Source organism: Kribbella koreensis (genome assembly GCF_039525325.1).
In the GTDB taxonomy this organism is placed as follows: Bacteria; Actinomycetota; Actinomycetes; order Propionibacteriales; family Kribbellaceae; genus Kribbella; species Kribbella koreensis.
Window position 1 is genome coordinate 179,825 of sequence record NZ_BAAAHK010000003.1, and the last position, 57,671, is coordinate 237,495.

Annotated in this window: 44 protein-coding genes (2 of these 44 running past the window's edge); 21 read left to right on the forward strand and 23 right to left on the reverse strand. The window is 68.4% G+C overall.

What is annotated here, in order from left to right:
* The 6 genes from ABD116_RS04775 to ABD116_RS04800 all read left to right on the forward strand — a co-directional run.
* Positions 1-353 carry the final stretch of an ABC transporter substrate-binding protein gene (locus tag ABD116_RS04775; protein WP_343965181.1) on the forward strand. 1,231 nt of this gene lie to the left of the window's left edge, so only the last 353 of its 1,584 coding nucleotides appear in the window; the start codon falls outside the window, past its left edge; the stop codon is at positions 351-353.
* Entirely contained in the window at positions 353-1,339 is a 987-nt protein-coding gene (locus ABD116_RS04780; protein WP_343965183.1) for an ABC transporter permease, read from the forward strand. Before ABD116_RS04775 ends, ABD116_RS04780 begins: the two co-directional genes overlap by 1 nt.
* A 3-nt stretch (positions 1,340-1,342) precedes the next feature.
* Positions 1,343-3,211 carry a dipeptide/oligopeptide/nickel ABC transporter permease/ATP-binding protein gene (locus ABD116_RS04785; RefSeq protein WP_343965185.1) on the forward strand — a complete coding sequence of 623 codons (1,869 nt, stop codon included), beginning with the start codon at positions 1,343-1,345 and terminating at the stop codon, positions 3,209-3,211.
* Positions 3,211-3,960: an ABC transporter ATP-binding protein gene (locus ABD116_RS04790; RefSeq protein ID WP_343965187.1), complete on the forward strand. Its 750-nt coding sequence runs from the start codon at positions 3,211-3,213 to the stop codon at positions 3,958-3,960. Before ABD116_RS04785 ends, ABD116_RS04790 begins: the two co-directional genes overlap by 1 nt.
* A 69-nt stretch (positions 3,961-4,029) precedes the next feature.
* Entirely contained in the window at positions 4,030-6,894 is a 2,865-nt protein-coding gene (locus ABD116_RS04795) for a family 20 glycosylhydrolase (RefSeq protein WP_343965189.1), read from the forward strand.
* 38 nt (positions 6,895-6,932) lie between these two features.
* Complete coding sequence (locus tag ABD116_RS04800; protein WP_343965191.1) at positions 6,933-7,328, forward strand: PPOX class F420-dependent oxidoreductase; 396 nt, start codon at positions 6,933-6,935, stop codon at positions 7,326-7,328.
* Positions 7,329-7,332: 4 nt separating this feature from the next.
* Here the strand turns inward: ABD116_RS04800 and araA are convergent, their stop codons facing one another.
* The 11 genes from araA to ABD116_RS04855 form a co-directional block, all read right to left on the reverse strand.
* Positions 7,333-8,868: an L-arabinose isomerase gene (gene araA, locus ABD116_RS04805; RefSeq protein ID WP_343965193.1), complete on the reverse strand. Its 1,536-nt coding sequence runs from the start codon at positions 8,866-8,868 to the stop codon at positions 7,333-7,335.
* The gene (locus tag ABD116_RS04810; protein WP_343965195.1) at positions 8,865-9,542 is read right to left on the reverse strand and encodes an L-ribulose-5-phosphate 4-epimerase; all 678 of its coding nucleotides are present in this window, start codon (positions 9,540-9,542) and stop codon (positions 8,865-8,867) included. Before ABD116_RS04810 ends, araA begins: the two co-directional genes overlap by 4 nt.
* The gene (araB, locus tag ABD116_RS04815) at positions 9,539-11,224 is read right to left on the reverse strand and encodes a ribulokinase (RefSeq protein WP_343965197.1); all 1,686 of its coding nucleotides are present in this window, start codon (positions 11,222-11,224) and stop codon (positions 9,539-9,541) included. The genes ABD116_RS04810 and araB overlap by 4 nt, the downstream gene beginning before the upstream one ends.
* Before the next feature lie 67 nt (positions 11,225-11,291).
* Positions 11,292-12,329: a LacI family DNA-binding transcriptional regulator gene (locus ABD116_RS04820; protein ID WP_343965199.1), complete on the reverse strand. Its 1,038-nt coding sequence runs from the start codon at positions 12,327-12,329 to the stop codon at positions 11,292-11,294.
* 36 nt (positions 12,330-12,365) lie between these two features.
* Entirely contained in the window at positions 12,366-13,616 is a 1,251-nt protein-coding gene (mmsB, locus tag ABD116_RS04825; RefSeq protein WP_343965200.1) for a multiple monosaccharide ABC transporter permease, read from the reverse strand.
* The gene (mmsA, locus tag ABD116_RS04830; protein ID WP_343965201.1) at positions 13,613-15,151 is read right to left on the reverse strand and encodes a multiple monosaccharide ABC transporter ATP-binding protein; all 1,539 of its coding nucleotides are present in this window, start codon (positions 15,149-15,151) and stop codon (positions 13,613-13,615) included. Before mmsA ends, mmsB begins: the two co-directional genes overlap by 4 nt.
* A 27-nt stretch (positions 15,152-15,178) precedes the next feature.
* Positions 15,179-16,318, reverse strand: coding sequence for a multiple monosaccharide ABC transporter substrate-binding protein (chvE, locus tag ABD116_RS04835; RefSeq protein WP_343965203.1), 1,140 nt, complete (start codon positions 16,316-16,318; stop codon positions 15,179-15,181).
* A gap of 240 nt (positions 16,319-16,558) precedes the next feature.
* Entirely contained in the window at positions 16,559-17,032 is a 474-nt protein-coding gene (locus ABD116_RS04840) for a ribonuclease H family protein (RefSeq protein ID WP_343965204.1), read from the reverse strand.
* 43 nt (positions 17,033-17,075) lie between these two features.
* The gene (locus ABD116_RS04845) at positions 17,076-18,131 is read right to left on the reverse strand and encodes a Gfo/Idh/MocA family protein (RefSeq protein ID WP_343965206.1); all 1,056 of its coding nucleotides are present in this window, start codon (positions 18,129-18,131) and stop codon (positions 17,076-17,078) included.
* A gap of 1 nt (position 18,132) precedes the next feature.
* Positions 18,133-18,975, reverse strand: a complete 843-nt coding sequence (locus ABD116_RS04850) for a sugar phosphate isomerase/epimerase family protein (RefSeq protein ID WP_343965208.1) — start codon at positions 18,973-18,975, stop codon at positions 18,133-18,135.
* Positions 18,959-20,134: an ROK family transcriptional regulator gene (locus ABD116_RS04855; protein ID WP_343965210.1), complete on the reverse strand. Its 1,176-nt coding sequence runs from the start codon at positions 20,132-20,134 to the stop codon at positions 18,959-18,961. Before ABD116_RS04855 ends, ABD116_RS04850 begins: the two co-directional genes overlap by 17 nt.
* 209 nt (positions 20,135-20,343) lie before the next feature.
* Between ABD116_RS04855 and ABD116_RS04860 the strand changes: the two genes are divergently transcribed.
* A complete protein-coding gene (locus ABD116_RS04860; RefSeq protein WP_343965212.1) occupies positions 20,344-22,194 on the forward strand; it encodes a S41 family peptidase in 1,851 nt (616 codons plus the stop codon).
* A 71-nt stretch (positions 22,195-22,265) separates the two neighbouring features.
* On the opposite strand, the gene ABD116_RS04865 is transcribed toward ABD116_RS04860, so the two are convergent.
* Positions 22,266-23,492, reverse strand: a complete 1,227-nt coding sequence (locus ABD116_RS04865) for a glycoside hydrolase family 6 protein (RefSeq protein ID WP_343965214.1) — start codon at positions 23,490-23,492, stop codon at positions 22,266-22,268.
* Between the two features lie 131 nt (positions 23,493-23,623).
* Here ABD116_RS04865 and ABD116_RS04870 point away from each other — a divergent pair, with 131 nt between their 5' ends.
* Positions 23,624-23,920, forward strand: coding sequence for a chorismate mutase (locus tag ABD116_RS04870; protein ID WP_343965216.1), 297 nt, complete (start codon positions 23,624-23,626; stop codon positions 23,918-23,920).
* Between the two features lie 47 nt (positions 23,921-23,967).
* Here the strand turns inward: ABD116_RS04870 and ABD116_RS04875 are convergent, their stop codons facing one another.
* Complete coding sequence (locus ABD116_RS04875; protein WP_343965218.1) at positions 23,968-24,396, reverse strand: hypothetical protein; 429 nt, start codon at positions 24,394-24,396, stop codon at positions 23,968-23,970.
* 144 nt (positions 24,397-24,540) lie between these two features.
* Here ABD116_RS04875 and ABD116_RS04880 point away from each other — a divergent pair, with 144 nt between their 5' ends.
* Both ABD116_RS04880 and ABD116_RS04885 read left to right on the forward strand, forming a co-directional pair.
* Positions 24,541-25,413 (forward strand): carbohydrate kinase family protein, encoded by an 873-nt coding sequence (locus ABD116_RS04880; protein ID WP_343965220.1) that lies wholly within the window; start codon positions 24,541-24,543, stop codon positions 25,411-25,413.
* Complete coding sequence (locus tag ABD116_RS04885) at positions 25,406-26,347, forward strand: pseudouridine-5'-phosphate glycosidase (protein WP_343965222.1); 942 nt, start codon at positions 25,406-25,408, stop codon at positions 26,345-26,347. The genes ABD116_RS04880 and ABD116_RS04885 overlap by 8 nt, the downstream gene beginning before the upstream one ends.
* Here the strand turns inward: ABD116_RS04885 and ABD116_RS04890 are convergent.
* Positions 26,300-26,932 (reverse strand): DUF2461 family protein, encoded by a 633-nt coding sequence (locus tag ABD116_RS04890; RefSeq protein WP_343965224.1) that lies wholly within the window; start codon positions 26,930-26,932, stop codon positions 26,300-26,302. The two genes, ABD116_RS04885 and ABD116_RS04890, sit on opposite strands and share 48 nt — an antisense overlap.
* Positions 26,933-27,038: 106 nt before the next feature.
* On the opposite strand from ABD116_RS04890, the gene ABD116_RS04895 reads away from it, so the two are divergent.
* A complete protein-coding gene (locus tag ABD116_RS04895) occupies positions 27,039-28,235 on the forward strand; it encodes a hypothetical protein (RefSeq protein WP_343965227.1) in 1,197 nt (398 codons plus the stop codon).
* Between the two features lie 3 nt (positions 28,236-28,238).
* Here ABD116_RS04895 and ABD116_RS04900 read toward each other — a convergent pair whose 3' ends face one another.
* Positions 28,239-29,606: a serine/threonine-protein kinase gene (locus ABD116_RS04900; protein WP_343965229.1), complete on the reverse strand. Its 1,368-nt coding sequence runs from the start codon at positions 29,604-29,606 to the stop codon at positions 28,239-28,241.
* 22 nt (positions 29,607-29,628) lie between these two features.
* Here ABD116_RS04900 and ABD116_RS04905 point away from each other — a divergent pair, with 22 nt between their 5' ends.
* Positions 29,629-30,201 carry an RNA polymerase sigma factor gene (locus ABD116_RS04905; RefSeq protein ID WP_343965231.1) on the forward strand — a complete coding sequence of 191 codons (573 nt, stop codon included), beginning with the start codon at positions 29,629-29,631 and terminating at the stop codon, positions 30,199-30,201.
* Here the strand turns inward: ABD116_RS04905 and qcrB are convergent.
* Positions 30,192-31,721: a cytochrome bc1 complex cytochrome b subunit gene (gene qcrB / locus ABD116_RS04910; RefSeq protein WP_343965233.1), complete on the reverse strand. Its 1,530-nt coding sequence runs from the start codon at positions 31,719-31,721 to the stop codon at positions 30,192-30,194. The two genes, ABD116_RS04905 and qcrB, sit on opposite strands and share 10 nt — an antisense overlap.
* 123 nt (positions 31,722-31,844) lie before the next feature.
* Here qcrB and ABD116_RS04915 point away from each other — a divergent pair, with 123 nt between their 5' ends.
* A complete protein-coding gene (locus ABD116_RS04915; RefSeq protein ID WP_343965235.1) occupies positions 31,845-32,633 on the forward strand; it encodes an isocitrate lyase/PEP mutase family protein in 789 nt (262 codons plus the stop codon).
* Here ABD116_RS04915 and ABD116_RS04920 read toward each other — a convergent pair.
* Positions 32,630-35,389 carry an ATP-binding protein gene (locus ABD116_RS04920; protein WP_343965237.1) on the reverse strand — a complete coding sequence of 920 codons (2,760 nt, stop codon included), beginning with the start codon at positions 35,387-35,389 and terminating at the stop codon, positions 32,630-32,632. The genes ABD116_RS04915 and ABD116_RS04920 overlap by 4 nt on opposite strands.
* A gap of 108 nt (positions 35,390-35,497) precedes the next feature.
* Here ABD116_RS04920 and ABD116_RS04925 point away from each other — a divergent pair, with 108 nt between their 5' ends.
* Complete coding sequence (locus tag ABD116_RS04925; protein WP_343965239.1) at positions 35,498-36,064, forward strand: hypothetical protein; 567 nt, start codon at positions 35,498-35,500, stop codon at positions 36,062-36,064.
* Between the two features lie 11 nt (positions 36,065-36,075).
* Here ABD116_RS04925 and ABD116_RS04930 read toward each other — a convergent pair whose 3' ends face one another.
* Positions 36,076-38,232 carry an MMPL family transporter gene (locus tag ABD116_RS04930; RefSeq protein ID WP_343965241.1) on the reverse strand — a complete coding sequence of 719 codons (2,157 nt, stop codon included), beginning with the start codon at positions 38,230-38,232 and terminating at the stop codon, positions 36,076-36,078.
* A gap of 345 nt (positions 38,233-38,577) precedes the next feature.
* On the opposite strand from ABD116_RS04930, the gene ABD116_RS04935 reads away from it, so the two are divergent.
* From ABD116_RS04935 to ABD116_RS04945, 3 genes are all read left to right on the forward strand, one after another.
* The gene (locus ABD116_RS04935) at positions 38,578-41,925 is read left to right on the forward strand and encodes a S8 family serine peptidase (RefSeq protein ID WP_343965243.1); all 3,348 of its coding nucleotides are present in this window, start codon (positions 38,578-38,580) and stop codon (positions 41,923-41,925) included.
* 153 nt (positions 41,926-42,078) lie between these two features.
* Complete coding sequence (locus ABD116_RS04940; protein ID WP_343965245.1) at positions 42,079-44,646, forward strand: S8 family serine peptidase; 2,568 nt, start codon at positions 42,079-42,081, stop codon at positions 44,644-44,646.
* Between the two features lie 10 nt (positions 44,647-44,656).
* Positions 44,657-45,520: an alpha/beta fold hydrolase gene (locus tag ABD116_RS04945; RefSeq protein WP_343965247.1), complete on the forward strand. Its 864-nt coding sequence runs from the start codon at positions 44,657-44,659 to the stop codon at positions 45,518-45,520.
* Here ABD116_RS04945 and ABD116_RS04950 read toward each other — a convergent pair.
* The 4 genes from ABD116_RS04950 to ABD116_RS04965 all read right to left on the reverse strand — a co-directional run bounded on the left by ABD116_RS04950 (position 45,512) and on the right by ABD116_RS04965 (position 52,459).
* Positions 45,512-45,766, reverse strand: coding sequence for a WhiB family transcriptional regulator (locus tag ABD116_RS04950; protein ID WP_343965248.1), 255 nt, complete (start codon positions 45,764-45,766; stop codon positions 45,512-45,514). The genes ABD116_RS04945 and ABD116_RS04950 overlap by 9 nt on opposite strands.
* A gap of 83 nt (positions 45,767-45,849) precedes the next feature.
* Positions 45,850-49,410, reverse strand: a complete 3,561-nt coding sequence (locus tag ABD116_RS04955; protein WP_343965249.1) for a choice-of-anchor D domain-containing protein — start codon at positions 49,408-49,410, stop codon at positions 45,850-45,852.
* Between the two features lie 128 nt (positions 49,411-49,538).
* A complete protein-coding gene (locus ABD116_RS04960) occupies positions 49,539-50,840 on the reverse strand; it encodes an aldehyde dehydrogenase family protein (RefSeq protein ID WP_343965250.1) in 1,302 nt (433 codons plus the stop codon).
* Positions 50,841-50,842: 2 nt separating this feature from the next.
* On the reverse strand, positions 50,843-52,459 hold the full coding sequence (locus ABD116_RS04965; RefSeq protein ID WP_343965252.1) for a CoA transferase: 1,617 nt from the start codon (positions 52,457-52,459) through the stop codon (positions 50,843-50,845).
* A gap of 83 nt (positions 52,460-52,542) precedes the next feature.
* Here ABD116_RS04965 and ABD116_RS04970 point away from each other — a divergent pair, with 83 nt between their 5' ends.
* Together ABD116_RS04970 and ABD116_RS04975 are read left to right on the forward strand one after the other, a co-directional pair.
* Entirely contained in the window at positions 52,543-53,142 is a 600-nt protein-coding gene (locus ABD116_RS04970) for a hypothetical protein (protein ID WP_343965254.1), read from the forward strand.
* A 112-nt stretch (positions 53,143-53,254) separates the two neighbouring features.
* Complete coding sequence (locus ABD116_RS04975; RefSeq protein WP_343965256.1) at positions 53,255-54,007, forward strand: orotate phosphoribosyltransferase; 753 nt, start codon at positions 53,255-53,257, stop codon at positions 54,005-54,007.
* A 10-nt stretch (positions 54,008-54,017) separates the two neighbouring features.
* Here the strand turns inward: ABD116_RS04975 and ABD116_RS04980 are convergent, their stop codons facing one another.
* Positions 54,018-55,808 (reverse strand): sigma-54-dependent Fis family transcriptional regulator, encoded by a 1,791-nt coding sequence (locus ABD116_RS04980; RefSeq protein ID WP_343965258.1) that lies wholly within the window; start codon positions 55,806-55,808, stop codon positions 54,018-54,020.
* A gap of 128 nt (positions 55,809-55,936) precedes the next feature.
* Between ABD116_RS04980 and ABD116_RS04985 the strand changes: the two genes are divergently transcribed.
* Positions 55,937-56,182 (forward strand): hypothetical protein, encoded by a 246-nt coding sequence (locus ABD116_RS04985; protein WP_343965260.1) that lies wholly within the window; start codon positions 55,937-55,939, stop codon positions 56,180-56,182.
* A gap of 146 nt (positions 56,183-56,328) precedes the next feature.
* A protein-coding gene (locus ABD116_RS04990; RefSeq protein WP_343965262.1) for a ferritin family protein crosses the window boundary here: on the forward strand, positions 56,329-57,671 show its 5' portion. Its footprint extends 307 nt past the window's final position; the window shows 1,343 of its 1,650 coding nt (coding positions 1-1,343); the start codon lies at positions 56,329-56,331; its stop codon lies off the right edge, out of view.

Consider the following 57,671-nt stretch of genomic DNA (forward strand, 5'->3'; position numbering starts at 1 on the left):
CGTCCGCGATCAACGGCGCCCTGTTCGGGACCGGCGACTGGGACATCGCGTGGGTCGGCGTCGGCGCGAGCTCACCCGACCAGCTCGTGCCCTTCGTCTCCGGCCCGGTCCCGCCCAACGGCACGAACTTCGGCCACATCGAGAATGCGGCGTACTCCACCGCGGCCGCTGCGGCGGCGAAGCTGCAGGGCACGGACAGCTGTGACAGCTGGCTGAAGGCCGAGGCGAAGCTCGTCGGTGACGTCGATGTCGTCCCGTTCGCCAACGACGTGATCCAGACCTTCGGCAAGGGCGCGCAGTTCGAGAACCTCGGCGGCCTGGTCCCGACCAGCATCCGAATGCTGGCCAGCTGATGACAAGCCTCGAGACCGTGCCCGCAGGCGCGTTGGCCGACAACCCGTGGGTGCGCTTCGCGGTGCGGCGGCTGGGGCGGATCGTGGTGTCGGTCTGGGTCTTGCTGACCGCGGCGTTCCTGATGATCCACCTCGTGCCTGGCGATCCCGTGCGTACCGTGCTCGGCCCCACTGCCACGGCCGAGGTGGTCGCCGCCAAGCGGCAGGCTCTCGGGCTGAACGACCCACTGTGGGAGCAATACGTGCACTACGTTCGTGGCGTGCTGACCGGCGACCTCGGCACCGCTCTGACGACCAACCTGCCGGTCTCCCAGGTGATCGGGCAGCGGCTGCCGACCACGGCCACGCTCGCAGTGTTGGCGTTTCTGCTGGCGGCGGCGGTCTCGATCCCGCTCGGAGTGTTCATGGGTGTGCTGACCCGTGGCGGCCGGGCACGCAGGGCCGAGCTCTCGTTCACCAGCATCAGCGTCGTGCTCGCCGCGCTGCCGGAGTTCCTGGTAGCGGTCGGGCTGGTCTACGTCTTCGGCGTGAGCCTCGGCTGGCTTCCTGTCGCGGGTCGGTCCGGGGCTGCGTCCTATGTGCTGCCGGTGGTCGCCCTGGCGATCGGCCCGGCCGCGGTGCTCAGCCGGATCGTGCGGGTCGAGATGCTCGGCGTACTGCAGGCCGACTACGTCCGTACCGCCCGGGCCAAGCGTCTCCCCGCAGCCGCCGTCTACCTCAAGCACGCCTTGCCGAACACCCTTACGGCGACGCTGACCCTCGGCGGCCTCCTGCTGAGCGTAATGGTCGCCGGCACGGTCCTGGTGGAGAACGTGTTCGCCTGGCCGGGCCTCGGGACCACGATGGTCAGCTCGATCCTGGCCAGGGACTACCCCGTCGTCCAGGCCATCGTGCTCGTGTACGGCCTCGGAGTACTGATCGTGAACCTCCTCGTCGACGTCGCCCTCGCGGTTCTAGATCCCCGATCCACCATCAGGGAGAGCTGAGCCATGCTGCGTCGATGGATGTCGGTACTACGTACGCCGCTAGGCGCAACAGCAACCCTCCTACTGGCCGCCGTCCTGACCGTCGCCGCGCTCGCCCCGATCCTGTGGGGCGCGCAAGCCGATCACGTCGACACCAACGCAATGCTGGAAGGCGTGTCGGCCCGCCACTGGGTCGGCACCGACGACCTGGGCCGCGACCTCTTCCTCCGCGTGCTTGTCGCCACCCGCCTCTCCATCCAACTGGCGTTGCTGGCCACGCTGATCGCCGTGGTGGCCGGGCTGACCCTAGGCACATTGCCCGCGCTCGTCGGCCCGCGCCTCGGCCGGCTGGCCGTTGCCTTCGTCAACCTCGCGGTCGCCTTCCCGGGGCTGTTGCTGGCGCTGTTCTTCGCGGTCATCTTCGGTGTCGGCACCCGGGGCGCGGTGCTGGCCATCGGCCTGGCCGGCGCGCCGTCGTTCGCCCGCCTGACGCAGACCCTCCTCGCCGGGGTGGTCGAACGCGACTTCGTGGCCGCCGCCCGCGCTGCCGGGGTCGGTCGCTTCAAGGTCCTGCAAAGGCATCTCCTGCCCAACATCGCGGAGCCCCTGGTGGTCAACGCCACCATCGGCGCCGGTGGCGCGCTGCTCGCCTTCGCCGGCCTGTCATTCCTGGGTCTGGGTGTGCAGGCACCGCAGTACGACTGGGGCCGGCTGCTCGGTGACGGCCTCGACGGCATCTATGTCACCCCTGCCGCCGCGTTGGCGCCAGGAGTCGCCGTGGTGATCGCGGGGCTGGCGTTCAACCTGTTCGGCGAGGCCGTGGCCAAGGGCTTCGGCCTGACGACTCCGACTCATCGGTTGCTGCGGGCCCCTGAAGCGCCTGCGCCGGTCGGCCCACCGGCTGTTGATGGCGATGAGGTGCTGGACGTCCGCGAGCTGTCGGTGACGCTGCCCGGTGGTCTGCGGCCCGTCCGCGGCGTCAGTCTGCGAATCGCGCGAGGCGAGGCAGTCGGCGTCGTCGGCGAGTCGGGATCGGGCAAGTCGCTGACTGCGCTGGCGATCGCACAACTGGTCGAGCAACCCATCCAGGTGGGCGCAACCCGGCTGCGCTTCCTTGGTACGGATCTCTTGAAAGGCACGCACCGGCGACTGCTCGGGACCTCGTTGGCCATGGTGTTCCAGGACCCGATGACCGCCTTGAACCCGGTACGCCGAATCGGCGCCCAACTCGCCGAGGGCCCGCGCGAGCACGACGGTCTGTCCCGCAAAGCCGCCTACGCGCGGGCGATCGACCGCCTGCGATCCGTACGGCTCAGTCACCCTGAGCGGCGAGCCGGTCAGTATCCGCACGAGTTCTCCGGCGGGATGCGGCAGCGCGCGCTGATCGGGATGGGCATGATGGGCACACCCGCGCTCATCATCGCCGACGAGCCGACCACCGCCCTCGACGTCACCGTGCAGCAACAGATTCTGCAACTGCTCGAGGACATCCGGACCGCCGACGACGTCGCGCTGCTCCTGATCAGCCACGACATCAGCATCGTCGGCACGGTCTGCGACCGGGTGCTCGTCATGTACGCCGGCCGCATCGTCGAGGATCTGCCGGCCGCGGACCTCGGGGATCGATCCCGGCACCCCTACACCCGTGCCCTGGTGGAGGCTGTTCCGACCATGCAGAGCTCGCTCGACCGGCCGCTCACTGTCATCCCAGGACGGATGCCCGACCTGGCCGACCTGCCCACCGGTTGCGCCTTCGCGTCGCGCTGCCCACGGGCCGACGGGCAGTGCCGTCGAGCCGAACCAGAGTTGGTTGCTGATGGCAACGGTGGCCGTGTCGCCTGCTGGCACGCCTACGACGTGACCCCACAGCCCGTCGCGGCAGGGAGGGCCTGATGCTGCGCTTCGAGAACGTCACCGTCCGCTACGGCAACGGCCGCCGGGCACTGACCGCGGTCGACGACGTGAGCCTGATCGTGCCCGATCGCGAGATCGTCGGGCTGGTCGGTGAATCCGGTTCGGGCAAATCCACCCTCGCGCGCGCCGCCGTCGGGCTGGCTCCGCTCACGGCAGGACGGATCACGCTCGACGGCCGGCCTCTCGATGTACGGGCTGCTGCCCGGCGCCCGCTGCAACTGGTCTTCCAGGATCCGTACTCCTCCCTGAACCCCCGGATGACGATCGGCCAGTCGATCGCCGAAACGATGCCGCGCCGCCCCCGCGCCGAACGCCAGACCGAGGTCAGTCGCCTCCTCGAACTCGTCGACCTCGACCCCGCCCGGGCCACCCAGTTCCCGTCCCAGCTATCAGGTGGTCAGCGCCAGCGGGTCGCCCTGGCCCGGGCCCTCGCCGGACGCCCTGACGTCGTCATCGCCGACGAGATCACCTCCGCCCTCGACGTCTCCGTCCAGGGCACCGTCCTCAACCGGATCCGCGACCTGCAACTCCAGCTCGGCCTGTCGATGCTCTTCATCTCGCACAACCTCGCCGTCGTCCGGTACGTCGCCACCACCGTCGCCGTCATGTACCGCGGCCGGATCGTCGAACACGGCCCCACCGACGACGTCCTCACCAACCCTCGGCACGCCTACACACAGCAACTCCTGGCCGCGATCCCGCACGCACTGTCACGCCGCTCCCGGTGATCTTGCGAGTCCGCTGACACGGGCGAAAGATGTTACCCGCGACACCGCCCTGCACCGGTGAGGAGTGACATGAGATTTCCTGTCCTGATGGTCGGCGCCCTGGTAGCGGCGGGGCTGGTGGTTCCGGTGACAGTAGGACAGGCCGCCGCCGATCCCGCGAGCACCGAAAGCGTCAACCTCGCGCTGGTGCCGGGGGCGGTCGCCTCGGCCAAGTCCCAACGGATGACAGCGCCCGCGGCGACCTACGCGCCGGCCAATGCGGTCGACGTGTTCGTGCACAACGGGTGGACGTCGAACTACGGGTCGGTCGGTGGTGGGTACGACCCGGCTCAGGACTGGTTCCAGGTCAAGCTGGCTACGCCTGCGCCGGTCTACGAGGTCTTCAGCCGGTGGACCTCGCCAGCCAAGCCGTCGCAGTACGAGCTGCAGGTCTCGACGGACGGCGACTGCCAGACCTGGACGACGGTCAAGCAGGTGGCGAATCCAGCGGACAAGGACTCGCAGGTGATCGACCAGCAGGATCCGGTCTCGTGTGTCCGGATGCAGGCGCTGGCCACGACGTCCACCGTCGGGTACACGCTGAACGAGTTCGAGCTCTGGTCCGGGCCCAAGCCGGCGCCGGTGGTCGGGCAGATCATTCCCGTACCGGTGAAGCAGTCGGCCGGTTCAGGTCCGGCCTGGGAGCTCACCGGCAAGTCCCGGATCGTCATTTCCAGCGCCGGTCTCGCCGCGACGGCTGAGGTGCTCGCCGGGTACCTGCGGCCGGCGACCGGGTTCGTGCTTCCCGTGGTGACCGGTTCGGCTACGGCGGCCGACATCGCGTTGAGCACTGGGGCGGTACCGGATCTCCCAGCGGACAAGGCGGCCGAGGGGTACTCTCTCACTGCATCCAGCGCTGGCGTGAAGATCGTCGCCCCGCAGCCACACGGACTGTTCAACGGCTTCGTGAGTCTTCGCCAGCTGTTGCCAGCGGCAATCAATTCGCCGGCTACCGGCGCCGGACCGTGGACGGTCCAGCCCATCACAGTGCTGGACTACCCGCGGTACGAGCATCGAGGACTGCAGCTCGACCCCGCCCGCAATTTCCTGTCCGTGGCGGAGATCCGGTCCATGATCGACCAGCTCGCGGCGTTGAAGGGCAACCGGCTGCATCTGCACCTGAGCGACTCCCAGTCCTGGCGCCTGGAGATCAAGGGCTACCCGGCCCTCGACGGCACCGGCTGCAACGGAACGGGGTGTATCGCCGGTTTCTACACGCAAGAGGACTTCAAGGGCCTGGTCGAGTACGCCGCCGACCGCTTCATCGAGATCGTCCCTGAGCTCGAAGGCCCGGCCCACGCCAACGCGGCGGTCAGGTCACTGGGCGGCGTCGCGGTCATGGGCTGCCAGGGCCAGACCCAGCTCGACCGCTTCTGCACCAACCCGAACGACCCGGCCAGCCAGCGGGCGCTCGCATTCTGGCGGGACGCGATCGCGCAGCTCGCCGCCATCTCCCCCGCCCCGATCATCCACATCGGCGGCGACGAGGCCATCGGGATGCCCCACGAGGACTACAAGTGGTGGATCGGCCAGATGGAGACCATCGTCGACAACGCCGGCAAACGGCTGATGGGCTGGAACCCCGCGATCGAGGGCTACGCACCCGGCTCCAACTCCATCAACCACTACTGGTCGGACTACACCGGCGGCGGTCCCCCGCTGATCAAGCCGGAGTGGTTCAACCAGGGCCGCCAGGTCATCACGACACCGGAATGGAACGCCTACCTCGACTTCGGGTACGACGGATCGCCCGGCCGCACGCCGCGGACGGAACTCGACAAGTCCTACTCGTGGGACCCCGAGTGGGTGTGGGAGAAGTACCGCAACGTCTGGGCGCAACCGGCGTACGGCGGACCGAAGGCGGCCGACATCATCGGCATCGAGGCGCCCATCTGGGGCGAGCAGATGCGCGGCCTGGCCAACAACGAGTACATGGTCTTCCCGCGGCTGGCCGGCATTCTCGAGAAGGCCTGGTCGCCCAAGGTGCTCACCCAGGACTACGACGCGTACCGCCAGCGGTTGAGCGTCGCCGGTCCGCGATGGGCGTTCGCCAACGTGAACTACGGAACCATCGCGCAGGTCGCCTGGAGTCCCGAGGCGATGGGCACGACCACCCGCTTCGGCGTGGACAGGACGCTCAGCAACGCAACTCTCGGACGCCTGGCCGCCGGCTCGATCCCACCGGGTGAGTTCACCGCCACGATCGATTGGGGCGACGGGTCCGCCGCGGAGCCCGGCGCCATCACAGCACGCGACTACCTCGCGAGCCAACGGCAGGGCCGAAGCCTGATGACCGTCAGCGGCAGCCACATCTACCCGACCGACGGCATCTACCACGGCACAGTCACCTACACCCGCCTCGGCCAGACCTGGGTCGTACCGTTCGTCGCCACCGGCGTACCAGCCTGTACGACGATGCTCTCCGGAACCCACAACGGCCCACTGAAGATCGCCTCAGGAATCGCCTGCTTCGACGACGCAACCGTCTCCGGACCCGTCACCGTCTCCGCCGGCGCCGGCCTCTACGCATCCGGCTCCGAATTCCGCGGCCCGGTCACAGTCTCCGGAGCAACCAACGTCCTACTCTGCGGCACCACTGTCTCCGGCCCGGTCACCATCACCGGCGCAACCCGCGTCTGGCTGGGCAATGGCGAATGCGCCCCCACCAAGGTCAGCGGCCCGGTGAAGGTCACCGGCACGGCAGGCCAAGTGACCATCGACCACGCCACCATCGGCGGCCCGCTGGTGGTACAGAACAACACCGGTCCAACGCTTGTCTCCGGTAACCAGATCAGCGGCCCACTGTCCTGCTCAGGCAACTCCCCCGCGCCCACCAACGCGGGCCAACCCAACACGACCGGAGGCCCGAAGTCGGGCCAGTGCACCGGCCTCTGACAACTGGTGGCGACCCGCCGTCGCCGTAGGCTGCCGGGATGGAGATCCCGGCAGCCTTCCACGACCTGCTGAGTTCGACCGCGGTCGCCTTCGTATCAACCCTGGGCAAGCACGGCGAACCGCAGACGACACCGCTGTGGTTCCTCTGGGACGGAGACGCCGTCCGCATCAGCCTGGTCGAAGGACGGCAGAAGCTGCGGAACCTGCGCCGCGATCCACGGATCACCCTGGTCGTCGTCGATCCGGCCCGACCGACCTACTACATAGAGCTGCGTGGCACGATCGGTGACCTCACACCGGATCCCGACTGCTCGCTGGAACGCGCGATCGCGACCAAGTACACCGGATCCTGGGAAGACATCGAACCGCCCGGCACCCCGCGCTACGCGACCACCATCGAGCCGCTGAAGCTCACCAGCCAGCTTGGTGTCTGACTGGTCAGCGGGGGCTGGTGAGGCGGTGGTAGGTGTCGGTCCAGTGGAGTTCGCGCTGGAAGGCACGGACGGTGGTCGAGGCGTCGATGACGGCTAGTTCGACGGACAGCAGGTCGGCGAAGTCCTCGTAGACCTCGCGGTCGAGAGCCGTCGTCAGGACCGTGTGGTGGGGTGCGCCGGCCACCAGCCACGACTCGGCCGAGGTGGCCAGTGACGGCTCCGGCTTCCAGACCGCGCAGGCGACCGGGAGCTGCGGAAGATCCTCATCGGGTTCCACCACCTGTACTAGGTTCGCCGTGAGGCGGAAGCGGCTGCCCAGATCGGACAGCCCGACCACGACCCCGGCGCCGGGATCCGCAGTGAAGCGCAACCGGACCGGGTCCTCGCGGCCGCCGATGGAGAGCGGGTGGATCTCCAGCGCCGGCCTGGCCGTCGTGAGCGAAGGGCACACCTCGAGCATGTGCGCGCCGAGGATCTTCTCCTCCCCCGGCACCAGGTGATACGTGTAGTCCTCCATGAACGACGTGCCACCGGGCAGCCCAGCAGCCATCGCCTTGCTGGCCCGCAACAGCACCGAGGTCTTCCAGTCGCCCTCGCCGCCGAAGCCGTAGCCGTCGGCCATCAATCGCTGCACCGCCAGGCCGGGCAGCTGCCGCAGTCCGCCCAGATCCTCGAAGTTCGACGTGAACGCACCGAAGCCACCGTTGGTCAGGAACGAGCGAAGGCCCAGCTCGATCCGGGCGCCGTACCGCAGCGACTCGTGCCGGTCGCCACCGGGCAGCAACTCGGGCGCGACCGCATAGGCATCGCCGTACTCCTCCACCAGCGCGGTGATCTCGGCATCGGCGATCTCGTCGACCGCGGCGACGAGATCGTTGACGCCGTACGTGTTGACCGAGACCCCGAACCTCAACTGCGCCTCGACCTTGTCCCCTTCGGTGACGGCGACATCGCGCATGTTGTCGCCGAACCGGGCGACCTTGAGCGACCGGAGTTCCGCGGCCCCGATCGACGCCCGGACCCACTGCCCGACCCGGTGCTGGACCGATGGCGACTCGACATGCCCGGCGACGGTCTTGCGCGGTACGCCCAGCCGGGACTGGATATAGCCGAACTCCCGATCCCCGTGGGCAGCCTGGTTGAGGTTCATGAAGTCCATGTCGATCGTCGACCAGGGCAGCGCGACGTTGGCCTGCGTGTGCAGGTGCAGCAGCGGTTTGCGCAGCGCGTCGAGTCCGGAGATCCACATCTTGGCCGGCGAGAAGGTGTGCATCCAGGCGATCACGCCGACGCACTCCGGCGTACTGTTTGCCTCCAGCAACTGTCGGCGGATCGCGTCCGCGTCCATCAGCACCGGCTTCCAGACGATCTGGGCCGGCAGGTCCGCTTCGGCGAGCCGCTTGGCCACCGCCTGGGACTGTTCGGCGACCTGCTGGAGCGTGCCAGGTCCGTACAGGCTCTGACTGCCGGTGAGGAACCACACCTCTTGAGGCGGCTGGCTGTTGTTCACGAAGCTGTGGTCCTTCCAGGGAGTTGTCATCGTTGCCCGTAGACGTTCTGGTAGCGGTCGAAGAGGCGGTCGACCGAGGCCTGCTCGATCGGGACCGGCCGGCCGAGCTGCTGGGCCAGATGCACGGTCCGGGCGACGTCCTCGCACATCACCGCCGCCTTGACGGCCGACTCGGCGGTCGGCCCGATGCTGAACACCCCGTGGTTCTGCATCAGGACGGCGGGCGAGCGGGAGCCGCGCAGCGTCTCGACGATGCCGCGGCCGATCGAGTCGTCGCCGATCATGGCGAACGGCCCGACCGGGATCGGGCCGCCGAACTCGTCCGCGCACATCGTCGTGACGCAAGGGATCGGCTCCGCGCGCGCGGCCCAGGCGACGGCGTACGGCGAGTGTGTGTGCACCACCCCGCCGACCTCCGGCATCTTCCGGTACACGTAAGCCTGCGCCTCGGTGTCGGACGACGGCGCGTGTTCACCCTCGACGACCCGGCCGTCGAGATCGCAGACCACCATGTTCTCGGGGGTCAGCTCGGCGTAGTGGACTCCACTCGGCTTGATCACCATCAAGTCGTGGCCGGGCACCCGGGCCGACACGTTGCCCGCTGTCCACACCACCAGCCCGTACGCCGGCAGGTGCGCGTGCAACGCGGACACCTCCGCCCGCAAGCGGGTGAGAGTGCCGGCGACCTCCGCGACAACACTCACCGGCTCGCCTCCTTCGACTGAGCGGCGATCGCAGTACGCCGGATGGACTTCAGGTTCCGCATCAGCCGGGTATGCCGGCCGAAGTACTCGTGCAGTTCGAGGTAGACGCCGAACAGTTCGTCGTAGGCACGGGCACGCTGCTCGTCCGGGAGATGGACCCCGCGCCTGACCTTGCCCATGCTCCGGGCCGCCGTCGGCACATCGGGATAGGCGCCGGCGGCGACAGCGGCATGGATCGCCGAGCCCAGCGCCGGCCCCTGCTCGGAGTCGATGATCGAGAGCGGCAGCCTGGTGACATCGGCGTAGATCTGCATCAGCAGGGCGTTCTTCGCCAGTCCACCGGCGATCACCAGCTCCCGCACCGGTACGCCGTTGCCGGCAAAGGTTTCGACGATGACGCGAGTACCGAACGCCGTCGCCTCGAGCAGGGCGCGATACCCGTCTTCCGGCCGGGTCGCCAGCGTCTGGCCGACGATCAAGCCGGACAGCTCGTGGTCGACCAGCACCGAGCGGTTGCCGCTGTGCCAGTCGAGGGCGACCAGGCCGTGCTCGGCGATCGCCTGATCGGCCGCGAGTCTGGTGAGGTGTTCGTGCAGCGTCTCGCCCGCGGCGGCCGCGGCCTCGTGGTACGAGGGTGGCACTGCGGTGTCGACGTACCAGCCGAAGATGTCGCCCACACCGCTCTGGCCTGCTTCATAGCCCCAGCTGCCGGCGATGATCCCGCCATCGACGACGCCACACATGCCCGGTACTTCGTGCAGCTCGTCCGCGTTCATCACGTGGCAGGTCGAGGTGCCCATGATGGCGACCATCTGGCCCGCATCGACTGCCTGGGCGGCTGGTGCGGTGACGTGCGCGTCCACGTTCCCGACGGCGACCGCGATGCCCTCGGGCAGACCGGTCCACTCCGCCGCCTCGGCGGTCAGCCGACCGGCCACCGAGCCGAGCCGGCCGATCTCCTGGTCCAGCTTGCCGGCGACGAATCCCCCGAAACCGGGAGCAAGGAGGTCGAGAAACTCGGCCGACGGATACTCGCCGTCCTGCCGGATCCCCTTGTAGCCAGCGGTGCAGGCGTTGCGGACATACCGTCCACACAACTGCCAGACGATCCAGTCGGCCGCTTCGACCCACCGCTCCATCTTGTCGTAGAGCGGGCGGTCCTCCTCGAACAGCTGCAGGCCCTTGGCGAACTCCCACTCCGACGAGATCAGCCCGCCGTAGCGCGGTAGCCAGTCCTCGCCGCGTTCGCGGGCGAGCTCGTTGATGCGGTCGGCCTGCGGCTGCGCGGCATGGTGTTTCCACAGCTTGACGTACGCATGCGGCCGGTCCGCCAGCCCGTCCACCTCGTTCAGCGGCGTCCCGTCGGCCAGGCACGGCACCATCGTGCAGGCGGTGAAGTCGGTCGCGATGCCGATCACGTGGGCGGGGTCGATTCCGGCCCGCTCGACCGCAGCGGGTACGGCAGTCCGGAGTACGTCGCGGTAGTCGTCGGGGACCTGCAGTGCCCAGTCCGGTGGCAGCCGCTGGCCGGTCTTGGGGAGCTGGTCGTCGATCACGGCATGGGAGTACTCATGCACCCCTGTACCGAGCTCGGCGCCATCGGACACCCGGACCACGACCGCGCGCCCGGACAGCGTGCCGAAGTCCACCCCGACCACGTAGCGCTCAGAATTCTCCGTCACAGCGAAATTGTGAGCGTTAACATTCATTCGTGTCAAGAATGGCGATCAGCCTTCTCAGATTGTCGTGTTAGCGCTCACCCGGAGCACGCGCGGAGTCACGCAGCACCAGGTCGGGACGGATCAGCTGGGTCGACGGATCGGTCTCCCCGTCCAGTGCTCGAAGGGTCAGCTCGACCGCCCGCCGGCCGAGCAGCGAGAACTCCTGATCGATCGTTGTCAGGGCCGGCCAGAGGTACCGCGCCTCGGGCACGTTGTCGAAGCCGACGACGCTGATCTCGCCGGGGATGTCGCGTCCCTTCTCGTGCAGCGCGTACATCAGCCCCATCGCCATCGCGTCGTTGGCCACGAAGACCGCTGTCACGTCCGGATCCTCGGCGATCCGCAAACCGGCCTGATAGCCGCTCCCGGGCGACCAGTCGCCGGCCAGCTCCGGTCCCGGCAGAACATGGCGATCCTCGTGCGCCCGCTGCCAGCCGGTACGCCGTTGACCGGCCTCCACCCACTCCAGCGGGCCGGTGACATGAGCGACGTGCCGGTGCCCCAGGTCGAGCAGATGCTCCACCGCGATCCGGGCGCCCATTTCCTGGTCGATGCCTACCGCCATCCGCTGGCCTTCGGTCACCCCTTGGACGACGATGATCGGGACGGGGGCGTCCAGCGACTCCACTTGCTGCAGCGCCTCGCGGTGGGCGACAGCGACCACGATCGCCTCGACCGCCTCGTCGAGCAGGCGATCCAGCGCGTTGCGCAGCGACTGCACCGAGAAGTCCTCGACGGCGACCAGCGATACGTCGTACCCGGCCTTGTGACCGGCATCCTGCACCGACACCGCGATCATGCTCGGCCCGTGCAGCACCAGGTGAGCCGAGATCATCCCGATCCGGTGCGACCTGTTCGTCACCAGCAGCCTGGCCGCGTTGTTGCGCCGGTAGCCGAGCTCGGCGATCGCGGCCAGCACGCGGGTCCGGGTCTCGGGCCGGACCAGCTCCGAACCGTTCAGCACCCGGGAGACGGTCTGGTGCGAGACCCCGGCCGCGGCCGCCACGTCCGCCATGCTCGGCGCCCGGCCATGAGCCCCACTCTGTCCCGTTCCCGCACTCACCATGGGGAAATAGTAAGGAGGTGCGGCGGGCCGCCCGAATCAGCGGGCGGCACCGGCGCGGCGTTTGTTGTAGATGTCGAAGGCAACGGCGAGCAGCAGTACCAGCCCCTTCACGACCGATTGGGTCGACTGGTCGATCCCCATCAGCTGCATCCCGTTGCTCATCACCGCCATGATCAGGCCACCCACCATCGCCCCGACGACGGTGCCGACGCCGCCGGCGACCGCCGCGCCGCCGATGAAGGCCGCCGCGATCGCGTCCAGCTCGAACATGTTGCCGGCCGCCGGCTGGGCGCCGTTGGACCGCGACGAGTAGATGACACCGGCCACCCCGGCCAGGAAGCCCATGTTGACGAAGATCCAGAAGTTGACCTTGCGCACCTTGACCCCGGACAGCATCGCCGCCGACAGGTTGCCGCCGATCGCGTACACCTGCCGGCCGAGCACGGTGTTCTTCGTCATCAGCCCGTAGACGATCACCAGGACGGCCAGCACGATCAACACGATCGGCAGGCCGCGGGCGTGGGCCAGTTGCCAGCCGAAGTACATGACGACCGCCGCGACCACCAGCACCCGGGCGACGAACAACGGGAAGGACTCGACCGGCTGCTCGTACCGGATCCGCGCCAGCCTGGTACGGAACACGCTGACCGCATACCCGGCGACCGCGAGCGCGGCGACGAGCAGCGTGAACGCGTCGTAGCCCTGGCCGCCGATCAGGCCGTTCAGGAAGCCGCTGGCGACCTTCTGGTACTCCGCCGGGAACGGGGACAACGAGACGTTGTCCAGCACCTGCAGGGTCAGGCCGCGGAACAGCAACATGCCCGCCAGCGTCACGATGAACGCGGGCATCCCGACGTACGCGACCCAGAAGCCGTGCCAGGCGCCGACCGCCGTACCGACGGCCACGGCCGCCACGACACCGATCCACCAGGGTTGCCCGTGCTGGATCACCAGCACGGCCGATACCCCACCGGTCAGCGCCACGATCGACCCGACCGACAGGTCGATGTGGCCGGCGATGATCAGGATGACCATGCCGATCGCGAGCACCAGGATGTAGGAGTACTGCAGCACGATGTTGGTGATGTTGCCCGGACTGAGCAGCACGCCGTCGGTCAGGAAGGCGAACAGCGCCACGATCACGACGAAGGCGATGTAGATGCCGCTCTGCCGCAGGTTGCGGGTGATCAGCGTGCGCGGATCACTGGTACCGACGTGCAGCGCGGCGGCCGGGGCACTCTCCGCCGGCGTCGCCTCGACCGGTGCGGATGGTTTGGTACTAGTCATCCGGCGAGCTCCTTCTCCCTCGTCATGAGCGCCATGAGACCCTCCTGGGTCGCTTCGCCGGCCGGCACCTCACCGGTGATCCGGCCGGCCGACAGTGTGTAGATCCGGTCGCACATCCCGAGCAGCTCCGGCAGTTCGGAGGAGATGACGACGACCGCCTTGCCGGCCGCCACCAGCCGGTTGATGATCGTGTAGATCTCGAACTTGGCGCCGACGTCGATGCCGCGGGTCGGCTCGTCGAGGATCAGCACGTCCGGGTCGGTGAACAGCCACTTCGACAGCACGACCTTCTGCTGGTTGCCGCCGGACAGCGTGCCGACCGGGTCCATCACGGTCCGGGTCTTGATGTTCATCTCCCGGCGGCCGTCCTCGGCGACCTTGATCTCCTCGTTGCCGTTGACCCAGCCGGCCCGGGACAGCTTGCCGAGCGCGGCGGCGGAGACGTTCACCCTGACGTCGGCGATCAGGTTCAGCCCGTACCGCTTGCGGTCCTCGGTGGCGTAGGCGATCCCGGCCCCGATCGCCTCGGCGACGGTTCGCGCCCGTACCTGCTTGCCGTGCATGAAGACGCGGCCGCTGATGTTGCGTCCGTACGACCGCCCGAAGATGCTCATCGCCAGCTCGGTCCGCCCCGCGCCCATCAGTCCGGCGATACCGACCACCTCACCGGCCCGCACGCTGAAGCCGGCCCCGTCGACGACCTTGCGCGGCTGGACCGGGTGCCACACCGTCCAGTCCTCGACCCGCAGTACCTCCTCGCCCGGCGTGGAGACCCGCTCGGGGTAGAAGGTCGCGATGTCGCGCCCGACCATGCCGCGGATGATCCGCTCCTGGGTGGCGTCCGCGGAGCCCATGTCGAATGTCTCGACCGTCCGTCCGTCCCGGATCACCGTGGTGGAATCGGCGATCGCGGTGATCTCGCTCAGCTTGTGCGAGATCATGATGCAGGTGATCCCCCGGTCCCGCAGCCGCCGGAGCAGATCGAGCAGGTGCGCCGAGTCGACGTCGTTGAGGGCGGCGGTCGGCTCGTCGAGGATCAGCAGCCGGACCTCCTTCGACAACGCCTTGGCGATCTCCACCAGCTGCTGCTTGCCGACGCCGAGCTCGCTCACCGGCGACACCGGGTTCTCGTCCAGGCCGACGGAGGCCAGCAGGTCGCCGGCCTCCGCGTTGGTCCGGTTCCAGTCGATGAAGCCGCCCCGGCCACGCCGTTCGTTGCCGAGAAAGATGTTCTCGGCGATCGACAGGTACGGAACCAGGGCCAGCTCCTGGTGGATGATGACGACGCCGACGGCTTCGCTGTCCCGGATGCCGTTGAACCGCACCGGCGTACCGTCGAGGACGATCTCGCCGTCGTAACTGCCGGTCGGGTAGACACCGGACAAGACCTTCATCAGGGTCGACTTGCCCGCTCCGTTCTCCCCGCAGATCGCGTGGATCTCCCCTCGCCGGACGGCGAGCGAGACGTCCTCGAGCGCCTTCACGCCCGGGAAGCTCTTGCTGATCCCGCGCATCTCCAGCAGTACGTCGCTCATCCCTCTCCTTTCCCGGTCAGCCGTCCGTCACTTGGCCTGACCGGCGGCCACCTCGGCGGCCGTGTAGTACTGGGAGTCGACGAGTGCCTTCTGGATGTCCGGCTTGAAGACCGTCTGGATCGGCAGCAGGTACGCCGGGACGACCTTGACGCCGTTGTCGTAGGACTTGGTGTCGTTGGCCTCCGGCGTCTTCTTCTGCAGGAACGCCTCCGCCGCGTTCACGGCCTGCTCGGCGAGCAGCCGGGTGTCCTTGAAGATGGTGGAGCTCTGGACTCCGTCGTTGATCAGCTTGACCGAAGCGATCTCGGCGTCCTGGCCGGTGATCGGCGGCACCGGGCCGGCCGTCTTGCCGTAGCCCGCGTTCTGCAGGGCGGTGATGATGCCGCGCGAGATGCCGTCGTACGGCGACAGCACGCCGCCGACCTTGCTGCCGTCGTTGTAGCTCGAGGTCAGCAGGTTCTCCATCCGCTTCTGCGCCGCCTCCTGCTGCCAGCGCAGGGTCGCGACCTGCTCGAGCTTGGTCTGCTTCGACTTGACGACCAGCGTTCCGTCGTCGAGGTACGGCTTGAGGGTGTCCATCGCGCCCTGGAAGAAGTAGTGGGTGTTGTTGTCGTCCAGGGAGCCGGCGAACAGCTCGATGTTGATCGGGCCGGCCTTGCTGGTCTTCGCGCCGTCCGCGCTCTCCAGCCCGAGGCCGCGCAGCAGCGCCTTGGCCTGGGCGACGCCGACCTTGTAGTTGTCGAAGCTGACGTAGAAGTCGACGTTCTGGCTGCCGCGGATCAACCGGTCGTAGGCGATCACCGGGATCTTCTTGTCGGCCGCGGCCTGCAGCTGGCTGCTCAGCGCGGTGCCGTCGATCGCGGCGATCACCAGGACGTCGGCGCCGCGGGTGATCAGCTGGTCGACCTGCTGGGACTGGGTCGGGATGTCGTCGTTCGCGTACTGCAGATCGACCTTGTAACCCTTCGCCTCGAGCTTCTCCTTCACCGCCTTGCCGTCGGCGATCCAGCGCTCGGAGGTCTGCGTCGGCATCGCCACCCCGATGGTCAGATCGGCCGGCTTCTGGCTGGCGGTGTCGGTGGACGCGCCGGCGCCCTCGCCACCGCACGCAGCCAGGCCGAGCACCAGCAGAGCACCACTGAGAGTGGCCATCAACTTCTTGTTCACGAACTCTCCCCTTCCGGGACAGGTCACTCCCGTAGCAACGGGGGTTGAGCGGAATGTTAGCGCTCACATATTGGCGCTGACCCGAGGCGCGGTCAAGACATCGACAGGTGGCTCCGTCGTCACGTTCTCGTAACGGCAGCAGCGAAACCTTTCGACCGCTCCGCTGCGGACCGACCGATGTCAGCGCTCACAGCGCAACCGCAGGAAAGCCACCCGGTCGGTGCTACCGGGCTGTCGCCGTCAGCGCTGTGGGAAGCAGGCGGCGACGGCCAGGGTGTCCACGAAGTCGTTCATCTCGTGGCCGGAATGGCCCTTCACCCACTGGAAGGCGACATCCCCGCGCTCGATCACCGATTCCACCAGGGGCTCCCACAGGTCCCTGTTGGCGACGGGCTTGTTCGCCGAGGTGAGCCAGCCTCGCTCGAGCCAACCGACGTGCCACCCGTCGCGGAAGCAGTTGACGACATAGGTCGAGTCCGAGACGACCAGCAGCGGACCGTCGTTCGCCCGCACGGCCTCGAGGGCGGCACGGATCTCCATCCGCTGGTTCGTCGAGTCGGCCTCGTGCCCGGCCGCGTACTCGGTCTTCGACAACGCCCAGGCCCAGCCCCCAGGTCCGGGGTTGCGCGAGCAGGCGCCGTCGGTGAACACGGACCGCGCCCCGACGGGGACCGCCATGTCGGCCGGACGAGGACGGCGGGTACGAGGTTTCACGGCAAGACCCTACCCGGCCGTCTCCGTCCGTCGAGCAGCCTGCTCAGCGAGTGATCGTCACCTCGGCGCCGGTCCGGGCGGACTCGTAGACGGCCGTCAGGATGCGGGCCATCTCGAGGCCGTGGGTGGCGGGCGCGTCGGCGGGGATCTCGCGGCGGCAGATCTGCAGGAAGTGGTCGATCTGGTTGGCGAAGGCGGTGGTGAAGTCGAAGCCGAGGGAGTCGATCTGCGGCTGGATGTGCACCAGGGTGTCGTGTTGCTCGGTGATCATCAGCAGCTCGGGCTCGATCTCCGCGCCGCCCTTGTCGCCGTGGATCTTCACGCTGGTGGAGTTGCGGGCGTGCAGCGAGTACGACGTGTCGACGTCGAGCACGGCCCCGTTCGCGAACCGGATCTGGGCCGTCGCGTAGTCCTCGACGTTGTTCACCCGGGTCGCCGACGCGGCGCGATACCGGGTCAGGTGCTGGATGTTGTCGCGGGCACCGAGCGGCGCGAAGGTCACGCCGGACGCCGATACCGCTTCCGGCTGTCCCATCAGGTACCAGCACAGGTCGATGATGTGGACGCCCAGGTCGATCAGCGGGCCACCACCGGAGATGTCGACGTCGCCGAACCAGCCGCCGGGATTGCCGGCCGCCCGGATGATCGAGGCCCGGGCAGCGTAGACGTCGCCGAGCTCGCCCTCGTCCAGGAATCGCTTCACCACCAGGGCATTCGGCGCATACCGGCGTACGTAGCCGATCTGCAGCGCCTGCCCGGTCTCCTTCGTCGCCTGGACCAGCGCCTCGGCCTCGGCCACCGTCACCGACATCGGCTTCTCGATCAGCACGTCCTTGCCCGACCGCAGCGCCGCCTCGGCGATCTTCGCGTGCAGGACATTCGGCACGCAGATGCTGACCGCGTCGATGTCCGCGTCGGACAGGATCTCCTCGACGACGTCGGTGACCTTCGGTACGCCGAACTCGTCCGCGCGCGCCTTGGCCCGCTCCCGGTCGAGGTCGCAGACGGCGACCAGCTCGGACTGCGGGTTCTGCTGGTACGAGATCAGGTGCTGGCCGGCGATCGCGCCCAGCCCGATCACTGCGATCCGGGTCGTCATGTCAGGCTCCAACCAGTTCGAGGATGTTCTTGAGCGAGCGTTCGATGGCGTGCGGAGTCGCCTCCAGGCCCTCGAACTCGAGGCTGACCGGCACGTCGGGCTTGGTCGCGACCACGGCCAGCAGACTGGCGAGGTCGACGTCGCCGTGGCCCGCGACCGTACCGAGCAGGTAGTCGCCGGCCAGCGTCTTCAGCCAGCCCTCACCCGGCGCCGTACGCCGGATGTGGAAGTCCTTCACGCCGATCGAAGCCGCGACGTCGATCAGCCCGGCCGCCGTCTTGCCCGGTACCTCGCCGACGCACAGCCCGTTGCCGAGATCCAGCGTGACCTTGAAGTTCGGCCGGTCGACCGCGTACACGAGCCGGGACAACCGCTCGCTGCCGTTCATGAAGAAGCCGTGGTTCTCGATCGTCGACACGATGCCCAGCTCCGCGGCGTGATCGGCGACCGCCTGGCAACCGATCACGACCTGCTCGAACGTCGACTCGAACTCGGCCTGGTCCTGCTCGCGCCAGGCCCACGGCGCGACGTCGTGCCGGAAGATCCGCGCGCCGAACCGGTGCGCGACATCGAGCTGCCGGCGCAGCCGATCGATCTGTTCACCGTCGGCCGTCCGCAGATCGCCACTGACGAGGTAGTTCACGATCGGTACGCCGATGTCGGCGGCGTGCGCGGCCGCCTTCCGGACGACCTCGTCGTTCTCCAGGTAGTAGTCACCGTCGACCGCGGCGACCTCCACATGCCCGGCGGGCGAGGCCGCGACCCAGTCCAGGACGGCGATCAGGTCCATCTCACCGCTGGCCATGAGCTTGCGGAAGCAGTACGAGCTAACTCCCAATTTCACTGGTGGTCCTCTCGACGTCGTCAGTGATCCCCGTCCACGGGCTCGGGTAGCCGTGGACGCCGTAAATGTCCGAACTGAATTGGTCGAACGCGTTGCCGGCCGCTCCCAGCACGACGGCCTCGCGGCCCAGCGCCGAGGCGACGAACGGCGGCCGTTCGGGGAAGAGCAACTCCTTGTCGACCGCCGCTTCCAGCGCCCGGATCAGTACGTCGCTGTCCGCGGCCGGCCCGCCCCGGACGACCAGCACCTCGGGGTCGACGACCAGCAGTACGGTGGCGATCCGCTGGGCGATCTGCGCGGAGAAGTCCTCGATCTCGGCGCGGGCGTCCGAGTCACCGGCTGCGGCGGCCTTCAGTACTGCCTCACCGGTCGGTCCTGACGTCCATACCAGCTGCCCGCGTCGTGCATTGCGGGTCCAGCGCATCTTGCGCTGGGCACCAAGCTCGCCTGCCATCCGGTGCCGTCCTTGCCGGATGACCCCGTTGAGGACGATCGAGACAGACAGCCGGGTACCGATCTGGAGGTAGACGACATCCTCGTACCCACGGCCGGCGCCACCCCGTTGCTCCGCCAGCGCCGCCAGCTTGATGTCGTTGTCAATGGCAACGGAACAGCCCAGCGCCCCAGCCAGCGTCTCGGCGATCGGCAGGCCAACCAGGTCAGGGATCGCAAGACACGCGCGCAGACTCCCGTCCGCCTCGACCACGCCCGGTAGTGCCACCCCAACCGCCCGCAGCCGCTCGATGTCGACCGATGCCTCCGCGACGACAGCGCGCACGGCCCGCTCGATCAACGCGACATCGGGATGCTGCTCCCCCATCAGCTCGACATAGGCAAGCCGCTCGCCGGCCAGGTCATACAGGACTCCACGGGCACCCCGCGGCCCGAGATCCACTCCGGCCACCAGCCCTGCCTCGCGAGCGAACCGGAACGCACGAGCAGGCCGCCCAGGTCCCGCGACCGCAGGACTCGCCGAAGTCACCAGCCGGGCATCAAGAAGATCGTCCAGCACAGCATGCACGGTCGGCCGCGACAATCCCGTCCCGGCACTGATCGCGCCAACCGTCTGCGCGTCATCGGTGGTGCTCAGGAACTGCAGACAGGCAACCTGATTGGCCGACCGCTCGACCTGGGCCGCCCCTCGAGCCCCACCGTCCATCGCCCCACCCTCCAGGTATCGCAACCACCTTTAATAAACACGGTATCAGAATAGTCGGGCCTCCGGGTCGGCTACGCCCGCCCGAGGGCTTGTAGGGCGGGCCAGGTGGGGGGATGCTGGTGGGCAACTTTTCCGGGGGTGGTGGAGTCATGGCTCAGCCAGACAGTGTTGTTCTCAGTGCGGATCATGGGTTGGGGACCGTTCGCACGATGCCGCAGTTCCGGGGGCATATCGCGCGGGGGCCGTTGAGTGACGCGCAGCGGCGGGTCGTGCTGGATCAGGCGGAGATTCTGATCGGTGAGGTTTATGCGCATCTGCCGCTCAAGCGGGCGATGCACGCGATCGATCCGCTGCAAGCGCTCCGGCTACTGCGGCATCGGCTGGCCGATCTCAGCGAGACCGAGTTCCATGTGCAGCTGCAGCGGATCTTCCTCGGGCTGCACGACCTGCACACCAACTACATCCTGCCGTCCAGGTACGCCGGCTTCGCGTTCCTCGGCATCTTCCTCGAACGCTGCGTCGACGACGGCCAGACGAAGTACCTGGTGACCAAGACGTTCGACCACATCGTCGGCGACCCGCAGCTCACCGCGGGCGTCGAGGTGACGCACTGGAACGGTACGCCGATCCAGCTCGCCGTCGAGGCCAACGCCGCCCGCGAGGCCGGCAGCAACAAAGCTGCCCAGCTCGCGCAAGGCCTGCAGAACATGACGTTGCGCTCGATCAACATGTCGCTGCCACCGGACGAGGACTGGATCGACGTCACCTACAAGGTCGGCGGGACGACCCACCAGACCCGCGTGCCCTGGCGGGTCTTCGAGTCCGCCACCGAAGTGACCACTCCCGGCACCCTGCCATCACTGCCCACCGGCGTCGGAGTCGCGGCTCACCACCTGGTCGGTATGGACCTCCGCACCGAATTGGCGCGGCGCGTGAAGCGCCGGCTGTTCGCTCCGGCCTCGCTCAGTGCGGCGCCAGTCGCCGCGAAGGCCCGCAAGCCGCGCGCCGCCGCTCCCCTGGCAGCCGGCCCAGTCCCGACCAACCGTCCCGACGAGCTCAAGGCCCGGATCGTCGACACCCCGAGCGGCACCTTCGGACACCTGCGGATCTTCACGTTCCACATGCAGGACCAGGACATCGAGGGCTTCCTGAATGAGGTCGCCCGGCTGCTCTCCCTGCTCCCGCCCGAGGGCCTGGTGCTCGATGTCCGCGGCAACGGTGGCGGCTACGTGATCGCGGCGGAGTACCTGTTGCAGTTCTTCAGCCCGGGCCGGATCACTCCGGAGCCGTTCCAGTTCGTGAGCACGCCTGGTACGACCGGGCTGTCCACGACGGTCCCCGACTATCAGGCCTGGAAGGCGTCGTTGGAGGAGTCGGTTAGTACAGGTTCGGCGTACTCGACCGCCCTGTCGCTCTATCCGGTCGATGTGGTCAACAGCACCGGGCAGCTCTATCAAGGACCGGTCGTGCTGGTGACGGACGCGCAGTGCTACAGCGCGTGCGACATCTTCGCCGCCGGTTTCCAGGACCACGAGATCGGGCCTGTACTCGGGGTCGAGGGCAACACCGGGGCGGGCGGCGCCAATGTCGTCACGCACGACGAGCTACGGACCGAGTGGACCGACGGTCAGCTCAAGCAACTCCCCAAGGGCGTGCAGATGCGGGTGGCGCTGCGCCGCTCGCTGCGGGTCGGCACCCGGATCGGGCAGCCGTTGGAGGACCTCGGCGTAGTACCGGACCAGCTCCACGAACTCACCAAGCGCGACCTCATCGAAGAGAACGCTGACCTGATGGCAGCGGCAGGCGTCCTGCTGGCTGAGCGGCAACCGCGGTTGCTGCGCTTCACCTCGGCCGCGGCCGGCGCCAAGAAGCGGAAACTCACCATTACGACGGGCTCCGTCACCAGCGTGGACGTGTACGTCAACGGCCGACCGGTCGCCACAAGTGCCACCACCGACGGCAGCATCCAGCTCACCGTCCCCGGCGCCGCCGGCGACGTCATCCGCATCGAAGGCTACGACGCCGGCAACCTCGTCGCCGCGAGCCAGCAGCAGGTCTGACGGCTCCGTCGCGGCGAGCCGGCAGCAAGTCTGACCAGGGCAGCGACTACCTAATGCTCAGGGCAATCTCGCTAGTGGCCGAGGAGCTTCATGGCGATGGCGGGGCTGAAGTCGCCGGCATCGGTGCCGACGCCGATGCCGCAGTCGCCGTCGGATTCGCCCGGCGGCTTGACCCAGAGCTGCAGGTCGAGGCCGGTGGCGCCGCCGGTGCGGGGCGTGACACCGACCCGCTCGCCGGTCGGATTGCACCAGTCGTCGCCGTTCAGGGGGTTGCCGTTGCGGCTGGTGTCGATGACGAAGTGCTTCGACGTCCCGAGGGCCGCGTTGACCGCGTTCGCGTAGCTGACATTGCGGGCCGTGGACTGGAAGTTCGACACGTTCAGCGAGAACCCACGGGCGTTGGCGACGCCGGCGGCCTTGAGCCACTTGGCCATCGTGCCGGCCGGTGTCCAGTCGTCGTGACCGGCATCCAGATACGTCCACGTATTCGGCGCCGAGGACCGTAGCTGGTCGACCGCATAGCTGAGCAGCGACAACCGGGTGGTCTGCGCCGACGAACTCAGGCAGTCCAACTGGGGCAACGCATCCGGTTCGAGAATGACGACGGCGGGATTCTTACCGATCGCCGCGGCCATCGAGTCGATCCACGACCGGTACGCCGAGGTGCTCGAAGCACCCTCACCGCCCCCGCAGCCACGCTGCGGAATGTGGTAGAAGACGAGCACCGGCAGCTTCCCCGCTCGCGCGGCCCCGGCCACGTACGCCCTGGCATCGGACACGTCCGCGCCATCACCGTTGAACCACCGGCCCAACGGGCGATCGGCGATCCCGGCCTTGATCGAGGCACTTCGCGAGTCACTGCTGTGCTCGCTGACCCAGTAGACCGGCTGGGACTGCGGGTCGACGTACAAGCCGTCGGTCTGCGAGAGCGGATCACCCTGCTCTGGAACCACAACCGGCTTGACGGTTGGCGTGCTGGCGGCCTTCTTGGCCGAGGGCTTCGTCGTGGTCTTCGCCGAGGGCTTCACCGACGAGGGGCTGGACGGCTTCCGCACCGGCAGGGTCGCCGGTTTGGCGGACTGACTGACCGGCGGACTGCTGGCCGGAGGCTTCGCACTCGCTCCGATGGGGCCCTGGTCTGCCATCTCATTCACCGAGGTACCGGTCGGCTTCGCTCCTGCGGAAGGGTCCGAGTCACCGCGTCTCGCCAGTGCCACCGTCGTTCCCGCGGCGGCGATCGCGCAGGCCGCGGCCAGCGCGACCACAACCCTGGACCGCCGCATATCTGGCAGCCGCATCTCAACTCCAAGCTCGATTCACGCGGCTTTCCCCGCGACAGCGACGGACACTAGCTGATAACGGCCAGATAACAAACCCTTCGAAGGCGCTGTGCCGGAGGGTTCGCAGGGCGCTGTGCCAGAGTGGTGGTGTGACTGAACTGGATGTGACTGCTGAACTCGGCCGGCTGCGGGGCACGATCGACAACATCGATGCCGCCTTGGTGCATCTGCTTGCCGAGCGGTTCAAGTGCACTCAGCAGGTGGGGGCACTGAAGGCCCGGAGTGGGTTGCCGGCGGCTGACAAGTCGCGGGAGGAACGGCAGATCACCCGGCTTCGGTCGCTGGCGACGGGCGCGGGGCTGGATCCGGTGTTCGCCGAGAAGTTCCTGAACTTCATCATCGCCGAGGTGATCCTGCACCACGAACGGATCGCCGAGGCGCACTGACCGCACGGATCCCTTCAGGAGAAGGGATCCGTGGTCCGGTCGAGTGGTCAGAGGGTGGCTTGGATGGCGATGCTCGCCGGGTTCGGGCAGAGGAAACCACCGCTCGACTTGGGCACGTCCTGTTCCGGGAACGTTGCGCTGCTCCCGGCGTACGTACCGGTCAGCGAGCCGGTGTAGCCGCAGCTGATTGGCTTGCTGACGGCAACCTTCAGGCTGAGGATCGCCGCGTCACCAGGGCCGAACGTCAGCGAGCCGGTCGCCGTACCGTCGGCGGCACACCCGTCGGCGATGTCGATGGACTGGATCTGGACCGAGGCCGGCGGCGGACCGCCGGCATACGTGAACGTGAAGGCACACGACTGTCCCTCGAACGTGATCGTGCCGGAGCCGGCGGCGTCGGCGTATGCCGGGGCGGCCCCGAGTCCGAGGAGCGAGGTGAGGATCAGGGCGGACAGAGCGGATCTGGGCAAGCGCATTGCGACCTCCAGAGTGGGGGGCGGTTGAGTCGCAGCAGCTGCTGGTTCAAACGCTAGCTTTGTTACCTCGTGGTAGTCAATCGGTTACGCCAGGTCAAAATGAAGAACTCTCACTCGGTGCCGGCCGTCGCCTAGGGTGGTCTCGTGACCCTTGTCTGCATCGGCGACCTGGTCGAGGACGTCGTGGTCTGGTCAGCCGACGCGACGCGGCCGGGGACGGACAATCCGGCGCGGATCCAGCGCACGCGGGGCGGCGCGGCCTCCAACGTCGCCGTCTTCGCGAGCAGTCTCGGTACGCCGGTACGCTTCATCGGCCGAGTCGGCGACGACCCGGCGGGCGAGACCCTGGTACGCGACCTGATCACCGCAGGCGTCGACCCGAAGGTCCAGCGCCAAGGCCGCACCGGCACCATCGTCATCCTCGTCGACGCCACCGGCGAACGCACGATGTTCCCCGATCGGGCCGCCGCCGCCGAACTCGCCGACGTCCCGGACGAGTGGCTCTCCGGCGCCGCGGCGTACCACCTCTCGGCGTACTCGCTGACCGGACCGTCCTGGCCGGTTCTCCGCCGGGCCGCGGAGCTCGCCCGTGCCGACGACGCGATCCTCAGCATCGATGCCGCTTCGGTCGCGCTCATCGACTCCATCGGGCCGGCGAAGTTCCGCGCCTTGATCAGGACGCTGCGACCCACGTACCTCTTCGCGAACGGTGTCGAGGCCGACGCCGGCTCGCTGCGCGATCTCGCCGGCCCCGATACGACGGTCGTCGTCAAGAACGGCATGGAGCCCACCGAGATCCTTGCTTCGGGCAACGAGTCCGCGACCGTCCGGCCCGCGCCGGCCGACGAGGTGCTGGACACGACCGGCGCCGGCGACGCTTTCGCTGCGGCGTTCCTCAGCGCAGTACTGGACGATGCCGGCCCCGTTGCGGCGGTTGAAGCCGGCCATGACCTCGCCAGAAGGGTTCTCACCCAGCCTGGCGCCGTTCTGAACGACCAAGGAGCTGCTCGTGACTGACATCGTCTTCTCCGATGAGGTGGCGCAGGCCCTGGCCGCCGGCCGCGCCGTCGTCGCGCTCGAATCGACCATCTTCTCCAACCTCGGTCTGCCCGCTCCTGCCAACGCCGAGGCGCTCAGGCTCTGCAAGCAAGCCGTCGACGACCAGGGCGCTACCCCCGCAGTAGCCGCCATCCTCGACGGCCGCCCTCATCTCGGCCTCACTCCGGACCAGGAAAAGCGTGTCCTGCAAGGCAAACGGAAGGTCGCCGAACGCGATCTGCCGGTCGCCCGCGCCCAGAAGTGGGACGTCGGCGTCACCACAGTCTCGGCCACGGTCGCCCTCGCTCATGCGGCCGGGATCTCGGTCTTCGCCACCGGCGGCATCGGCGGCGTCCACCGCGGCTCCGAACTCACCGGCGACATCTCAGCCGACCTCGACGCGATCGCCGGCCACCCCGTCATCACCGTCTCCGCCGGCGCCAAGGCGTTCCTCGACCTGCCGCGCACACTCGAGTACCTCGAGACCGCCGGCGTACCGGTCCTCGGCTGGCAACACGACTGGTTCCCCGCCTTCTACACCCGCTCGAGCGGCCTGCCGATCCCCCACCGGGTCGAGGACGAACAGACAGTCTGCGCCGTACTCCGCTACCGCACCCGCCCATCCACCGGCGTCCTCCTCACCGTCCCCATCCCCGAAGCCGACGAGATCCCGGCCGAACGAATCACCGCCGTCCTGACCGCCGCCCTCACCGCAAGCACCACCGCCGGCATCACCGGCCCTGCCGTCACCCCGTACGTCCTGGCCCAGATCGAGAAGCAGACAGACGGCGAAAGCATCCCCGCCAACCTCGCCCTGGCCCGCAACAACGCCACCATCGCCGCCCGGATAGCCGTCGCCCTGACCTCAGGCCAACGCGACGTGATTGACCAGCCAGCGAGTCAACGGCCGTAGCTGAGTGAAGGTGTCATGCACCCGCTCAACCGCAGCCTCTGTATGAATCCAGTCGTCACACCCGAGGTGCCGGCCCGCGATCAGCGTCCTGTGCCGCAGCAGCTGCGCCCGCGGATGATCAGCCGGATACCCCCGGAGCGGCCGCTTCAGCAGATCCCCCGAGATCTCGAACCCCTGCCGCTCGAGCTTCCGGACAACAGCCGCCAACCGAGGACCAGACGTCGAGTCAGCCACCGCCGTCCGGTACCGCTCGATCTGCTCCGACGGCGCGTACCACCAAGCCGCGCTGACCCCCAGCCCATCCAGATCGAAGCGCAACGACAGCTCCACATTCCGCCCCAACCGAACAATCGCCCCCTGCCGCTGCCACGCCTCCAACATCACCCCGCCGTACCGCCACACCGCGAAGTCCTCATAGGTGGCATCCCGATCAGCCACCGCACTCAGCAACCCGACCATCGGCCGCCGAACCAACTCCTCCCGCTCCCGCCGACACCGCTCCCTCACCTCAACCGACGGCACACCATCCAGTTCGAGTAGTACGTCGAAGGCTGCCCTCGGCCATCCCGCGAATCCACCGGTCACAACTCGCACCCTATGCAGTCATTTCCAGGTCTCGTGAACCGATCGTGTCGGCCCACCATCTAAGCCCCCTGTTACGACAAACTGTGGACTCACTCGGAGGGGCGTTATGAAGCGGAACATCAAGTTGGCGGGGCTGGTGGCTGGGGTTTCGGTGGGCGCTGTGGTGGCGGGGATCGTGGTTGCGGCGCAGCAGACGCCGACGTTGGCGTCGGCGTCTGGGGACGGCAGTCTCAAGCCGATCGACAGCGTGAGCAAGCCGGTGGCCAAGCCGTCGACGCCGTCCACGACGACGAGTCGGCCGTCCTCGGCCAAGCCGGGTGAATCGGGTACGTCGTCCGGGGCGGTCAAGCAGACGATCGATCTGGGCAAGCTCAAGCAGGGGGCCGCGCCGGCCACGTCGTACGTCGATGGGCGGACCGTGCACCTCGGTGGTGGCAAGTTCACCCTGCCGGCCTCGGATGGGCCGGTCTGGGATGTTGCGCGGACAGGGAACGGCGCCCTCGTGCTGCATCGGCCGAAGGACGACGGGAAGGCAGTGCTCACCGCCTGGACCAACGGCACCCGCGGTGAATCCGTCAACGACGTCACGACGGTCGCCTCCTCGGCCGACCAGAAGAGCAGCGCGTACGGCGTACAGCCGACGACTGCCGACGGCACCGAGCTTGCGAAGTTCACGCTCGCCTGGCGTGACAACCCCAGTGGCGAGACGTACTCCCTGCAGGTCAACGGCCAGCACGAGCCGATCGTGCTCGCGGTCCAGGGCAGCGAGGTCTACTTCAGCGCGTCGAACAAGAGCGAGAAGGAGAGCCTCTACAAGTGGACGGCCGGCGACGACGCGGCCAAGCCCGTCAACGCCGTACCGGATCCGTCGGCCGTGTCGCCGGACCTCAAGCTCGCGGCGTCGATCGTCTCGACGACCGACGACGGCAGCTGCACCGCGCTGATCGATCTCGCGACGGCCAGGAAGAGCTGGGCCACCTGCGAGTACGCCGTGGACGAGCTCCTCACCGGTAGCTCCTACGCGCTCGGTGGACCGGCCTACCGCGACGGCTACGGCGACGGCCTGTTCGCCGCGATCGACGTACGGACCGGCCACGCCGTGCGCGAGTGGTCGGGCGCCTCCTCGGTCGCGATCATCTCCACCGTGATGGAGGATGCCAACCACATCCTGGTACTGGCCGAGCACGGGGGTAAGACCGCCATCGCCCGGTGCGCGCCCGCGACCGGCGCCTGCGAGCTCGCCACCCCGTTGAAGAAGGGCACCGGCGACGAGGACAACCGGCCGTACCAACTAGGCCACTGAGCCTTATTTCTTGGGGTTGTAGGCCAGCGAGTCGAGTACTCGCTCGGCCTGCGCCCCGTCCTCGGCGCGCACCTGGATCCGCACCAGCGCACCGTCGATCTGCTGCACCCGCTCAAAGGTCGTCATTCCCGCCGGACAGCCGACGTACTTCGCAGTCGCGGTGAACGGCTTGTCGACCCGCTCCGCCGACTCCGCGCACCCCGCCGGACCAGGCAGCGCGGCCGACGACGGCAACGACCCCGGTGGCAGCACGCCCGCGAAGACGCCCGACACCTTCGCATCGGACTTGCTCCACTTGCTGTTGTCGGCACTCACCAGCAAACCGGGAAGCGGACTCGCCGCCCCCTCCGGCTGCCAACCGTCGCCGCTGCGGGTGCGCGCCCACTCCCGAGGAAGCTCGACCGACAGGACCTGCTGTTGATCCACGACCCGCACACGTTGCCGCTGGACGCCGTACTGCCAGCCCAGATAGCCGCCGGTACCACCCAACAGCGCGGCCGCGATCGTTGCCGCCAGCCACGGATTGAGCGAAAGCCGACGCCGGGCGGGGACGACCTCCAGCGCAGCAGCCGTCCGCAGCGCCTCGGCGAACGACTGGACATCCGGCCAGCGCTCCTCCCGGTCCTGGCTCAGCCCACGCCGGATCACCTCGTCCACCTCGACCGGTACGTCGTCGCGAACCGTCCGCAACGAATCCGGCGGCCCAGCGACAGTCAGCACCGCTGCAAGGGTCGTCGCACCGTACGGCGGCTTGCCGGCCAGCGCGGCGTACGTGACGGCCGCCAACGCATAGAGATCAGCCCGCGGATCGAGGACGTCGCCGCGGACCTGCTCGGGCGCGACGTACGCCGGAGTCCCACTCGGCATCGTCACCCGCGACACCGCTTCGAGCGACTTGCCCAGACCCAGATCGCCGAGCATGGCCCGCTCGCCGGTCGGCGTACTGCGGAACAGCACGTTCTCCGGCTTCACGTCCCGATGCAGGACACCGCGATTGTGCAGCTCCTGCAGCCCGGCGCTGACGTTCGAGATCACCTCGACCGCGTCGGCCAGCGGGAGCGGGCCGGTCTTGATCCGGTCGGCCAGCGATCCACGGTCGGCATAGGTCAGTACCAGGAAAGGCCGGTCGTCGTCGGTGGTACCGATGTCGTGGACGCCGACGACGTACGGCGACTCCACCTTGCGCAGGAACCGGCCCTCCTCGACGAACCGGCGGCGGACGTCGAGATCGTCGACCCAGTGCTCGGCCAGCACCTTCACCGCGACCTCGGCGTCGAGCTCTTCGTCGCGAACCAGCCAGACAGCAGCGAATCCACCACTGCCGAGCCGCCGGATCACGGCGTACCGGCCAAAATGAGAGGGCTGAACCATGTCAGTCATTATCCTCAAGCCCATGGTCACCGACGCGGACGCGCTCGACGAACTGGCGCGGCGCGCTGCCCAGGACCCTGCCTCGCTGGACGAGCTGATCCGGCAGGTGCAGCCGCAGGTGATGCGGATCTGCCAGCGGGTGCTGCCGTTCCGCGCCGACGCCGAGGACGCCTGTCAGGACGCGCTGCTGTCGATCGCGACGAAGCTCGGCACGTTCAACGGCCGGAGCCGGTTCAGCACCTGGGTGCATGTGGTCGCGTCGAACGCCGCCCGCGAGACCTACCGGCGCTTGAAGCGGCGGGCTGTCGAGAACACCGCGGCCTGGCAGGACGACGATCGCCCGGCCCGGTACGACCGTCCCGACCCGCGCACGACCAGCGTCGTCGCCGGCACTCGACTGGATCTGCTCGACGCACTCGAGCAGCTGGAGATCGATCTGCCCGAGACGGTCACGGCGGTCGTACTACGCGACATCTACGAGCTGAGCTACGACGAGATCGCCGAGCAGGTCGGCATCCCGGTGGGCACGGTGAAGTCGCGGATCAGCCGTGCCCGCGTCTCGCTCAAGGCGCACCTGCTCCCCCGTCAGGACTGATCCGGGCCCGGCCCGACGGCGGCCTTCGAAGGGGCCGGAGGCAACGAGTTGTCCTCCGGCGCCGGAGTCAGCCGATCCTGGTCGAAGAAGTTGGCCAGCCGGACCTGCAGCCGTCGCGCGGCGGAGTAGTTGGGAGCAAGCGGCAGGGCCGGGACGCGAACGAAGCCTGCCAGGCGATAACGCCGGTACGCATCGACCGGACGATGGTCCTCGACGTACCCGCCGTTCGGCAGCCGGACGACCCGGCCGGTCTCGGCTCCCTCCACGGCCACGTCCAGATCGTGTTCCTGCAGCCCGACGCAGATGCGACGGGTCAGGACCAGCGCGGCCGGCGGACCGACGATCACGAGCACCTGCAACAGGTGGATGATCCAGTTGAACGAGGTGTGGAACATGACGGCCATCGTGTCGGCGCCGGCGGCGGCCCACAGGATGCCGTAGAAGACGATGCCGGCGACACCGATGCCGGTCCGGATCGGGTTGTTGCGAGGCCGGTCGAGCAGGTTCTGATCCGCCTTGTCACCGACGACCCAGTCCTCGATGAAGGGGTAGACGGCGAAGAGCACGAGGAACAGGCTGCAGACCACAACTGGTACCAGGATGGCGAGCGTGAGGGTCCGGCCCCCGACCTCGACCTCCCAGCCGGGCATCAGCCGGAGGCCGCCGTCCACGAAGGCGAGGTACCACGCCGGGCCGATCCCGGCCGAGGCGTTGGCCGGGTCCGCCGGGCCGTACATCCAGATCGGGTTGATGGTGGCCGTGACGCCCATCACCAGCGAGACGCCGACCACGAAGCAGAACAGGCCGGCACTCTTGACTGCGGCCACCGCCGCCGAGTTCCCGACGATGTTGTCGTTCGTTCGCCCGGGTCCGGGGTACTGAGCGGGCTGGTGCTTGAGCGCGAGGACCCCGGCGACGATGAAGAGGACAACGAGTACGGCGGGCAGCACGTACACGTGCAACGGATAGAACAGCCTGAGGACGTCACCCGGGAACTGCCCGTTGAACAGGATGGCCGAGATGTCCGAGCCCAAGAACGGGATGGACTTCACCACACCGTCGATGACCGAGAGGCTCGAGCCCGACAACATGTCGTCCGGGAGCGATGTACCGGTCTGAGCCGCGCCCAGCGTGGTGATGAACAGTCCGAAGACCACCAGCCAGCTCAGCCGCCGCGGCCGACGGAAGCCGCCGGTGAAGAACAGCCGCAGCAACTGCAGCATGATCGCCGCCACCATCAGCAGGGACGCCCAGTGGTGGACCTGACGGATCAGCAGTCCGGCACGCATCTCGAAGCTGATGTGCAGGGTCGAATCCAGCGCCCGCGACATCGACACCCCGCGCAGGGGCGCGTACGGGCCGTCATAGACGACGTGCTCGATCGACGGATCGTAGGGGACCATCAGCACCACGCCGCTGATCGTCACCACGATGAAGCTGTAGAAGGCGATCTGGCCGAACAACAGCGACCAGTGGTCGGGGAACACCCTCCCCCGCAGGTTGCTCAACCAGCGCTGCATCGACTCTGGTCCTCTCGTCGTCGCGAACCGGGCTCATACATACGACCGATCAGCGCCCCGATTCGTGACATCGCGGGCCGCCAGGAGTAAAGCTGTGAAGGCTGATCGCGGAGAGGGAGGGGCATGACAGTGGTCCAGAACACAGAGCTACGGCACCGTTGCGAGCTGCTCAGGTCGCTGCATCTACCTGGCACTCCCCTGCTCCTCCCGAACGTCTGGGACGCGGCGACGGCCCGCGCGGTGGTCACCGCGGGTTTCCCGGTCGTCGCGACCACGAGCGGTGGAGTGGCCGCGACGCTCGGCTACGAGGACCAGGAGGGCGCGCCTGCCGAGGAGATGTTCGGCGCGGCGGCCCGGATCGTCCGAGCTGTAGAGGTGCCCGTCACGGTGGATGCGGAGGCCGGCTACGGCATGGAGCCGACCGCCCTGGTGGCGGCGCTGCAGTCCCTCGGCGCGGCCGGCTGCAACCTGGAGGACACCGATCACCGCAACGGCGGTTTCCGTACTACGGATCAGCAGGCAACCTGGCTGGCCGCGGTTCGCCGGGCCGCGGTCGAGGCCGACTATCCGTTCGTCATCAACGCCCGGGTCGATGTCTTCCTCGGCCCGCTGCTCGCCGGTGCCGACGCCGAGGCGCTGGCGAAGCTGGTACCGGAGGCTGTCGAACGCGGGACCGCCTACGCCGAGGCAGGCGCCGACTGCGTCTACCCCATCGGTCTGTGGGAGCCGGACGCGCTCCAGGACTTCATCGAGCAGGTCGGGAGCCCCGTCAATGTCGTCCGGCTGCCGCAGACGCCACCCGTGGACCAGCTGGCAGCGCTTGGTGTGGCGCGGGTGAGTTGGGGTCCGTTCCTGCACTACGCCGCGATGGCGGGCTTCGCGGACCAGCTCGGATCGCTGTCAGCGGGTTAGGCCGATTCGAGCCGGCTCAGCGGTACGCGGCCGAGCTCCTTGCGCGAACTGATCTCAAGCTTCGCGAACACCTTCCGCAGGTGCCAGTCCACGGTGTGCCGGCTGATGTACAGCTCCGCGCCGATCTCGGGGTTGGACAGGCCCTCTCGCGCAAGCCGCGCGATCTGCGACTCCTGGTTGGTGAGCAGTCCGCGGGTGCGGTCGCCGCGACCGTGTGCCGATCCGCCGGCGGCGAGCAGCTCGCGCCGGGCGCGATCGGCGAACGCCTCGGCTCCGATCTGGCCGAACAGGTCATGAGCGGCCCGGAGCTGCTGGCGTGCGTCGTTGCGCCGCGACTCCCGGCGCAACCACTCGCCGTACAGCAGGCGCGCGCGGCCGAGATGGACGGTGACGCGGGTCTGCTCGAGTCGCTCGATCGCCTCCCGGTAGAGCGCTTCGGCGGCCGGACCATCGCTCATCAGCGCGCGCGACCAGGCCTGTACGCCGATCGCCCAGTCCGTGCCGGCGGCCGTGGTTCGTTCCCGTAGTCGTCGCAGAGCGGCAGCAGCCTCGTCGCGGGCGCCGTTTCGGCAGGCAGCCTCGACCAGCTCGGCCAGAGCGAAGCCGCACAGGCCCAGGTCGTCGTACTCGCAGGCCATCCGGGCCGCGGCCAGCGCGGCGTCGTAGTGCCCGAGGGAGTTGTGCAGGATCGCGTTGATGTACCCGAGGCCGCCGATCCCACGGGCCTCGCCGCGCGCGGTCACGTCCTCGAGGTCGAGCCGGAAGGTGTCCATCAGCTCGGTCGGGTCCATCCCGCGCCAGACGGCGAGCAACATCTTGGGGTAGTTCACGGCCGCGGCACCAGTCGCCCGGCAGATCACCTCGCTCTCCTCCGTCAGCGCCGACGCGGCCGCGAACTCGCCGGCGTGCAGATGCGCGACAGCCCGGTAACCCAGCGCCAGCGGTAGCAACGTGAGCGCGCCGGACTCGCGGCACAGCCGGACTGCCCGGGTAGCCAGCTCATGCCATTTCAGGTCGTCCCACAGATCGCCCGCCACCAGCCACGGCAGCCAGAACCAGCGCAGGACGTCGTTCTCCTCAGCGCCGGCGAACGCGTCGAGGGCAGTTCGCAGGGGCGCCACACCGGCCACATAGCCATCCGTGAACCGGGTCACCAGGCCATCGAGGAGAAGGCCGGCCGGCCGGGACGCGGGCGTTCTGGACAGCGAGATCCGAGCGGCGGTGGCGACCTCACGCGATCCGACCGGGCCATGGAGGCGGCCGGCGTAGATGCTCGCGCCGAGCGCCTCCAGGTAGGTGTCGCGCGCCGTCTCGACATCGAGTGGCGCGAGCTTCTCGGCAGCGGCGAGCAGTACGGGCGGCGCGTCGACGCCGCGGTTGAGGGAGAAGATGATCTGAGCGCGCAGGCGGGCGACCTCGGCGCGACCGAGGTCGTCCATCGGGTACCCCGCTGCCAGCGCCAGCAGGGCCGTGGCGGCATCGAAGGCGCCCGATTCGTACCTCGCCCGGGCGGCGGCGAGAGTCCGCCGTCCACGCCGGCGCGGATCCGGGGTCAACTCGGCGGCGCGCTCGAGGAACGCGGCCGAAGCGGCGATGCCGCCGCGGGCCTTCGCCCGGCCGGCCGACTGCTCCAGCTGATCGGCCACCGACTCGTCCAGGCCGGTGGTCGCATGGCCGCGGTGCCACGCCTGCCGATCGGGTTCGAGTTCCGGATCGATGCCCTCGGCCAACGCACCGTGCACCTGGAGCCGCTCACCCGCGGAAGCGGCCCGGTAGACCGCCGAACGCACCAGCGGATGACGAAACCGCACGTGTACGCCGAGATCGATCAGCCCCTCCTGCTGCGCGGCCGCCGCGGCGTTGGGTCCGAGTCCCAGCAGGGTCGCCGACCGCCACAGCAAGGCCACGTCGCCCATCGGCTCGGCCGCGGCCACCAGCATGAGCCGCCGGGTGTCGGCCGGCAGGGACTCGATCTGCCGCAGGAAGGTCTGCTCGATCTGGGTCGCGAGCGGCGCCGCGTCCGGGAGCTGGTAGCCGCCGGCCAGCTCGGCCGGTGTCAGCCCCCGCGGAAGCTCGAGGAGCGCGAGCGGATTGCCTCTCGACTCCGCGATGATCCGGTCCCGGATCTTCTCGTCCAGGCGCCCCGGCCAGGCCGCGTCCAGCAGCTCACGGGCATCGCTGTACCTGAGTCCGCCGAGCGCCAGTTCCGGCAGCCCGGCCAGCTCCCGCACCTCACTGGCCTGTCGGGTCGCGAGCACGATCCCGACCGACTCGGCCAGCAGCCGCCGGGCGACGAACGCGATCGTCAGCAGCGACTCCCGGTCCAGCCACTGGGCGTCGTCGATCACGCACAGCAGTGGCTGGTCTCCCCCGGCCTCGGCGAGCAGAGCAAGTGTCGCGAGCCCGACGACGAACCGGTCGGCGGGTCCTTGCGTGCCGAGTCCGAACGCGGTGTCGAGCGCGTCCCGTTGCGGCGCGGGCAGCCGGTCCTTCAGTGGGAGCAGCGGCGTGCAGAGCTGGTGCAGTCCGGCGTACGCGAGCTCTGACTCGTACTCCACCCCTGCCACTCGCGCCACCCGGAAACCGGACGCACTGCCCAGCGTGTGCCCCAGCAGAGCGGACTTGCCGATGCCGGGGTCACCGCGCAGGACCAGGACCTCGCTCTGACTAGCTCGCACGTGGTCCAAGAGCCGCTCCACGGACCGGCACTCGGTGTGCCGACCCAATAACCCGTAGCGCGGCTGCTCGGTCAACATGACAGGACGCTACAACGGCCTCCCACCAGCAATCCACGTCCGCGATGTATCCGGACGCCCGTACGGACCTCCGTATCCAGTGAAGGTGCAACACAACGGAGGCGTCAGATGGACAACACGGTCAAGCCAACCACGTCACGGCGGGCGCCGAACGGTCGCGAGGACCGTCCGGCCTGGGGGCAGATCGTTGCGGTGAACATCGCCGAGGCGATCGCCGCCCTGTTCTCGCTGATCGCCGCCTACGGTCTCGCCGAACAACTCGTGGCAGACCAGGAGGCGGCCGGCTCCGCCAAGCTGGCCGACCGCGCGTTCGACTGGTGGATCCTGGACTTCGCCGTCACGCTCAACATGAGCCTGCTCATCGTCGGGGCGGCCGCGGGAGCGGTCGGCAGCGTCATCCGGCAGAGCATGGCGCTGACCCGCCGCTCCAGCAGCGTCGAGGATCGCTCGATCTGGTGGTACGTCCTGCGCCCGCTCTGGTCGGCGCTACTCGGCTCGGTCTCCGTCATCGCCGTCAACACCGGGCTGATCAGCATCGGAGACGAGACCACGTCAAGCGCAGGCATAGCCGTCCTGGTCCTGACCGGCTGCCTGGCCGGCCTGTTCACCGACCAGGTACTCCAGCGCCTCCGCACCATGGTCGACCGCTCCCGCCCCGGCGTACGCCGTCGCTGAACCTCTGTCTGTCAGGTCTTTGCGGAGAAGTCGAGGGGGCGTGGCTCGGCGTCGGCCGGTGCCGGGGTGAGGGAGGACTTCTGGTCCTGGCGGCCCGGCCACCAGGCGGCGTGGCCGATCAGGGCGGTCAGTGCCGGGGTGAAGAACATCGCCATCACGAACGCGGCGACGACGATGCCGAACGAGACCGCGAAGCCCATCTCGGTCAGCAACGAGTTGCCGGCCAGCATCAAGGTGGCGAACGTCGCCGCCAGGATGAATCCGGCCGCCGCCACCGTCGGACCGGCGTGGCGGATCGCCATACTGGCCGCCTCGCGGGGCTCGCGCCCTTCGCGCGCCTCCTCCCGCAGCCGGGAGATCATCAGGATGTTGTAGTCGGTGCCGATGGCAACCACGAACAGGTACATGATCACCGGCAGCATGAACATCAGCCCGGAGTGCCCCTGCCCCCTCTGGAAGATCAGCACGGTCGCGCCGAGCGTGGCGGCGAAGCCGAGACCGACCGAGGCCATCAGGTACCAGGGCGCCACGATGCTGCGCAGCAGGAGCCCGAGGATGACCATGATCAGCAGCGCGGCGAGCGGGAACACCGTGCGGTAGTCGTGGTTCACCGCCGCGTTGATGTCCTTGAAGATCGAGGTCATGCCACCGACCAGCGCCTTCGTGCCGGGCGGCGCCTCGGCGTGCGCGACATCGCGGACATCGCCGACCACGTCGAGCGCCGCGTCGGTGGCCGACCCGTACTTCAGCGTGACCGTGATGTTGGCCGTCTTGCCGTCCTTGCTCAGCGCGGCCGGCGAGACATCCGCGACCCCGGAGACCGCACCGAGCTTCTTCTCGTACGCCGGAAGCGCAGCCTGGTCGATAGCGCTGCCCGAGGTGAGGAGCACCGAGGTCGGCTCCGCGGCGCCGGCCGAGTAGGAGCTCTGCATCTCGGACTGGACGACCATCGACTCCTTGGTCTCCGGCATCGACCCGGCCGCCAGGTCGAACGTCGCCTTGAACCCGAGCGTGCCGAGCGCCAGGGCGACCATGATCACGCCCGAGACAGCGGCGTACAGGCCCGGACGGCGCTGCACGCCACGACCGAGTGCCGCGAAGCGCGCGTTGGTGGGCTCCTTGCGCCACGACTGCTTCGATGGCCAGAACAGCGCCTTCGGCGGGATCAGCGAGCAGACCGCCGGGAACAGCGTCAGCGCGGCGATCAGGGTCACCGCGACGCTGATGGCGAGCGCTGGGCCCATCTGCTGGAGGAAGCCGAGCGTCGACAGCAGTAGCGCGAGGAACGAGATCATCACCGCACCGGCCGCCGAGGCGATCGCCTCACCTACCCGGCCGACCGCGTTGATCATGGCCTGCTTCGGCTCGTCACCCGCCCGCAGCCGCTCGCGGTACCGGAACATCAGGAAGAGGTAGTAGTCGGTGCCGACGCCGAGTAGTACGACGATCAGCAGCGCCGAGATCGAACTGTTCGCCTCCAGTCCGAAGAGCTTGGAGGCGTCCGCGATCAGCGCGTTGGCCGTGGTGGACACCAGAGCGAGCAGGACGACCAGCGGCAGCACCGCGAGGATCGGCGAGCGGAAGATGATCAGCAGCGTCAGCAGGATGATCACGAACGTACCGACGAAGGTCAGCACGTTGGCGCGATTGGACGACTCCTGCTGGTCCAGCCCCTGCGCCGCCGAGCCACCGAGCTTGGCCTCGAGCTGGGTGCCCTTGGTGAGCTCCTTGGCGTCGTTGCGCAGCGCCTTCGCGGCATCCATCTGCTTGGGCTGACCGGCGGTCTCGTCGTTCATCGAGACCAGGCCCATCACGTACTTGCCGTCCTTGGACGGCGGGCCGGGCACGACCTGCTCGACCTGGTCGATCTTCTTGGCGCCCAGCTGGGTGGTGATCCCGGCCGCCGCCTTCAGGTCCTCCGGAGTGAGCTTGCCGCCGTCGGCGCGCTGGTAGAGCACGATCGCCGACGGTGTGAAGCTACTGGGGAAGGCACTCTGCTGCAGCTCGGCAGCCTGGATCGACTCGTAGCTCTTCGGCAGGAAGCTGCTCTCGTCGCTGCTGGACGGCAGGCTGGGCGCGGTGGCGACGACCGCGGCCGCGACGAACACCCAGGCCAGGATGGTCCAGATGGGATGACGGACGACGGCGCGCCCGATGCGATGGAACATGTCGGTCTGCCTCCAGGCAGGAAGTGGTTGCAGGGATCGTGCTGGACCACTGTCGCCAACCCCGCTGACACCGCGCTGACACGGTGTGCCAGCCTTTCGCTCACTCGCTGGAGTCAAGCGCTCGGGTGATACCAGTAGGGGCCGAGGTCTACCCGAGGGGCGAGGTTGGGGCATAACCTCTGCTCAGGCAGGCGCCAGAGGGGGTTGCCTGCCGGTACGCCGGTACCCGGGGGGGATCGGTCACAGGACTGAGGGGTCTGTCAGCGTCACTCTGGGGGGTCGACCGGACGTTCTGCGTGCCACTTCCTCCGCTGACGGCGTCATCTGCCTTCACGGGAGGCCCACATGAGGTCCAGAACCCGGACCCGCAGCAACCGACGCACCACTATCGCCGGCCTGTCCGCCGGCCTGCTGATCGCCGCCACTCTGCCCGCGTTGAGCGCGGGAGCGGCCACCCCCGACCCCAATGGCAAGACCTGGACCGCGACGCCACTGACGCTCGCCGGCACGGTCAATGGCGCCAAGTCGCCCAGTGGCCAGCTCGCCAAGAGCGACCCGGCTCTCGTCAACAGCACGTCGGCGAAGCAGGTCCGCGTGGTCGTCAAGCTCGACTACGACTCGCTGGCCGCCTATCGCGGCGGACTGGCCGGCCTGCCCGGTACCAGCCCGTCGGTGACCGGCAAGCGCCTCGACCCCAAGAGCGCGAACGCGACGAAGTACCTCAAGCATGTGACTGCTGTCGAGGACACCTTCCTGGCTGCGATGCGCGACCGGGTCCCGAGCGCGAAGGCGGGCCAGAAACTGCGGACCGTGTACGGCGGCATCGCGCTGAGCGTGCAGGCGAACAAGGCCCGCGACCTGCTGAAGCTGCCCGGCGTGGCCGCGGTCCAGCAGGACAACCCGCAGCAACTGCTCACCGACTCCAGCGGGGCCTTCATCGGCGCCCCGACGATCTACAACCAGCTCGGTGGCTCGGCCAACTCCGGCAAGGGCATCATCGTCGGCATCCTGGACAGCGGCGCCTGGCCCGAGCACCCGTCGTTCGCCGACCCCGGCAACCTGCCCGCGCCACCGCCAACCACTGATGGCACGCCACGGGTCTGCGACTTCGGCGACAACCCGCTGACCCCGGCCAGCGACGTGTTCGCCTGCAACAACAAGCTGATCGGCGGGCGGCCGTTCCTCGACACCTACAACGCGGTGATCGGCGGCGACGTCTACCCCGACTCCGCGCGTGACTCCAACGGTCACGGCACCCACACCGCCACGACGTCGGCCGGTGGAGCGGTGGCGCACGCCAACCCGCTGGGCATCGACCGGGGCGCGCTCCTCGGTATCGCTCCAGCAGCGTCCGTCTCGGTGTACAAGGTCTGCGGTGCCGAGGGCTGCTTCCCCAGCGACTCGGCAGCGGCCGTCGCGCGGGCCATCCTCGACGGCGTCCGGGTGATCAACTTCTCGATCTCCGGCGGCAGCGACCCGTACTCCGACCCCGTCGAGCTCGCATTCCTGGACGCGTACGCGGCCGGCGTCTTCGTCGCCGCCTCGGCCGGCAACTCCGGCCCGGGCGCGAACACGACCGACCACCGCAGCCCGTGGGTCACCACGGTCGCGGCGTCCACGCAGAGCCGGACCTTCCGCTCGACGGTCACGCTGACCGGCGGCGGTGCCACGGCCACGATCTCCGGTGCGTCCATCACCGCGGGCGTCGGTACGCCGGCACCGGTCGTCGTCGCCGGCTCCACACCGGGGTACACCGACGCGACCTGCAACACGCCCGCACCGGCCGGCACGTTCACCGGCAAGATCGTCGCCTGCCAGTTCACCTCGGGCCGCGTGATGAAGGGCTTCAACATCCTGCAGGGCGGCGCGGTCGGCATGCTGATGTACAACTCCGCACCGTTCGACGTGTTCACCGACAACCACTGGCTGCCGGCCGTCCAGCTCGAGAAGCCTGACGCCGATGCGCTGCTCGCTTTCCTCGCAGCGCACCCCGGTACGACCGCGACGTTCACGCAAGGCACCAAGACCACCTGGCAGGGCGACGTGATGACGTACTTCTCGTCGCGCGGCCCCGGTGGTGACTTCCTCAAGCCCGACGTCACCGCACCCGGCCTGCACATCCTGGCCGGCCTGACGCCGACGCCCGAGTCCCCGGCCGAAGGACCGCCCGGGAACCTGTACCAGGCGATCGCCGGTACTTCGATGTCCTCACCACACGTGGCCGGCGCGGCCGCGCTCGTCTTCGCTCTGCATCCGTCGTGGACGCCGGGCCAGGTCAAGTCCGCGCTGGAGACGACCGGCAAGACCACGGTCAAGAAGCCGGACCGGGTCAGCCAGGCCGACCCGTTCGACATGGGTGGTGGCCGGATCGATCTCACCAAGGCCGGCGACCCCGGTCTGACCATGGACGAGACCGCGGCGAACTACGCGGCCTCGGCCACCGACGCGCTGAACCGGATCGACCTCAACCTGCCGTCGGTGAACGCGCCGACCATGCCAGGCCTGATCACGGCCGAGCGGACGGTCAAGAACGTCACCAACTCCACGCTCACCTTCACCGCCACCGGTACGACGGTCAGCGGCGCGAACATCACGGTGCTGCCGCCGGTGTTCCAGGTGAAGGCCGGCAAGACGCAGAAGCTGACCATCGCGATCACCGCACCCGACCTGCCCGACGGCCAGTACTTCGGCCAGGTCAACCTCAAGCAGGTCGGCGGCAGCCGGGCCCTGCACCTGCCGGTCGCGTTCTTCCGCCAGGAAGGCATCGTGCCGATCGACCAGACCTGCACGCCGTCGAGCATCCCGAAGAACACCGGGGCGTCGACCTGCACCGTCACCGTGCAGAACAACAGCCTGCAGACGACCGACGTCACCGCAGTCAGCACCTTGAGTTCGCAGCTGCGGCTGAACAGCGTGACGGGCGCGACCAAGGTCGGCACCCAGATCGCGACCAAGACGGCGACCCTGGCCGGACGTCAGCCCGACAAACCGGTGATCGCACCTGGTGTTTCGCCGGCGGGCTACCTGCCGCTGGACATCTTCGGCATCACGCCGATCCCGATCGGGGACGAGCAGGCGCTGAACTTCAACGTCGGCGCGTACCAGTTCGCCGGGCAGACCTACAACCGGATCGGCGTGACCTCGGACGGCTACTCGGTCGCGGGCGGCACGACGTCGGGCGACGACGTCCAGTTCCTCCCGCAGACGCTGCCCGACCCCGCTCGTCCGAACAACGTGCTCGCGCCGTACTGGACCGACCTCAACGGCGAGGGAGCGCCGGGCATCCTGGCCGGCAACCTGACCGACGGGGTGAACAACTGGCTGGTGATCGAGTGGCGGGAGTTCCTCTTCGGGACCAACCAGCTGAAGGTGTTCCAGCAGTGGATCGGCACCAACGGCGTCGAGGACATCTCGTTCACCTACGACCCCGGCAACCTGCCGGGTGACCCGGGCGCGGCGTACGGCCTGACGGTCGGCGCCGAGAACGTCGAGGGAACGGCCGGCAGCCAGATCGTCGGCCCGCCGGTCGAGGACTACCGCGTCACCAGCACCCCGGGCGCGCCGGGTGGCTCGATGACGTACTCGATGAACATCAAGGGTGTGCAGAAGGGAACCGGATCGGTGACGACCGGGACCTCCACGCCACTCGTCAAGGGCCTCACCATCGAGGTCGACAAGATCACCGTGAACTGATCTTCGCGACGCTCCGGGCCGGATCCCACGGGGTCCGGCCCGGACGTCGTTCGGATAGCGGCCAACAGGTATCAGCGGCCCCCGTGGCGCACTCATCGCAAGTAGCAGATGCGCACTGGCGCATTCAGGTTCTCTTGCCTAGGGGTGGGCGCAATGTCGTTGAGCGAAAGAGGATTCCCGGAGAGTTTCGATCACCCGGCAGCGGGCGAAAGCACTTTGGTCGCCGAACTGCTGGCGATCCGGTGGCGGGACGGGGCCGAGCGTGCGGGCAAGGAGGAGTTGCTCGCGGCGACCGGGTTCGAGCAGGCGACGATCGGGGAGGCCGGCCGGCCCGTTCTGGCCGTCAATCAGACCGACGGCCTGTGGTGGGTACGCCGCGGCGACGAGTCCGCCGTCGACGAGGAACAGCTTGACCAACTGGGGTCCAGCCCGCTCGTCGAGTGGGTGGCACCGGCGTACCGGTCCGCGGGCGCCGCGCGGGCGGCTGACGAGACGGCGACCGTGGGTGCGGTCTTCACGGTCAACCCGACCAGGCTCTACGTTCGGCAGCAGGTCGTCGATGCGGCAAGGACTGCGGGGACACCAGACCTGGCGCCGGATCCGCAGCGCCGGAGCCGGCTGCCGGAGTACGCCGCGATGCGGGTGACCGACGGTACGGCGTTGTCCGTGGCGGCCAGGCTTGCCGACGCGCCTGAAGCGCGGGGTGTCGCGGGTGCGGCCGTCGTCCGGTTCGAGACCGTGCCGTTCATCTCGCCGACCTGCTCCGTGTCGCCGGCCGCGACGCGCGGCAACTGCAGGCCGCCCGCGGGTGAGTTCGTGCCGAACGATCCGCAGTTCGGCACGCAGTGGGGATTGCAGCGAATGGAGGTGCCTCGGGCATGGCAGATCGTGCGCGGTTCGTCCGATGTCGTTGTCGCGGTGATCGACCAGGGAGTCGAGCTGGGGCACCCCGATCTGCTGTTGTACCCACAGTCCTGGAACGCGTCCTCCGACACCCCCGACGGCAGCCCCACGGGCGACCACGGGACTGCCTGCGCCGGGATCGTCGCAGCTAGGCTCGACAACTCCGAGGGCGTGGCCGGGGTGGCCGGCGGATGCCAGGTGATGGCCATCGCGACCTCGACCTGGGCCGACGTGGACATCGCCGAAGGCCTGTACTTCGCGGCGGACAACGGCGCCAAGGTCGTCTCGATGAGCTTCGGTGTCTACGAGTCGTGGGGTGTCTGGGACTTCGACCTGATCCGCGACGCGCTGCAGTACGCGCACGACCAGGGTCTGCTCCTGGTCGCCGCGTCCGGCAACGAGGACGGCAACATCGCCCGCTTCCCCGGCAGCGATGCACGAACCCTGTGCGTCGGCGGCTCCAACCGCAGCGACGAGCGCAAGCGCACCGGTGACTCGTCCGCCGAGGACTTCTGGGGAGCGTCGTACGGTCCCGACCTCGACGTCGTCGCGCCCTGCCTGGAGATCCCGACGACCGACCGGCTCGGCGGCGACGGGTATGACGCGGGCGACTACTTCGGCTTCTTCAACGGAACGTCGTCGGCAACGCCCGCGGTGGCCGGGCTGGGTGCGCTGGTGTTCAGCCTGCGACCGCAGCTGTCCAACGCCGCCGTCCGGAGCATGATCGAGAGCACCTGCGACAAGATCTCGCCCGCGCTGTACTCCTATGCGAACGTCGCGACCAAGCCGTCCGGCACCTGGAACGAGGAGGTCGGCTACGGCCGGGTCAACGCCGAGCGGCTCCTGCTGACCGCCTGCGCCGCGGACGACGGTGGCGACGACTGCACCGGATGCGGCGACGACTGCCGGAGCCCGCGGCCGGTGCCGTGGCTCCCCTACGACCGCTGCCAGTACTTCTACGAGGCTCGCGTCTTCGACGTCGGCCGGCTCGAGCAGGGCCGGCTGGAGCTCAGGGTCACCTACGAGCACTGCCTCCGGCTGCTCGGCCAGCAACAGGGACCGTTGCTCTACACAACGACCCTGCTACCGGGCGAGAAGGTCGTCCTGTACGAGTACGACCGGTACCGCCGGGTGCGCGCCGAAGAGCAGCGGCTGTCCGTCCACTCATCGTTCCGCCAGACGATGAGCGCGCTGTCGCAGACCCGCCGGTTCGCGTCGGCCACCGCCTACGCCCAGACCCTCGTCGACATCCGTACCTCGGTGGACACCTCGGTGTCGGCCGGTGGTGGCTTGGCCGGGTTCTTCGGCGCACCCACCGCGCAGGGCGAGTTCTCACTGGCCACCGAGACGTCGCTGGCCAGCGGATCGTCGGTGACCGCGGTCGCCGAACAGTTCACCCAGAACGCCATCACGGCGGCGCAGTCCACCGAGACCGAGCGATCGGTCGTCGTATCGACCTTCGAGGAGGCCGAGCACCAGCAGTCGACCCGGCGGGTGCTGCGCAACCGCAACCGTTGCCACGCGGTCACCTACCTGGTCCGTCGTGCCCTCGAGGTCTACGAAGCGCACAGCCGCGTGCTCTCGGTCGAGTGGCGGGTCGGGGACGGGATCTGGCGATCTCTGGGCGACCTGACCCGTGAGGTGGAGAGCTTCCTCAAGGACCTCGGCGACCGGATCCCCCGCCCTGGTGAGGAAGCCCGCGACCAGCGCTGGATCACGCTGCCCACGGACGGAACGCTCTACGAGCCGATGCTCGCCTACTGCTCGTCGTGCGAATCGGAACAATGCGGGGACAGCGAACAGGAGGGCCGTGCCTAGGATTGCTTCCATGGAGCGACTCGAGGTCGGCGATGGACGGGTTGTGGAGTACCTGGTCGAGGGGCCTGCCGGCGGCCGGCCCCTCGTACTGCACCACGGCACGCCGGGCGTGGCCATGCTGCTGGAGCCGGTCGCCGAGGCGGCGTACCGGCACGGCCTGCGATTCGTCACTCACAGCCGGCCTGGCTACAGCGACAGCACGCCGCAGCCAGGTCGCCGGGTGGCCGATGTCGCGGACGACGTCACCGCGCTGCTCGACGTACTCGGTGCGGATGACTTCGTCACCATCGGCTGGTCGGGTGGTGGACCACATGCGCTGGCCAGCGCGGCGCTGCTGCCGGACAGATGCCGGGCCGCGGCCGTCATCGCGGGCGTCGCACCGTACGACGCCGAAGGTCTCGACTGGCTGGCCGGTATGGGCGAGGAGAACATCACCGAGTTCGGTGCGGCGGCGACCGGCAAGGACGCGCTCGAAGAGTTCCTCACCGAGGCGAGTGCCGACCTGAAGAACGTCCAGCCCGGCGAAATCATCGCCGCCTTCGGCGACCTGCTGTCCGCTGTCGATCAAGCCGCCCTCCGCGACGGCCTGGCCGGCTACCTCGCCGCTTCCTGCCGGGCAGCCGTCTCCCGCGGCTACGACGGCTGGCGCGACGACGACCTCGCGTTCCTCACCGACTGGGGCATCGACCTCGCGACCATCCGGGTCCCGGTCTCCATCTGGCAGGGAGACCAGGACAGGATGGTCCCGCACGCGCACGGCCGTTGGCTCGGCGAGCATGTGCCGGGAGCGACCACCCAACTGGTCCCGGGCGAAGGCCACCTGTCGCTGATCAACAACATCGACACCATTGTGGCCAAGCTCGCGTCAAGCTGACATCCGGCTGACCAGTCGTATCGGTCGCCTTCGCAGGGCGCGGCGTTCCTCCTCGGAGTAGCCGCCCCACACCCCGGCGTCCTGGCCGGTGCGGAGCGCCCACTCCAGGCAGGCGTCGGCCACCTCGCAACGGCGGCAGATCTGCTTGGCGTCCTCGGTCTGTTGTACTGCGGGTCCCGATGTACCGATCGGGAAGAAGAGTTCGGGGTCCTCGTCGACACAGGCTCCCCGCTCCACCCATCTCATCGCGCCTCCTCGGCCGGCTGCTTGATCCTGACGTACCCAGGACCAGGCAGCCGGCCGATTTGTGACGACGGTGGTGCCGTGGGTCAGGAGTTCCAGATCTGGAAGTCGGAGATCTGGCCTGCGATCCAGCCGGTGTTGGCGGTGATGTTGAGGCGGAAGTAGCGCTGGGTGGCCGGGGTGAAGGTGATGGTGACGGTGTTGTTGTTGCCGGGGGCGAAGTTGTAGCCGGCGGATCCGACGAGGGTGCTGAAGGTGGACCCGTCGGTGCTGCCGAGGACGGACAGGGTCTGGGTCCGGGCGCCCCAGCCGGCCGGGAGTTGCAGGACGATCCGGCCCGCGCTCTGCGCGGAACCGAGGTCCACCTGCACCCATTGCGGGAAGGCGTTGTTCGCGCTCTCCCAGTACGTCGCCTGGTTGCCGTCGGTCACGTTGCCCGAGACGTAGACATCGTTGTGGCTGGACTCGCTGGTGGGCTTGCCCGCGGCAAGGTTCGTATTGGTTGCGCCTGCGCCGGTACCGGACAACGCGACCGTGGTCGGGCTGTTGGTCGCATTGCTGTTGACCGTCAACGTCCCCGACCGAGTCCCGGACGCGGTCGGCCGGAAGCTGACGTTGACCGTGCAGGAGGCGTTGACCGCGATGCTGCCGCAGTTGTTGGTCTGTGTGTAGTCCCCCGACACCGTGACGCTCGAGACCGACGCAGCCAGGCTGCCCGTGTTGGTCACGGTCACCGCCTGTGCGGCGCTGGTCGTGTTGAGCGCCTGGGACGCGAAGGTGAGCGACGACGGGCTGGTGCTCAGTACCGGAGTGTTGATCGGGGTGCCGCCGCTCGGGTACACCTCGAACTCCGAGACCTGCCCGGCCGGCCAACCGCTATTGGCGGTGATGTTGACCCGGACATACCGGGCGTTGGTTGTCGGAACGGTGATGTTGACGACGTTGGCCGGTGAGGTGAACGTGTACGTCGCGGACGCGACCGGCGTACTGAAGGTGGATCCGTCGCTGCTCGCTTGGACCGACAGCGTCTGGGTGCGGGTGCCCCAGGCGGTGGTCGGCGGAAGCTTCAGCGTCACCTTGCCGATGCTGCGTACCGCTCCCAGGTCCACCTGCAACCATTGCGGGAAGGCGTTGTTGTTGCTTTCCCAATAGGTGTTGGCGTTCCCATCGGTTGCGGTGGTCGCGGCCTGGGTGCCGTTGACCTGGCTGCTCGCCGTGGCCGGCTTGTTGAGGGCGAGGTTGGTGTCGGTGCCAACGCCGTTTCCGGTCAGGGAGATCGTCGTCGGGCTGTTGTTCGCGTTGCTGGTCACGGAGACGCCACCGGTCCGGGTGCCCGAGGCGGTCGGCCGGAAGGTGACCGTGACCGTGCAGGAGGCGCCTACCGCGACGGTGCCGCAGTTGTTCGTCTGGCTGAAATCGCCAGTGGCCGCTACGCCGGAGACGCTGGCTGACGCCGTACCGGAGTTGGTCACTGTGACTGCTTGGGTCGAGGAAGAGCTGCCGACCAGGGTGTCCGGGAAGGACAGGCTGCTCGGGTTCGGATTGAGGATCGGGCCTGGTGCGACGCCCGTGCCCGACAGCGAGACGGTGCTGGTGACGCCCGCCGCGTTGACGGTCAGGTTGCCGCTCCTGCTGCCGGCCGCTGCCGGGCTGAAGGTGACGTTCACCGTGCACGAGCCGCCCGCGGCGATGCTGCTGCCGCAATTGTTGGTCTGGCTGAAGTCACCGGTGGTTGCGATCGAACTGACAGGTGCCGCCGCGGTACCGCTGTTCGTGACCGTGACAGGCTGCGCCGAGCTCGACGCGCCGGTCGCGACGGAGCCGAAGCTGAGCGCGGTCGGGCTGACCGAGATCTGCGAGCCGTTGTCCGGCAAGTACGGCGGGAAGGCGGGGTTGGTGATGTTCTGGCACTGGTTGGCGCCGAAGATCCCCGAGTTGCCGCCGCCGTCGGTGAGCGTGAAGCCGACACCGCAGTTGTAGATGGGGCCGGGCGCCTGCGTGCCGGTGGCCGTGCTGTTGGTGATGGTCGCCGAGCCGCCGACCTGCTCCTGCACTACCCAGGTACCGGTGTTCTGAATGGTCGCGTTGTTGATCTTGACGTTGGTGATGTTCGAGCCCGAGACGAACTGGATCGCCTCGAACGGGCTCTGCTGGATCAGGATGTTGTCGACGTTGGTCAGGCCGGTCATCGCGCCGTCGCGGGCATCGAACCACAGCGCGCCGACTCCGAAGTTCCAGTTCGGGTCCAGCCCGCCGGAGCGGATGATCGTGTTGCGCAGTACGTCGGTACGGCCCAGCGTGGTCGAGCCGAACCGCTGCGCGACGTGGATCGCGCCGCCCTGGGTGAGGCCGGCGTCGATCACCCGGTTGTCGGTGACGAAGTTGTCGTGGCCGCCGTAGATGGCGATGCCGTTGGCCAGGATCGGGTACTGCACGGTGTTGTGGTCGAACGAGTCGTTCGCGTCGGCGTTCTGCTCGGCCCAGGTCGCCAGGCCGTCGTCGCCGAGGTTGCGCAGATCGCTGTTGGTGACCTTGGAGTTGGTGACGCCGTTGTGGAAGTTCACCCCGTCGGCCGTCACGTTGCGGATCCGCAGCCCGCTCATCACCAGGTTGGTGAACGGGCCGTCCATCCAGGCGCCGACCTTCTCGTGCTCGATCCAGACCCGGTCCACGGTGGAGTTGTTCAGCGCGCCGCCGATGCCGTTGACCTGAGCACCGTCGTTACGCTCCTGCACATCACCGAAGATCGCGAAGTCCGACAGGTGTACGCCGCTGCTGGCGTTGGGCGCGTAGTTGCCGTAGAAGCCGGGCGCCGCACCGACGACGGTCGAGTGCCACATGCCCGCGCCCTTGAAGGTGATGTTGTTGAGGATCAGGTGACCCGGGATCTTGAACGTCCCGGCCGGGATCCAGACAGTGCCACCGGAACCGGCCTGCGCCATCGCCGAGTTGAACGCGTTCGTGGAGTCCGCGGCACCGGTCGGGTCAGCGCCCGTGCTGGTCACCGAGACCGAGCCGGCCGGCTGGGACAGCGCGCCGGCGACGTTCTCGAAGTCGGCGAAGTCGATCGTGTACGACGAAGCGGTGTCCTCGGCATCGACCTGGAGCTTGAACTTCGTACCGGCCGGGTAGGTGGTCGCGAACAGCCGGTGCACCTCGTCGTAGAAGTGGTGCGGGTTGCTTCCCGGTGTGTTGGTGAACGGGTAGCCGCCGTAGTACCAGCTGTACGCGTTGGTCAGGGTGAAGTTGGGCTGCTTGGTGCCGTTGACGTAGAGGGACAGTTGCGGCGTGTAGACCGAGCCGCCGCCGGTGTCCGGGATGCTGTAGCGGAAGACGATCGAGTTCGTCGCCGCCGGTGTGGTGAACTCGACGAACTTGCCGGTCCCCTGCAAGGTCACCGCCTTGCGGTAGGACGCTTCGGCCGCGAGCGTGTTGTAGGCGGCGCTCGGGCCGATGACGGTGCCGTTGGTGGCCGAGTTCTCGGCCTGTACTTCGACGTACGGCAAGGTCGCGCCGACCCCACCCGTCGCCGCGGCCCAGGCCGGACCGGTCGCCAGCACGGCGAGACCGGCGGCGATCAGCGCGCTGCAGACGGCGATGACGCCGGCGCGAGCCTTCCCACTCCAGGATTCGATTGACCGGAACATGCGCAGCTCGCTCTCGACGGGGCGGATGGTCGATGGTGGCCAGACCGTAACGCCGTCGACACATCAACGCAATATCGAGATCAATCTTTGCAAGAATTCGACTCAACGAGACCGTTGAGTCCGCAGGCTCAATCGAGAGGCCGGTCGAGCACCGCCTTCAGGTGGCTGAAGGTGTCGATCGAGTACTTGCCGTGGTACCGGCCCATGCCGCTCTCGCCGACGCCGCCGAAGGGGAGGTCGGTCGCGGTCAGGTGGACGACGGGGTGGCCGAAGCCGACGGCGCCCGACGTCGTCTCGTCGAGGATGCGGTGCTTGGTGTCGTCGGAGTCGGTGAAGGCGTACAGGGCGAGCGGCTTGTCGCGGTCGCGGATGAACGCCAGCGCCGCGTCCAGCGACGGCACGGTCAGGATCGGGAGGATCGGGCCGAAGATCTCCTGGCCCATCACGGCTGAGTCCGGTGCGACCTCGGTGAGAACGGTCGGGGCGATGTACTTCGAGGCCTTGTCCGTCTCGCCGCCGACGACCACGCGACCGCTGGCGAGCAGCCCGCGGAGGCGGTCGAAGTGGCGCTCGTTGACGATCCGGCCGTACTCCGGACTCGTCGACGGGTCGGCACCGAACTTCCGGCGTACCTCGTCGGTCAGCGCCGCCTCCAATGGACCCGAGTCGCCGATCGCGAGCACGTAGTCGGGCGCGACGCAGGTCTGGCCGGCGTTCAGGTACTTCGCCCGGACCAGCCGGGTCGCGACCAGGACCGGGTCGACGTCGGTGTCGACGATGACCGGACTCTTGCCGCCGAGCTCGAGCGCCACCGGGGTCAGGTGCTTCGCGGCGGCGGTCATCACGATCCGCCCGACCTGGCCGTTGCCGGTGTAGAAGATGTGGTCGAAATGCTGCTCCAGCAGCTCGGTCGTCTCCGGGATGCCACCCTCGACGACGGCCACCGCTGAAGGATCCAGGTACTCCGGTACGTGCCGGGCGATCGCAGCCGAGACGGTCGGCGACAACTCGCTCGGCTTGATCACCGCAACGTTGCCTGCGGCAAGGATTCCGACGAGCGGGGCGAGGGCGAGGTGCAACGGGTAGTTCCACGGGCCGACGACCAGCGCGACGCCGAGCGGCTCGCGGATCACCTGTGCGGTGCCTGGTTGCAGCTTCTCGGGCAGCGGTGCGGGCTCGGGCGCCAGCCAGGCGTCGAGGTGCTCCAGGGTGTGGTCGATCTCGTTGATGACGAACTGCAGCTCGGTGCCGCGTGCCTCGTCCGCGGGTTTGCCGAGGTCGGCGTACAGAGCGCCGACGAAGTCCTTGTCCTGCTCGAGCAGCATGGTCTTCAGCGCGCCGAGCTGCGCGCGGCGCCAGTCGATCGGCCGGGTGAGGCGCGAGTCGAAGGTCTTCCGCAGGCCGGTGACGAGCTGGGGGATGTCGGTCATGTTCACAGTCCTGTCGGGAGCCAAACGGGTCGGCCGGAGCCGCGGGGGACGAGAATCGTGCGGAACGCGCCGGGGGTCGCCGACAGCTGCACCTGGTCGGTGACGCCCTGGTAGAGGCCGAGCGGTGTCTCGGCGGTGAAGGTGTCAGGGTCGAGGTAGGCGTGGTCGCCACCGGTGCCCGCGACGCTGCGGGCGTAGTTCTTGTCGAAGACGCCCATGCTGATGATCCACAAGGCGATCCTGGTCAGCGAGATGTGCACCCGGTACGAGCCGCCCTCGGTCGCTCGGCGGATCAGCGCGGAGCAGATGCCGGCGGTAGCAAGCCACGGGACCAGGTAGTCGTTGACGACGCCGATGTGCGGAAGTACCGGCTGGTCTGCCGAACCCTCCAGCGTCATCATCCCGGTCACGCAGCCCGCCGTCTGGTCGAACCCGAGCCGCGTCGACCACGGTCCCTGCTCGCCGTGCAGCGAGACGGTCGTATGGATGATCCCCGGCCGGATCGCGGCTGCCTGCTGCGGCGACAACCCAAGCGACGACACCTGCCCGGGCCGACGGTTCGCGTAGAACACATCGGCGCCGCGGAGCAGCTCACGCAATGTCTCCATCGCCGCGGGGTTGCGGGCGTAGTCGAGAGTTGCCGACCGTACCCCCACATTCGCGGTCAGGTAGACAACCGGGTTCTCCCACTCCGTCGGCCGCCAAAGGTTGAGCGCGTCGGCCCCGTGCTGCGCAAGCGCCCGCCCGATCCCCGCACCCGCGATGACATGGCCCAACCCGAGCGCCCTGATCCCGTCCAACGGCTGAACCGCCCCGGCCGGCAGCGGCTCCGGCGCCGAATCCCCGATCTTCTCGATCTCGATCAATGGCAGTTCTGCGAGCACATCCTGGTACTGCTTCGTCTCCAGGAACTCTTCCGTACTCCGGACCATCGGCATCACAATGCCCGCGTCCGCCCCCGCTTCCTCGAGCTCGATCGCCTTCCACTTGGCAATTGCCGCCGCGATGGCCGTCGCATCGTCGTACGTCCGCAACAACTTCAACGTCCGCGACTTCAGCTTCGGATAAATGTTCAGCGGCATCACCCACCGCCCGTCCCCCGCCTGGTAGAACGTCAACGACAACGGATTCCCCGGATCCGCCGTGTTGGTAGGCGGCAGCCCATTAACCAGTTCCCACTTCTTGTCATAAAACGGACACAACCGGTGCGGCGCCTTCCGCAAATCCATCCCGATGTCCTGCCCGGCTCCACCCCGATGGCGCCACAAAGCAGCCACCCCGACAGACTTGGCCACCAACCCAACCGCAGGCGCGGCCCCCAGCCGAACAGCACTGGGCACAATCGGATCGGCACCGACGAATTCGACCCTCCCTCCGCAGTCGTCCGCACTGAGCCCGACGTCAGCCAGCACTTCCGCCAGCGCGGCATGGATGTCGAAATGATCGTCCGCCGCAGACTTGATCGGGTTGGAGAGCGCTGCGCGCACTCGCGCTGTCACGTCCACGGCGCCGTGTAGTCGCCCGGTCCGGTCACGTCCGGCATCCGCATCACCTCGAACCGGACCAGCGGGTCGAGGAGTGGTGAGCTGGGCGCTGACGTCGTCCTCGGACATGGCCATGACCCGATGCTATGACATGGCTACACACAGTTCCCTGAGGCTGCGTTTTCGCCGATCGGCGGCGGCCGGTTAAGGTTTCGATGGTGTCCACTTTCGATGTCGCCGCAACAGACCACGAACTGCCGGACGTAGAGGAACGCGCCTGGCGCGATGTCTCCGATGTCGGCATGGCCACCGCTCGGACCGAGTGGGCCGGTGCCGCCCGCGAGATGCTCCTCGTCGCGGCCAAGAAGTACATGTCCCTCATCCAGCACAAGGACATCGCCACCGGTGTCCAGGACCTGACCGGTATCCGGACCAAGCAGCCCACCCGGCAGTGGATCGGCGGCGTGCTCGCCGAGGTCTCCGCCGAGAGCCTGCGCCGGGGCGAACCGATGCTGTCGTCCCTGTGCGTCAACCCGGACGAGAGCGTCTTCGACGGCTACGCCGCCATCGTCGGCGCAGCCACCGGTACGACTCCTGCCGACCCCGACGTCCACGCCTCCCACGAGCGCCTGGCCATCTACCGTCACTTCGAGGCCGCCGGCCTCCCTGCAGGCGGCGGCACCCCGATGATCCCCTCCAAGCTGGGCGCCGCCCGCGCGAGGGCTCGCAAGGCCGCCATCGCCGAGCGCCCGATCAAGAAGTGCCCGAAGTGCAACATGCAGACCCCGGCCAACGGGATCTGCGACACCTGCGACTGACCGCCGAAGAGCACGGGCTCACCCGGTGGCCGGTCACTGGCCCGGCCACCAGGGTGAGGGCCGGTGTGTTGCCCGGGTGCGACAGAACCTGGGGTGGAGTGATCTTCGATGTATGAACACGACACGGATTTCGGCTCCCCGGAGCTTGGCGAACGCGCATCGGGTGAAGGTCGTCGAGCGGGCTGATGTGGCTCGGCTGACTGTGGTTCCGGCGGTGGATCTGGCGGGGCGGCTGGCGGTCGTACCGGGCCTCGTGCGGCCGGGTGTTTCGCACTGGGACATGACTACGCGACTGCCGTTGCATCCGCTGTCGGTGGAGAACGCGTACGCCGATCCGCGGCTGCTGCGTGAGCTCGCGGCGCCGGGAGCGGACTTCGCTCGGCAGCTTGGAGCTGAGGTTGTGGTCGGCGCCGAGACCGGCGGCATCCCGCTGGCGACGGCGATCGCATTGTCCGGCGACCTTCCGTTCGCGTTCGTCCGCAAGCCCGGGTACGTGGGGCACGAGGACCACGAGCCGCGGGTGCGTGGTGCGGGCGTGACGGGCCGCCGGGTAGTGCTGGTCGATGATGCGATCTCGTCCGGTGCGGCGCTCGAGGCCTTCGCGGATGAGCTCCGTGCCGAGGGTGCGATCCTGGTCGGCGCCTTCGCCCTGGTCGACATGCGTGACGTCGCCGCCTCGGTCACCCCGACCGCGAGGACCCTGCCGATCGGATCGGTCGCCACCTATCTCGACGTCCTGGAGGCGGCGACCGACGCAGGTGTGCTCGACCCGACCGTTCACAAACTCGCCGTCGACGCGCTGGTCAACCACTGGTCCGACGACGACCCCCGCTGGTCCCTCCTCGACCAGCGCCCCGCAGCCTGAGGCCCGGCTGCTACCGGATCCCGTAGTCGTGGATCTTCCGGTAGATGGTGGCGCGGGACATTCCCAGAGCCCGCGCTGCCTCACGGCGGTTGCCGTTGTTGTCGAGCAGGCTGCGGATGATGGCGTCGCGCTCGAGTGCCTCGAGCTGGCTCAGGTTGCGGCGGCTGATCGCCTGCAGGTCGGCCGGGAGATCGCCGAGCACGATCACGCCGGTACGCCGGCGGTGCTGGACGATGTGTTTGAGCACCCGATGGAGCTCCGCGGTGTTGCCCGGCCAGGCGGACCGGAGTACCTGGTGCAGCGCCTCCGGGGAGCATCGCAGTTCGCCCCGACTCAGCTGGCTCAGGAAGTACGGGACCAGCTCACGGATGTCGTCGGCATGATGCCGCAGCGGCGGAACCGTGACGGTCAACGGGAACAGCGGTAGCAACTCGCCCAGATCCGGCTCGGTGGTCCCCGCCGTCGTGACAGTCAGCGCCACCCACGGCGGATCCGACCGACGCCGCTCCCGCGCGCTGTAGAAAGCGCCGATCAACTCGTCCAGCTGGGCCGCCGCGAGCTTCTCGGCATGCCGGATCACCAACGCCTGAACGGAATCGTCGGCCAGCTCCTCCTCGACATCTGCTGCGAAATCAGCGACCGGTACCGCCGCATCCAGCACGTCGAGCGCGCCGGCCGGGTTGTTCTGCAAGTGCGCAGCTCGGGCGAGCGCCACCTTGCCCGTGCCCGCCTCACCGCTGAGCACGATCCACTGTCCGGCGCGATAGGCGTTGTCGACGTCCCGGCAACAGGCGAGCCAAGGACCGCTCCGGCCGACCATGCCAGGAAGCTCCGGACGGGGTGGCGGCCGGTTCGTGCTGACCACCATGACGCCGAGGCCGGGCGTTCGCGGGCTGACCTGAAGTACCGCCGCGTTGGTCCGGACGCCTTCAGGCACTGGCCGGCAGGTGATCCGGACGCGGCTACCGCTCGGCAGTTCGACCGCAAGGGCGGATCTGCCTTCGGTCAGCATCTCGGAGCCGTGCGCGAGGATCGCCGCCTGGTCGCTGTTGTCGAGGTTGCGCCGGGCGTTCGCGTTCATCACCAGCAGGTCGCCGTCGAAGGCCAGCACCATGTCCGCATTGCGGCGCCCGGCCTGCAGGTACTCCTCGACCAGCTCCTGCTGGCGCGCCGAGCAGTCCCGCAGCAGGGCCGCGCGGATCTGGTCCGCGGTCGTCTTGGCCAGCGCGATCAGCAACGAGCCGGCGTCCTTGCGCCAGCAGGTGAGATCGATCGCGCCGACGGTCTTGCCGCTGATCGGATGCTTGATCGGTACGCCGGCGCAGGCCAGGTCCTCCAGGTCCTCCGCGTAGTGCTCGTGGCCGAACACGTGCATCGGGCCGCCGCGTTCGAGCGCGGTACCGATCCCGTTCGTACCGGCGAACTGCTCGGAGTAGCTGAAGCCCGGGGCGAGGTGGACGCGGTCCAGGTGCCTGCTCAGCTGCGTGTCCGCCGTCAGGCGGCGGAGTACCAGGCCGTCCCGCTCGGTGAGGATGACGCTGATCGGCTGGCCGTCGAGATGCTCGTGCAGCCGCATGATCACCGGGTCCGCACTGCGGGTCAGCGGCTGGTCGAGATCCGGATCCGAGACGTAGGGCAGGTCGATCCGGTCCGCGGGCAGGTTGCGCCGGCGCGAACGGACCCACGACGCGAGCACCGGCCGGCGGACGTCGCCGACCGGGAAGGCGTCGTAGGTCAGGAAGCTCAGCCGGGCGCCGGCGGTCCGGGGGCTGTCTGCTGTGACGGTTTCCAGTTCCTCCACGACGGGACCTCCTGCGGTGACGTCGTTCCTTTCAGCGTAGTCGCGCCGAAGCGTCCGGCTGTCTCAATTTGAGACAGCCGGACGGGCTGGTGAGGAGTGTGATGTAAGGGAGCGGAGAGGGGTAGCGGATGGACGACCAGATTCCCGCCGACGAGGCCTACAACCCCTGGACGATCGTGAACGCGGTCTTCCACAGACTCGTCGACGCCGGGCTGCATCCGGTCCTCGGCTCGGCCGGCGATCCGGGGGCGGCGGCCGCCGCGCTGCTGGTCACGCTCGGCATCCGGCCGGCCGTGCCGGGCGACAGCCGCAGCCTGCGGGAGGCGGCCGAAGAGCTGGCCAGACTGCGGGAAACCGTCTTCGGAGACCGGTGAGAAGCGCCGTCTCAATTTGAGACCTCCCGTCGCGGACCGTGTGCGTTGTACTGCAAAGGCAAGCAGGGCGTGGGTCTCCCCCACGTCGTACGGCCCCGTCCGACCGGGGCCCGGCCAGAGGCCACAGCGAGCCATAGAGGAGTGCCATGAGTCGCCAAAGTGTGGCGAAGGCCCACCAGAAGATCCAGGAACTGTCCTGGGAGCCCGCGTACCACGAGCCCGTCTCCCAGTACGGAACCGACTACACGTTCCAGAAGGCGCAGAAGAAGGACCCGCTCAAGCAGGTCCTCCGGTCGTACTTCCCCATGCAGGAGGAGAAGGACCACCGGGTGTACGGCGCCTCCGACGGTGCGATCCGCGGCAACATGTTCCGCCAGGTGCAGGAGCGCTGGCTGGAGTGGCAGAAGCTGTTCCTGAGCATCATCCCGCTGCCGGAGATCTCGGCCGCCCGGGCGATGCCGTTGCTGTTCCGGACGGTCCCGAACCCGGAACTGCACAACGGTCAGGCGATCCAGATGATCGACGAGGTCCGGCACTCGACGATCCAGCAGAACCTCAAGCGCCTGTACATGAACAACTACATCGACCCGGCGGGCTTCAACTCCAGCCTGCGCAACTTCCAGAGCGACTACTGCGGCACCATCGGCCGGCAGTTCGCGGAAGGCTTCATCACCGGTGACGCGATCACCGCGGCCAGCATCTACCTGACCATCGTGGCCGAGACCGCCTTCACCAACACGCTGTTCGTCGCGATGCCGGCCGAGGCCGCCGCGAACGGCGACTACCTGCTGCCGACGGTGTTCCACTCGGTCCAGTCCGACGAGTCCCGCCACATCAGCAACGGCTACGCGACGCTGCTGATGGCGCTGGCCGACGAGAGCAACCACCAGCTGCTGGCCCGCGACCTGCGCTACGCGTGGTGGAACAACCACCGGGTCGTCGACGCCGCGATCGGCACCTTCATCGAGTACGGCACGAAGGACCGGCGCAAGGACCGGGAGAGCTACGCGGAGATGTGGCGTCGCTGGATCTACGACGACTACTACCGCAGCTACCTGGTGCCGCTGGAGAAGTACGGCCTGGAGATCCCGCACGACCTGATCGAGGAGTCCTGGAACCAGATCTGGAACAAGGGCTACGTGCACGAGGTCGCCCAGTTCTTCGCCACCGGCTGGCTCGCCAACTACTGGCGGATCGACCCGATGACGGACAAGGACTTCGAGTGGTTCGAGTACAAGTACCCCGGCTGGTACGACAAGTACGGCGCCTGGTGGGAGAACTACAACCGGCTGTCCACCCCCAACGGGCACAAGCCGATCGTGTTCGAGGACGTCGACTACGAGTACCCGCACCGCTGCTGGACCTGTATGGTCCCCTGCCTGGTCCGCGAAGACATGGTGATGGCCAAGGTCGACGGTCAGTGGCGGACGTACTGCCACGAGATGTGCAAGTGGACCGACGAGACGGCGTTCCGGCCGACGTACCAGGG

Bases quoted from the DNA above. Each gene is read 5' to 3' on its own strand.
- ABD116_RS04945 (WP_343965247.1), top strand. From the start codon at position 44,657: ATGGAGCGACTCGAGGTCGGCGATGGACGGGTTGTGGAGTACCTGGTC.
- ABD116_RS04820 (WP_343965199.1), bottom strand. From the start codon at position 12,329: ATGGTGAGTGCGGGAACGGGACAGAGTGGGGCTCATGGCCGGGCGCCG.
- ABD116_RS04845 (WP_343965206.1), bottom strand. From the start codon at position 18,131: ATGACGACCCGGATCGCAGTGATCGGGCTGGGCGCGATCGCCGGCCAG.
- ABD116_RS04960 (WP_343965250.1), bottom strand. From the start codon at position 50,840: ATGACCGACATCCCCCAGCTCGTCACCGGCCTGCGGAAGACCTTCGAC.
- ABD116_RS04975 (WP_343965256.1), top strand. From the start codon at position 53,255: ATGAACACGACACGGATTTCGGCTCCCCGGAGCTTGGCGAACGCGCAT.
- ABD116_RS04920 (WP_343965237.1), bottom strand. From the start codon at position 35,389: ATGTTGACCGAGCAGCCGCGCTACGGGTTATTGGGTCGGCACACCGAG.
- mmsB (WP_343965200.1), bottom strand. From the start codon at position 13,616: ATGACTAGTACCAAACCATCCGCACCGGTCGAGGCGACGCCGGCGGAG.
- ABD116_RS04925 (WP_343965239.1), top strand. From the start codon at position 35,498: ATGGACAACACGGTCAAGCCAACCACGTCACGGCGGGCGCCGAACGGT.
- ABD116_RS04785 (WP_343965185.1), top strand. From the start codon at position 1,343: ATGCTGCGTCGATGGATGTCGGTACTACGTACGCCGCTAGGCGCAACA.
- ABD116_RS04935 (WP_343965243.1), top strand. From the start codon at position 38,578: ATGAGGTCCAGAACCCGGACCCGCAGCAACCGACGCACCACTATCGCC.
- ABD116_RS04780 (WP_343965183.1), top strand. From the start codon at position 353: ATGACAAGCCTCGAGACCGTGCCCGCAGGCGCGTTGGCCGACAACCCG.
- ABD116_RS04800 (WP_343965191.1), top strand. From the start codon at position 6,933: ATGGAGATCCCGGCAGCCTTCCACGACCTGCTGAGTTCGACCGCGGTC.
- mmsA (WP_343965201.1), bottom strand. From the start codon at position 15,151: ATGAGCGACGTACTGCTGGAGATGCGCGGGATCAGCAAGAGCTTCCCG.
- ABD116_RS04860 (WP_343965212.1), top strand. From the start codon at position 20,344: ATGCCGCAGTTCCGGGGGCATATCGCGCGGGGGCCGTTGAGTGACGCG.
- ABD116_RS04790 (WP_343965187.1), top strand. From the start codon at position 3,211: ATGCTGCGCTTCGAGAACGTCACCGTCCGCTACGGCAACGGCCGCCGG.
- ABD116_RS04795 (WP_343965189.1), top strand. From the start codon at position 4,030: ATGAGATTTCCTGTCCTGATGGTCGGCGCCCTGGTAGCGGCGGGGCTG.
- ABD116_RS04965 (WP_343965252.1), bottom strand. From the start codon at position 52,459: ATGGCCATGTCCGAGGACGACGTCAGCGCCCAGCTCACCACTCCTCGA.
- ABD116_RS04955 (WP_343965249.1), bottom strand. From the start codon at position 49,410: ATGTTCCGGTCAATCGAATCCTGGAGTGGGAAGGCTCGCGCCGGCGTC.
- ABD116_RS04950 (WP_343965248.1), bottom strand. From the start codon at position 45,766: ATGAGATGGGTGGAGCGGGGAGCCTGTGTCGACGAGGACCCCGAACTC.
- ABD116_RS04915 (WP_343965235.1), top strand. From the start codon at position 31,845: ATGACAGTGGTCCAGAACACAGAGCTACGGCACCGTTGCGAGCTGCTC.
- ABD116_RS04900 (WP_343965229.1), bottom strand. From the start codon at position 29,606: ATGGTTCAGCCCTCTCATTTTGGCCGGTACGCCGTGATCCGGCGGCTC.
- ABD116_RS04930 (WP_343965241.1), bottom strand. From the start codon at position 38,232: ATGTTCCATCGCATCGGGCGCGCCGTCGTCCGTCATCCCATCTGGACC.
- ABD116_RS04875 (WP_343965218.1), bottom strand. From the start codon at position 24,396: ATGCGCTTGCCCAGATCCGCTCTGTCCGCCCTGATCCTCACCTCGCTC.
- ABD116_RS04905 (WP_343965231.1), top strand. From the start codon at position 29,629: ATGGTCACCGACGCGGACGCGCTCGACGAACTGGCGCGGCGCGCTGCC.
- ABD116_RS04895 (WP_343965227.1), top strand. From the start codon at position 27,039: ATGAAGCGGAACATCAAGTTGGCGGGGCTGGTGGCTGGGGTTTCGGTG.
- ABD116_RS04855 (WP_343965210.1), bottom strand. From the start codon at position 20,134: ATGGACGGTGGGGCTCGAGGGGCGGCCCAGGTCGAGCGGTCGGCCAAT.
- ABD116_RS04865 (WP_343965214.1), bottom strand. From the start codon at position 23,492: ATGCGGCTGCCAGATATGCGGCGGTCCAGGGTTGTGGTCGCGCTGGCC.
- ABD116_RS04940 (WP_343965245.1), top strand. From the start codon at position 42,079: ATGTCGTTGAGCGAAAGAGGATTCCCGGAGAGTTTCGATCACCCGGCA.
- ABD116_RS04985 (WP_343965260.1), top strand. From the start codon at position 55,937: ATGGACGACCAGATTCCCGCCGACGAGGCCTACAACCCCTGGACGATC.
- araA (WP_343965193.1), bottom strand. From the start codon at position 8,868: ATGACAACTCCCTGGAAGGACCACAGCTTCGTGAACAACAGCCAGCCG.
- qcrB (WP_343965233.1), bottom strand. From the start codon at position 31,721: ATGCAGCGCTGGTTGAGCAACCTGCGGGGGAGGGTGTTCCCCGACCAC.